The organism is Croceibacterium selenioxidans, assembly GCF_018599195.1.
Taxonomy (GTDB): Bacteria; Pseudomonadota; Alphaproteobacteria; order Sphingomonadales; family Sphingomonadaceae; genus Croceibacterium_A; species Croceibacterium_A selenioxidans.
Genome location: NZ_JAHFVK010000002.1, coordinates 1 through 57,671, shown reverse-complemented (window position 1 = coordinate 57,671; position 57,671 = coordinate 1). Strand labels below are relative to the sequence as shown.

Sequence of the window (57,671 nt, the reverse complement as noted above, 5' to 3'; positions counted from 1 at the left end):
AGGCCTGATTCCCGGTATCGTCGAGAACCGCCTTCCCACCCAGGAGGCAGTCCAACGTATCCGGGCCACTCCGGGAATGGTCCCTGTCGCCATCGACCCAGAGGGCGAGCACGGGGGTGGGGCGGTCCTATGGGCGGACATCGGGGAGCATCCGTTTCGCGAATGGCAATTCATGTACACCGTGGAGAAGCTGGCCGAGAGCGGGCAGATCGGCGAGGCCTTCTCGACGGACTTCGCGATTCTTAAGGACGATCGCATCCTCGCGGACCCGATCGAACCGGACGGGTTCCTTTTTCACATCTCGCGATGCGGATCGACGCTTACGGCAAAGGCCCTGGCGCGCTCTCCGCGCCATGTCGTGATCAACCAAGGGGGACCGCTCCAGCGGGGCTTCTGGGCCACGATCACGCGTGACTGGACGCAGCCGGCTGAAGCGAGCCCGGAAAATCTCACAGCATTTCGCAACCTGGTATTGGCGATGACCCGCCGGCGCCGGCCTGAACAGGTTCACGCCTTCGTCAAGTTCATCAGCTGGAACACGCTCTACATGGATTTTGCCATGCGGGCCTTTCCGGGGATGCCGGGCCTGTTTCTCTATCGCAACCCTGCGGAAGTGATCGCCTCCGTCCTGCGCGAGACCAGCGCGGTGCTCTGGGCGAAGGGGCGCCGGCAGGCGGGCTTCATGATGGGTGGCGATTGGCGGGTGACGCAGGACATGGGCGATGTCGAGTATCTTGCCCGTTGCTTTGCTCACTACCTAGACGTCGCAGCGCGAGATTCGGGTCGTGTTGCGCACGTCAACTACAAGGACATCAATCCCGCCAATTTCCCCGCCATCCTGGCTCGGGGTTTGAACTTTAAGCCGGATAGCGCGGAACTGGCACTGATGCTGGAGCAGTTCAGGTTTCACTCGAAGGACGACAACGATCAGCAGCTATTCGAGGTCGACAGCGCCGAAAAGCTCGCCTCCATGTCAGACGAGGACAAGCGGCTTGTGAACCGGATTTGTGGAGATCTTGTCGCCCGGTTGGACCGTTCTGCATCCAACCTGTTTGCGCCAACGGCCAAACACGCGTAGTTAAGGGTACCCCATAAGTTTGACATACATGGGGTGGCTGTCGGATCCGCGAATGCAGATTCCCGGCGGGCTAAACTGGCGCAGCGCCCAAGGAGTCCCGTTTGGACGACCTAACGAATGATGCCCTGCTCAGCGTAGTCATCCCCAACCATAACTACGGGGAGTTCATAGGTGCGGCAATCGCGTCGATCGATGCGCAGACCTATGGGCCAATTGAATTGATCGTCGTGGACGACGTGAGCACGGACGACTCCGTCAAGGTTATCGAGAAAGCGTTGGCCGCGGCCGACCAGCTTCTTTCCGCGCGGCTGATCGTTCTGGAGCAGAATGTCGGCAAGCTAGGGGCCCTCAATCGCGCCCTGGAGCATGTCACGGGCCGCTATTTCATCATTCTGGACAGCGATGACGTTCTGTTGCCCGATTATGCGGCGCGGACCATCGCAGAACTGGAGCGCGCGCGCGCGGACGATGAGACGATCGCCTTTCTGTACACCGACTGCATGCTGATCTCGCGAACCGGTGAAGAACTCGATCGCGGCAAATCCACTGGCTGGGACAAGGCGTTGCTGGAGCGATATTCGTTCGTCCCCGAACCTGCGACCTGCCTTGCCGCTCCGGTATTGGAGGCAGCGCCGTTCGACGAGGCGATCCGCAAGGGTACGAAGCACCACAAGTGGAAGAAGATCGTCGCGAATGGCTGGAACGGCCGCCATCTGGCCGAGCCGCTGTTCTGTTACCGCATGCACCAAGGCAACCTCTCGGGAATCGGAAAGCGCGTGATCGATGAAGTCGACCGCGGTGAACGCGGGGAACGCATCCTGTCCGGCTACTGGCCGCTCCAATCAACGGATCGCTGAAAGCCCATGCCCCAGCCTCTCAGCGGACAAGTCCACCAAGAGGAGTTACTGGCGGCTTTTCCGCTGAAGCTGGAAGATGCGCGCATCGGTGTAGTCGGGCTGGGGTACGTCGGCCTTCCGATCGCCGTCGCACTGGGGCAGCAGTTCCCGACTATCGGCATCGATATCAACGCGTCGCGCATCGAAAAGCTCAAGTTGGGGCACGACGCAACAAGGGAGACGAGTGCGGAAGACCTGGAGACGGCAACCCATCTGACATTCACAGCCGAGTGGGCGGAAGTCGCCGCCTGCAACATATATATCGTCACCGTTCCGACGCCGCTTGACGGTCATAACCACCCGGACCTTGGCCCGCTTGAAAGCGCTACCTGCGCTATCGGCCATGTGCTGAAGCGCGGCGACCTCGTGATTTACGAAAGCACGGTTTATCCCGGCTGCACCGAGGAGTTCTGCGTACCGATTCTGGAAGATATTGCCGGCCTCACCTGCAACCGCGATTTCTTCTGCGGCTACAGCCCCGAGCGGATCAATCCCGGGGACAAGGATCACAAGATCGGCGATATCATGAAGATCACCTCCGGCTCCACGCCCGAGGCGGCCGAATTTGTCGATCAGCTCTATCGCCGTATCATTACGGCAGGCACTCATCGGGCAAGCTCCATCCGTGTGGCCGAGGCGGCCAAAGTGATGGAAAACACCCAGCGCGATCTCAATATCGCGCTGGCAAACGAATTGGCGATGATCTGCAATGCCCTAGGTATCGACACCATCGAGGTGCTCGAAGCGGCCGGCACCAAGTGGAACTTCATGCCTGTGCGGCCGGGCCTCGTTGGGGGGCACTGCATTGGCGTCGACCCCTATTACCTGACTTACAAGGCCGAAGAGATTTCGTACCATCCCGAGGTGATCCTGGCCGGTCGCCGCATCAACGATCGCGTTGGCAAGTACATCGTAAACCAGTTCGTGCGGCTGATGGGACGCAAGGGATTGTTGGGAGGCAACCCGCGTGTCCTCGTGCTGGGCTTCGCCTTCAAGGAAAACTGCCCGGACCACCGCAACACCAAGGTTGCCAACATCGTCAGCCACCTGCGGGAATTCGACCTTGCCGTGGATGTCTACGATCCCTGGGTCGATGCCGCTCAATGCGCGGAAGAATACGGCATTCGCCCCGTGACGGTCCTCGAAACCGGCAAGTACGATGGCATCATCCTTGCGGTGGCGCATGAGGAATTCCTGGCTTTGGGAGCCAGCGGCATCCGCGCTCTCGGCAAGCCCGGGGCTGCGCTTTACGATGTGAAGTCGGTATTGCCGAAAGGTTCGAGCGATCAGCGCCTCTAGACCAGGACGGACTCCACAGCAGGTATTTGGCGGCTGGATTGCCGATACCGCTGACGACTGGCCGCAAGAGGCGCGGGAATGGGCCCATAGGGAATTCGTCGACACGATCGCGGTGATGGTGCCCGGCTCGATCGATCCCCTGGTGGACAAGCTCTTCGTCACGGTTGAGCCTTGGGGACACGGCCCTTGCACCGTTCTCGGCAAGGCGCAGAAATTGGCCGCACCCTGGGCCGCTCTGGTCAACGGCGCGATGGCTCACGTCCTGGATTTCGATGACAATTTCGATCCGCCCAAGGCACATCCCAGCGCGGTGTTGGTGCCGGCGATCATGGCAGTGGCGGAGGAGGAGGCGCTTTCCGGGCCTGCAGCGATCGATGCTTATATCGTGGGATTGCAGATCCTGGGTCGGATCGGTCAGGGGCTCAACCCCACGCATCGCAATCGCGGCTGGCATGCAACCGCCACCGTTGGCGTTATGGGTGCGACCGCCGCGTGCGCGCGGCTCCTGAAGCTTGAGGCGGAAGCCTGCGCTCGCGCACTTTCCATCGCCACCAGCATGGCCGGCGGCTTCATGTCGCAGTTCGGCACGGAGATGAAAGCGGTTCATGCCGGGCTCGCTGCGAAAGGCGGCATCATGGCCGCGAGGTTCGCGCAGGCGGGCGTCACCGCGGGGGAGGGCACGCTTGATGGCGTCACCGGCATGAACCGGCTGATGGTGGGCCCGGATTACGAGGAACTCCGCGACTCCCTCGCTCACGTCGAACATGGGCAGACCTTGCGTTTCGAGCTCGAAAACGTGGGTGAGCCTTTGCTGATCACCGAACACAAGTTCCGCGTGAAGCGTTTCCCCACATGCGGGGCGATCCACCGCGCGATGGATGGGGTTCTCGATCTCAGGGCCCGCTACGGCTTTACCGCCGCCGATGTGGTCTCGGTGGATCTCCATATGCCGCGAGTGCACTTCAACAACGTGTTCTACACGGATCCGCAGACCCCTCTTCAGGCCAAGTTTTCGGCCGAGTACGCCGTGGGCTGCGTTCTCGCACGGGGCGACTGCACGCTGGCGGACTTCTCGCCGGAAAAGGTGATGGCTGAGGACGTGCGAAAGCTGTTTCCGCTTATCCACCGGCATCCGGTCGACAAATCGGAAAGCGAATTCCCAACCGAAGTTCACGTGAGGTTGAAGGACGGGCGCGAGTTGAAGGCGGTCGTGGCCTGGCCCCGAGGAAGCAAGGCGGCTCCTTTCTCGGATGCCGATTACTGGAACAAGTTCGACAAGTGCAGCGCCGGTGTGTTGGACGCCGAGGCGCAGGCACATTTGCGTGACGCATTGGAGCGGTTGCCCCATCTCTCGCACGCAAGCGAAGTCATGCGCAGGGCTACGTTCCCGTCCCATGATGCACCCAGCCAGCAAGGACAACGAAGAGTCTATGACAACGCAGAATGACTCGTCCTCGGTCAGTACCGGTCCCAGAACTTCCGTCCTCGTGATGGCGGCCAGCCGCCGTGGCGTGGACGATCCCGTCGCCAAGCTGCAGCAAAAATCGCACAAGTGCCTGGTCGAGATTGGCGGACAGGTGATGCTGGAACGCGTGCTGGAAGCGCTGATCGACAGTCGTTGCTTCGATCGCGTTCACGTCTCGGTGGATCGCCCCGACATACTCACTGCAACCCCAAAGATGTCAGCCTGGGTGGATGAGGGTCGCGTGGTCTATGTGCAATCGCACGGCAATCTCGCGGACAGCGTCCTTAGGGCGGTGGAGACCATCGGCAACGCGCTTCCCCTGGTCATCACGACGGGAGACAACGCACTTCATACTCCCGAGATTGTCCGCGACTTCGTACGCGACTTCCATGCGAGTGAAGCCGACGCCATTGTCGGCCTCACGAGGGAAGAGGTGGTTCTTCGTGAGTATTCCAATTCGGGGCTGGCCTTCCATCGCCTCAGGGACGGCGGCTTTTCGTCCTGCAACCTCTATGGCTTGAAGACTGAGAAGGCGCTGAATTTAGCAAAGGTCTTCGAGAGTGGCGGCCAGTTTGGTAAGCGACACATCCGCATCCTGAAGGCGTTCGGCCTGTGGCCTTTCATTGTTTACAAGCTCAAGCTCGCAGACGTGTCGGGTCTGTTGAACGTGATTGGACGCAGGCTCCGCTCTGACATTGAGATTTCCTGGCTGGATTATCCCTGGGGTCCGATCGATGTGGATCACAAGCACAGTTTCGATTTGGCAGAGGCCACGCTGTTGGGCCGCGCCTTTCCCCATCAGTCCGCGGCGATGGAGCAGCATTCCTAATCAGCCTGTTCGGACGGCGGGGATCAGCCCGGGCGACTTCTAAGGACGTTCGTTCCGCAATGAATCCCACCGCTGTGTACGTGATAGTACCAGGAATCGACCCAGTGCACGGTCAGCCCGAGCGACTCTAGCACCAACTGGATGTAGAGCTCGAACACGTCGACGGTATTCTCGGGAATGGCGATCCGGGTCCAGGTCTTGCTCAGAACCTCGCCGTTTGGACCGAACGCGCCCGGATTGGCCTGGCGCACGCGATCCATCACCTTGCGGATTTCCGCCTCGTACTTGTCCTGCCTCGGGTGCGCATCAGCGGTATCGCCCTTGCAGTAGTCGACCGGCCAATTCTTGAGTTCGTCGAAGCCATCCTTGAAGTAGGTGGCGATCCAATACAGGGTCTCCGGCTCCTCGCTGGGATGATTGGCCAGCTTGTCCTTGGCGTGCACGAGATGATAGGTCGATTGCGTGTCCCAACTGGCAGTGGAGAGGGCTCCGACCAATCCGATCGACAGCCTCATCTCGTCGTATTCGGGGTCGAATTTCGATGGCCACTTGGCGAGCTGAGCGACAAACACGGCCTCGCTGGCGCGCGTCCAGTGCCAGGTGCGATCGAGCCCGCGAGCCTGGATCCAACCGATGTCCGGCAACGGAGGCAACTTGTAGCCCGCCACACTCAGGGCGCGAAGCAAGGCGATCGCATCGGCAGGGCGCATACGCGGGCCGTAGGGCCGCGGCACAAGCACATGGCGGTTCAGTGTTTGCAGGTTGACCGCGCCGGGAATCACGGCCTGGGTGCCGTCACCGACATAATCACCCATGCGATCGAACAGCACGGGCAGACTGTGCACGGGCACGCCGCGGAAGTCCTGTTGCAGTACCGTGTCCAGGCGGAACGGTAGCGCCTCGCGGCGATACTCCTCAAGATCGCCGTAGTAGTGAGACGACAGGAAGTCTTCCGGGCTTCGGAGCGTGTTCGAGAGGTACAGGGCGTCGATAGCGCGATTTGTCGTCCCGCAGGCCGTCAGGAGATCGGCGCAGGTCATGAACGCAGCATAGCGCGCGCTTACGACCGTGCGCGCGCTGGCGACGAGGAAGCGTCGGTCGTCGTAAAAGGCGGAATCGCCGTAGGGTTTCGAACGGGTCTCCGGTTCTTTCTTGCCTAGCCCCGACCGGTCGTAAGGGCTCTGTGTCCCGACGAGCATGCGATAGGCCTGCGGCGGATACTTGGGATCGGACAGGCCGCCGGCACTCTCATGGATCCATTTCTTCCCCCTGAAGAGTCGCGTTACAAGCGTTCCGGCCTTCTGCATGCGGACGGCTTGTTCGAGCACTCCCAGCGCGAGCATTGGGTCGGCACGGAGAATCGAAAAGCTCCCCCCGGCACCCGGTGCGAACGCCATGACCTCGTCGATGTGGGCGACGTGCAGCCAGCGCGTGTAAACCGCGCTGTGCGGTTGCCGCGGTCCGCGCGATTTGAGGAAACCCACGAGCGGGGGATGGTCGACGGACCCTGTCAAAATGCGCCCGTAAGCCACGTCGCCAAAAGACGGGGACACCTCGATGTTACCGCCATAGTTACCGGAGCTGTGCAGCGCTCGCAGCTTGCGCCAAAACCGTTGCAGGACTTCCTTGTTCTGGGCGTTGAACTCCAGAGTGCGGGCCTCGCTGCCGCCGCCTTCGCCCGCCTTGACCTGCACGGTCAATCGCACGGTTCGATCGGGACCGGCCGCGAAGAAGCTAGAGACCTCCGCGATGCGGCTGTTGAGCACGCGGATCGCCGTCAGAATCTCGTCGTCCGCAGAGCCATAACCCGCCAGAAGCTTGAGGTTATCGTCAATCGCCAGGCGCACACGGTAAAGATCGCTCGTGTCTCCGCCTTCGAGCCGCGGATTCGCGTCCTTCCGGGCTTTGCGCATGACCGAGAAGACATGCCCGAGCAGCAGCACCACCCGTCCGAGATGCTTGTAAAGCACGAAGGATTCAGCGACGCCCAGCGAGAAGTTCACCGTACCATCGCTCAAGCTGACCTCGTCGGCCCAGAAGTCCTTAGCCACGCCGATCGCGTCGGAAGGAAAGTGCCCGTCGGTGAAATTGCGTAAGTTGGGTGTGCCGGGCACCAGGGCTGAATCGTTGACCATGCGCGGCAGGTGCACAACGACGCGCTGGCTTTCCCCCCCTGCGACACTCCAGCCCAGCTGGAATTGATCCTGTAGCCAGCTGTCACCGCGGTTGACTGTAACGGGCACGACCGTGATCGGCACGCCCGCAAGCTTCGCCGCCTTCCCGACTTCGACGAGCGAGGGACCATTGTCATCGACGTCACATACGAACAGGCGCTCCGCGGGGGCGTCGTCGCCAAGCAGGATTACATCGGCGGTTGTCACTACGCGGCCCGCGATGCCCGCCTGTTCAGCTTTCAACTGGTCGCCGTCAACGAGCCGAAAGGTGATCTGGCGCGGCGTCGAACGGGAGGCCGCCGTAAGACCCCAGTAACTCTGGGCCTCGAGGAAGAACTGAATCTCGTGCTTGGTATTCCTCGCCCGGGCTTGCTTGAGGTTGATGCGCACCGGGCTCTTCAACCAGCCCGCGACGGGGACTCCGCTCTGGTCCAGCACACCGAACAGGCCGTCGGTGAAATGGATGTCGAGCATCGGAGCGGTGGTCGTCGTCCATTCGCTTTCGGTCAGCATCACCTCGAACGAATAGATTTCGCGATCCTTGAGCTTGCGGCTGGGGCGCTCGCGGTCGGTCTGCAAGTTGCGGGCTATGTCGTCGGCAGAGACCTCGGGCGGCAGCGGTCGGCCGCTCGCATTGATGTTGGGTAACAGCCGCCACGCGCCGGTCCGCGCCAGCGTCGTCGTCGGTCTGAAGCGGACCTCCATGCGCGCGGTCGCCCGGTCAGCCGATCAGGGAAATGTCGGGAGTTCCGGTCCCGCTTGCAAATGCACCAGCGTCGTCGGCAGGACGACTTCCCATGGGTCGCCTTCCGGCTTGGCGTTGGCGAGGTCATCGGTCTGATTGCGAAGTTCATCGGCGAGCGAGATGAACAGCGGGTCGTCGAGCTTGGGAGCATCTCCGCCGCCCCAGATCGCGCCATTCTCCAGATAATACATGACCGCGTCATTGTAGGCCGTATGCACCGGCACCAGCACGCGCGCCGAGCCCGCCTGAAGAAATCTGGTGAACAGCGGATCCACGTCGAAGGTGGTGACCTTTTCCACCCAAGTGGACTCGCGGCCCCAGAAATACGGGTAGAACAGGTAGGTGAGGTTTTCCCATTCGAACGCCTGCTCGAAGAACTGGACCTGCTTGCCCTCCTTTAGCGCGTCGAAGATGTCCATCGAGGGGACGTCTTCGGAGCCGGATTGCTTCATGGCGTCGAACGAGCCGAACGTCCATGTGTCCATCAGCATCTGCACGCACTGCTTCTTGAGTTCGGTCTCTTCGATCTCGCGGTTGATGCGCGGGTTCTGCCCCTGGATCACGACGCCCGCCTGGACTTCGCGAGCCGCGAGTTTTTCCTCATACTCGGCCTGCAGCGCCTTATGCGCCGTGCGGATCTTCTCGTAAGTCTGGATCTGCCAGGCCTCGTAAGTCTCCCAGCGTCGCACGCATGTCGCCATGACCTGGAGGAAGTATGAGTGGACGTCGTAGACGTTGATCGAAAACGGCACGATGCCTTCGTGGATGCCGACACTGCCCGCCACACCGTCGCGACGGGGGTTGAAGCCCGAGTTGTCGAGCACCCACCAGATATCGTCGCGGCCGATCGACACCTTTACGCTTGGATGGGTCGTGTGGATGACCGACACGCTGATCGCGAAATCCTGCACGATGTAGCCCGCAGGAATCACCAGGTCCTTAGAAGTCTTCGCGACGGCGATACCCGCCTCGATCTTTCCTTCGGAGGCCATGCTCGCCGACATCAGCTTGAATTCCGGCGGGGGTGGGACGCAGCCCTCGACGCCATAGTCACGGATGAAGTCGTGGTAATTCCAGTCGTCGAGGTCGTAGGGGCGGAAGTTCTTCGGCAGCGGCTTGGGCGGCGAGACGTCCTTCACCGGTTTGTGTGTCTGTGCGTAGGCCAAAAACGCCGCCGGCTCGGGTACGATGAACTCGAGCATCATGCGTTTGCCGTAGTTGTAGATCTGGGCCTGGTAGTACTTGTCGACCCACCGATAGACGCCGGTGACGTGGTCGGGCTTGTCCTTGTTGTCGATCCCGTGGGTGTTGAGTTCCTCGACTTCGTGCAGCGTCTTGCGGATCCGTTCCTCGCGCGTCTTCTTCTGAATTCTCGATACCGAACGGTCGACGACCTCGCGTGCGTAGTTGCTCGCGTTCTTGGTCGCCTCGGTCGTTGACGTGGAATAGGCGAAGTCTCCGTGCGCGCCGAACGTGACCGGTCCGTAGGACGCCGTCACCGTGACGCCGGCCTGCACGCTCATCTGCTCCTGGATCGTCTTCTCGCTTTCCCTCTTGAGCTCGAAACGGTCGGTCGTTTGTGTGTCGCGCAGCGTCTCCTCTTCGGTCTCGACCTCGGTGGTGATTGTTTCCTCGACGCGATCGAGAACGCGGTGCTTTCGCTCCTTGTACTCGCCGCGCAAAACGTTCTCGATGTGCGCAACCTCGCCTGCCGCGTACTTCTTGAGCGTCTGCTTGACGACCTTGAGATCGCCGATCCCGAGCGGCTTTATTGATCCACGAATATTCGGGAACAGCGTCGGGATGGGAAAGATAACCATCGTGTCCTTGACCGAGTTCGCGAGGTAATTGAGCTCGCGCACCTGCATCGCACCTGGCGGCATCTGCTCCAGAAACTTCACCGGGTCGGCAGCCCGCACCTGGTAGTTGAGCTGGTCGAGCCGCCCGCTCAGCGCGTCGAGCGTCGTCGGCAATCGGAAGTTATCTTGCGTTACGCGTAAGGCCGACAAGGCATCCTGTGTCTCCTCCGACATCGCCCTGAAGGCCTCCGGATCCACCTCCTGCCGTAGTTCCACACGCGTCACCTGAGTCTTTGTTTCACGCCCGCTACAGGTATCGGGAACGGCAATCTCGTCGGTGTCCTGTTCCGTTCGCGTAATCGTCGGCAGAGAACGCACTTCGCGCAGCGCCGCATGCGTGTTCACCAAGTCGGTCCACAGCTGCCGGTGCGTGAGGTCGCCCGGCGCTTCTTCGCGTTCCTCGCCGCGCGCTGGCGCCGGCGGTGCAGGTTGGGGGAGGGTGGTCATGAACTTGTCGACCACGGGCTGCGCGGACAGGATCCGGGCGAGCCCGGCGGCGCCGTCGATCGGCATCCCGGCGGCAATCGACTGCAGCAAATGGAAAATCCGCAGGTTGCGCGTCAGGTGTTCGAGGTTTTGCGGCGTGCTGAGACCGAGCAGGACAAAGGCGTAGTATCGGTCCCAGAGTTCGTCCAGCTGCCGCTGGGTATCCGGGGCGCCGAGGAAGTCCTCGAGGGGGAGGCCAAGGGCGCTCTCTATTTTCTCCCGCAGATTCTGTGTCGTGATCTTTGTCGCGGGCAGGGACAGTGCGGCAGCCTCGACGGCGTCCAGCTTGGTGTCGCCCGCACTTTGCGGGAACTCCAGGTCGTAGTTGTGGCGTTCGATGAAAGCTCTCACCAATTCGGGGATGCGGGCGGCATCCGCTGGTCGGAAGCCTGCGACGAGGCGCCCTACGGGCGTCTCGCGGGGATCACGCCGATCCCGGATGAATCCGCCTTCGCGATCCCGTGGTGGCGTCGGCGGACGAAGAGCGACAAACTTGAAGACGTTGGTCGGAGGGATCGCGTCGGCCATGTTCACTCCTTCTCCAGACTGGGATTTTCAGTCCAACCGGCTCAGGCAATGCGGTTGTAGCGATAGGTAAGTTCGTACCGGCTCTCCTCCTCGTCCGAGACGTATTCGCGAGTCTCGCGGTACTGGAAGGGAATCTTTTCCGGGGGGATGGTCTTGTTGACGTTGACCTTGATCCCGGCGTTGCTGGTGAACGTCGCGGCGGGCGGGATCGGGGCGGCGGCGCTGGTCAACCGGTCAAGGTCGATGATCGAGAGCGCGATATTGTCCTCGATGATGAGGTCGGCAGGCGCCCACAGCGAGTAGATGAAGTCGATCGCAATGACGACCACCGCGACAATCGCTGCCGCGATCACGCCCTTCCAGCCGACTGCCTTGATCGCCACGCCAAGGCCACCTCCGGCTGAGATGAGGCTGAGCAGGAACTCCCACTGTTCCTTGACCAGATCGACAAAGACATCGCTCCATTCGTTGATCTGGGCGTTGTAGGCGCTCTCGCTGTCGATCTCGTGTCCGAGCACCCCCAAAACCAGGGCGAGGATCGGCTGGTCGCTGGCAAAGACGATGCGCTCGACATTGCGAGACGTACCGCTGTCGAATTCGACGCCGTCGAGCACGTCCTTGAAGGGTGTCTTGGTCATTGCCAGCGGCTCGTCGGAGAGGTTCATGGCGCATGCGATGGTGCGCAGCCCGACTTCGTCCGAGCCCCAGGACGCCGGCGCCGTCTCCTTGCGGGCGATGATCCGCTCCACGACGATTTGGTAACGCGCCGTCGGCGGGGGCAGCACGTTTATGTATTCGACGTTGGACGCGATCTCCGCTCCGAAGCCCGGCTTGTTGACGCTGTTCGGCACGACAACTTGGACCTGGTAGATGCCCGGTGGAAGGTCGTTCGGCACCGTGAAGGTCGCCTTGTCGTGCACCCGGCAGTCGTTGATGAGCACGGTTTCGCCATTCACGATCTCATCGCGTGGCGTATCGGCGTCCCCGAAGATGAATGCCTCGACATCGCGGCTGATCGTATTGGTGTCCTTGTCGATGAGGCGCACCTTGGCATTGACGTCGAAATAGTTGACGCCCTCGAGCTCCAGCGATTCCCCCTGCGAAATGTCCAGCACCCGGCCACACACGCCCGCGACGGGATTGCCGGGGCAGTTGCCGGTCTGCACTTCGCAGACCACCTGCGGCTCGCCGTTGACGATAATCGGCTGGCAACTCTGCTGCACTTCGTCGGGCGTATATTCCTGCGGCTGCAGCGAAGGGATATAGTTGGCGGTGCGAAGCTGGTTGATGCGGCAGATGCGCACTTGCGTGAAAAAGTCCTCGCCGACAGGGACATAGAGCCGATCTTTGCCAGGCCGTTCGACCGCCGCGGGATCGCCGAACAAGGTTAGGGCGGCGCGCTGCTTGATCTCCTCGATCAAACCAATGACAAGTTGCCCCGGGTCGAGCGGCTGTGCTGGATCGGCAAAGGCCTGATCGGTCACAAGCGTGCCGCGTTGCCCGGGCGGTATCTGGTCGAGCCCGTCCACCATGCAGCGCAGTAACGCAGGTGGCAGAGCGTCCAGCTTGCCGAAAAGCCGCTGCTCAAGCGGGTTGGCCGGCGAGTAGCCGGCGCCATAGCGACGGATGGCGTGCATTGTGCTCGCGGCGAGCAAGCTCGGCACCTTGCTGCGCGCGGCACGGATCGTCAGCTTCTGCGCCCGGCTAAGCTTATGCTTGGCACCGGCGACCGGCGGTAGGCATGTCCCTTGCGGAGCGCAGGCGAGGCAGTCCTCACCGTCGCCAGGCCCGTTGGGAGTCGGCGCCCGATCCGGAGGAGCACAATAATTGTGGATGTGAATGTCGCCAGCGGTGCGAATATCGAATGTGAAGGTGCAGCCGTCGCAATGGTCCTTGGCGCTACCCTCTCGCGGCATTCCGTTCGCGTCGGTTTCGCTGGAATAGCCGGGCTTGCCCGGAACCGTCCGTCCGTCCCGCTTGCGCGCCTCAACTAGCGTTTCGGCGGGCTTAGCGGCGCTTTGTTCGGGGGCCCTCGAATAGCCTTTTGCGCCTTGGGACGAACCCCTGCCCGACGCAGAGCCGGCTGATGATTGCGCATTCTTGCTTCTTGGAATCCGACTGGATTGCATGACGAGTCCCTCCGACGCCTGTGGCGGAACGGCGGAGCATTTCGCACTCGCCTACGACCCGTATGCAGAAACCGTATAGCATGGACGGCCTGCATTGGACTGCCAGTAGACTGATTTCCGACGCATTCTCGGCACCAGTCAGCCCGAATTGGAAACGAATTGCGGGCCTTTGGCAGCAGCGGCAGCTTGTGTTGAGATTCTCCCAATTGGAGGTTGGCTTCGGCCAGATCTGCCTCTGAATCTGAGTAAAGCGCACCAAAACAATGGAGTCATCCTGGCATCTATAGATTTTCGTACTTAATAGATCGACAGAATGTGATAAACTAAGTGTCTATTATAAGATGTTCTAAAGTCCTTAATGATCGGCAACATAAGATATGCCAATTCATAACTTTGTGCGGTTTCCTTTCTGTCCAATACTAGGGGTCTGTGAGGGTTTCACCCGATTTTCCTGAGCGCCGTCGCAAATTAAAATGGCTGCCATCACGAGCAAAAGGTGAGCGATGCGCGTGACATCCAACCCCAGGCGCCGCGTGTGGATTGTGGCGCCGCCTGTCGAGCCGACATTGGTGCCGTGCGATCTTACTTCCACGTGCGGAGCCTTTTTCGCGATCTCAAATCAACAATTACCAGTCGTTCGAAGGCGGGAGATCCTGTGGGCCAAAGCAGGTCCGGGCCCGGTCGCCGTCGGTTTTGAGCGACGGCGTCGTATACCAAATCTCATTAATGCGAATAGAAGCGATAACTATATGGCGAGGGATGTAATATTTGAATGATCCTCAGGTTCTGGTTTCTTTATGGTTTAACTTAATGCTGTTTATGCGAAATTCGTGAGCGAGAAATATGAATAATACTGATCGGTATTTTTCAGGCGTGCGTCAGCCGGCTGCAGGTGTTGGTGTTGGTGTTTTAGATAGATGCGTGATGCCCAGCTCGGGCAACCCCAAACGCCTGATCCGATCAAGCTTGAAGGTTGAAGTTTCGACTGCCGCAATGCTGGCCGCGCTGGCCTTCACGGCAGTCCCGAACCAGTCTTCGGCATCCTCTTGCGGAGATGGCGCACCGGTAGCCGATGGCGGCGCTTGCGATTTGTCGGCAAATGGGTTCGATCCGCGCAACAACGACAACCAAGTTGGCGCTGCTGTGGTTGATGGGGGAGATACGATTACCCTGACGGGCTCCGGGCAGATGATCGAGTTAGGTGTTGGCGGGGCGACCAGTAAGCTTCTTGGCGAATTGAACGCGACTGCCAATGGGAAGGAAAACCTGTTCCTTGGCAGACAGACGCAGGGAGTCAGCACACCCGATCCGATCACCGGCGCAAATGTCGTAGTCGCAACGTACAATTCGGCAGTCTTTAGTTCGTCTGACTGGGGCCAGTACCGTTCTGGGGCGACGGAATTCTATCAGAACGTCGGAGACGACCAATACGTGGACGTCCGTCTGGGCACGGCCGCGGGGGGGACGCTGGTCGTGGATATTGGTGTTTCTGGTCAGTCACCGGGCACGCTCGGTAATTTTGTCGTTCTGGCGGCGAAGCAAGCCTCCCTCGTTTCGGCGGTCGGCGCCGGAAGCGTGGTCGAATGGACATCGCGCAACCAGCTCGATCTGGGGAATTCCGCATCCGCACCCGCAGGCGTCACCACGCGGACTGTGCAGATCGCGATCCCGAACTACGCCGGGACATTCGTAGGGTTCGACGGGCAGAGTCACACTGTTAACAACAAGGCCGAACTACAAGCCTATAACAACGTCCTGATCGCGGCGCTGCAAAGCGGGAGCCTGTCATCGCAGGCGGCCTACGATGCGGCTTTCAATCAAGCTGTCTCCTTCACGAACGAAGACGTGACGTTCAGCTTTACGATCGATCCCGGCGACGAAGTGACCGTGCCGAGGGACCCTACCTATTCGGTGTCGGCTAACGGCCTTGGCGCGAGCGTGATCATCAAATCGGGCGCCCAGATTGATCAGCACCGGGGTCCTGTGCTCGCCACTAACGGCGGGCATGTTGAAATCGAGAACGGAGGCCAACTCTCGGGCCATGCCCAAAGCCTGAGCGTCACTGCCGGCGGCACCGCGGTCAACAACGGCGTAATCTCCGGCGGATACTATACTGGAAATGGCCACGACACGACTGGCCCTGGGACGAACCTAGGCAGATACATCTTCGCGCAGACGGTCACCGCGACTGGCGCCGGGTCGACCTTCGACAATAACGGCATCATCAATGTGGCGGGTTGGACCGGCAGCACTACCGACGCGATCGCTCAGCACGGAATCGCCCTGGCCAACGGCGCTACCGCGACCAACGGTGGGATCATCAACGTCGGCGTGAATAACAACTCGCTGAACGGCACGATCGATGGGGTGATCGTAAACAGCGGGGGTAGCTTCACCAACCTGGCTGCAGGCGAAATATATCTCGGCCGCGCCGCCCAGTACGACGTCAACGCTCCCGAAGCGGTCGCGGATACCTCCAACCTCGTCCCGCAAAGGGGGATTTTGGTGAATTCTGGCACCGCTTCCAACGAGGGAAGCATTGTGGTGGGGACGGGTATTCAGAACGCCACGGCAATGCTGATGGCGTCAACCGACCCTGCTGCGAGCCTGGTTAACAACGGTACGATCGTGATCAACGGTGCCGCTGGAGGATCGCCCTTGCTTAACGTCGGCATGGGCGCAAACGAAACCGCCGGGACCGTATCCAACAATGGCACGATCACGTTGAACGGCGTCAACGGAATCGCATTGCGTGCGATCGGAAACAGCACGGCAACCCGCATTACCAACACCGGCGTGATCAATGTTGCCGGGAATGCCGACCCGGCCTCGGGGCTCCGCAACTATGGCGTGTGGGCCGAAGGCACGAATGCCACCGTCGATCTGGCAGCGGGCTCGGACAATTTGAGCGGCAATGGCGCGATCGGTGTTCATGCGCGGGGTGGCGCCACGGTGAACATCAGTGACGGCGCGAGCGTCAATTTTCTCTCGGGCACCGACCAGATCGGTTACTTCATCCACGGGACAGGATCGTCGATCACCAACCTGGGTACCGGCATCCAAACCGTCAACACAACCAACTCGACCCTCTTCCGGATCGAAGATGGTGCGGCGTTGAGCACGGACTCAAACCTGGCGGCTTCAGGGCAGGGCTCGATAGCGATCGTCTCGACCGGCCCTGGTGCTGACGCGGTCCTTAACGGTGGCGCGCTGGGCGTAACCGGTAACGGTGCGAGAGGTGTTCTGGTGGAGGGTGGTGCGACCGGCACCCTTGGTGCTGGCACAGTAGTTACGTTGACGGGAACGGACGCGACTGTGGGGATTGCGGATGGGCAAAAGCATGATCTGGCCGGCGCTCCGGTCGGGGCGCCGGACCCTTCGACCAGTCTGATCAACCAAGCGGCAATGACGCTCTCGGGCGCAGGCACAGACGCCTTCATCGCCCGAAACCGAGGCACGTTCGTCAATCAGGGCACCATCGACATGACCGGCGGCGGTGCAACGGCTGTCCATGTCTTGTCAGGTGGCGTGCTGGACAATCAGGCCGATATCACTGTGGCGAACGGCACAGGGGTCGACCTGGAAGGTGCAGGGTCCACCTTGCGCAACCAGGCGGTCGTCACTGTCCAGGACGGTGTGGCGGCCCTCCATGTGCATGATGGAGGCGGCGGCAGTGTCGATGGCACTTTCGTGGCCGATGGGACCGCGCACGTCGTTCTCATCGGTAGCGGCACCACAGAGCTTGAGCTGACGGGCGCCACCCTGACGAACCAAGGCGCTGGAAACGGAATTGAGAATGCCGCGGAAATCGGCGCCATCGTTCTGGCCGATACCGTGATCGATGTCGTCAGCGGTGCTGGGATTCGAACGGCAACCTCGCTCGATCCGACGTCAACCGTCGCGATAAAGGTGGCGGGCGCCGGAACCGGCCTGGCCTTCCAAACTGCATCAGGAAATGCCACTACCGAGACTCTCGTGCTCGGGCCCGGCTATGATATTGTTGGGGAAGCTTCCGGCGCTATCGGGATACTCGCCAACACTACCGGCGCCGTCGACAACGCAGCGACGGTATCGATGAACGATGCGGGCGCGGGGGCCGCGCTGATCGCCGGCACAGCGAGTTCCACGAACAATAGCGGATCGTTGCTCTCGCTCAGCACAGTAAGCCCGGTTGTCGACCTGTCGAATGGCACGGGGTCTACCTTTGCCAACTCAGGAACCATCGGTGCGGTTGACGCAACCGGCCAAGCTATTCTCGGCAGTGCCGGTGCGGATGCGATCACTCTTTCGGATGGCGCAGTCCGGGGCGTTATCGCCACCGGCAGTGGAACTGACGAGGTAACCTGGGAGGGAGGGACGCTGAATGGCAGCATAGACATGGGCGCGGGCGACAACGATCGTCTCGCCATCGCCAACGTGAATTTGTCTGGAACCTTCCATGCCGATGGCGGGACCGGCGCGGGCGACGTGCTGAGCTTCGTTGGGACGCAGCACCGAGGTGGCTCCTTCAGTGCCGACGATCTGACCAAGGGATTGAATGTCGGCCAGGACTGGGAGACCCTTAATTTCCTCAGCGGAACAACCTTCACCTTGACCGCCAACGTGTTGCTCGGCGGATCAACCATTAATGTTGACGCCACCAGCACGCTGTATGCCGGCAATGGGGTGCTCCCCGTCATCCGATCGGTGCCCGGCGATCCCGCCACCGTGAACAATGCGGGGACCATCGACCTGACCAACGGCGCCTCGGGCACCAGCGATCGGCTGACCATCGAGGGAAACTATGTCGGCCAGAACGGCCGAGTGGCCTTACAGACCCTTCTCGGCGCAGACGGCTCCCCTTCCGACTTGCTCGTGATCGACGGTGGCACAGCGTCGGGAGCTTCGTTGCTGCAGATTAGCAACTTGGGTGGGGGTGGGGCGCTCACTCCTGGCAACGGCATTCTCGTTGTCGACGCGGTCAACGGCACCACTACTGGCCCTGGAGCGTTCGCGCTCGCGGGCTTCGCCATTGCGGGTCCGTATGAGTATACGCTCCATCGCGGAAGCCGAGATGCCAGCGCGCCAGAAAGCTGGTTCTTGCGCGACACGTTGGACGCACCGACCCCGACGCCTACCCCAACGCCAACGCCAACGCCAACGCCAACGCCGACCCCGACCCCGACACCGACCCCCACCCCCACGCCCACGCCCACGCCAACACCAACACCAACACCAACACCAACACCAACACCAACACCAACGCCCACGCCGACCCCGACGCCTACGCCTACGCCTACGCCTACGCCAACGCCGACTCCAACCCCAACACCGACGCCGCACTATCGTGAGGAGGTTTCACTTGAGACAGCGATCCCCGCGGCAGCGCTGGTCTATAGCCGCGGCACTCTCGATACTCTTCACGAACGAGTCGGCGACGAGGAACAACTCCGCGGCGACGCGGAACTGCGCGACGAGCAGAAACCGAACGGAATGTGGGGCCGGCTCATTGCCAAAAACGTCAGGCATCACACCGAACAAGGCATCTACGGCGACGGCCCGAGCTACAAGCTGGATAGCTGGGCGCTACAGGGTGGTATTGACGTCTACCGCGAGGAAAATGAGGACGGCAGTCGCAATCACGCCGGCATTTACGGGGTTTACGGTGAAGCCGACACCCGGGTGAGCCACCAATTACCGAACGCGGAATTCGCGGGCGGCGAGATCGAGATGAAAAATGCCTCGCTGGGGGCTTACTGGACGCACTTCCTGGAACAGGGTGCCTACCTCGACGCCGTAGCTCAGGTCACCTGGTTGAACATAACCGCCAAACCCCGGCGCCTCCGCGCGGTCAGAACCGACGCAACCAGTGTCGCTGCCTCGCTGGAAGGAGGGTACCCGATCGAGATCAGTGATACATGGCGCCTCGAACCCCAGGCCCAGCTAATCTATCAGACACTGTCGATCGACGAGACCCAGGATATCGCGGCCGATATTCGCTTCCGCAATCTCGATTCCCTAGCCGGACGCCTCGGCGCACGCCTCAACAACATTGGCGGGGAGTTGGGGTGGATCCGCGTCAATCTTTGGCATGAGTTCATGGGGAGGCCGACGACTGAGTTCTCCTCGGCTTCGGGCTTCATCCCGTTCGATGCGGAACTTCCACAAACGTGGTGGGAAGTCGACGCCGGTGTCAGTTGGCGCATGGACCACAACACGACATTGTTCGGAGGGGGAAGTTACAACAGCACCTTCAACGGCGATAGCAAGGCCTACGATGCTAAGGTCGGCCTCCGTCTGAATTGGTAGCAGAAGCCCCCAAAAAGGTTCGCGATGCGAGGGGATGTCCGCGTTAACGCGACCCATCTCCCCATTCAATACACCCCTCCGAGAAAGACGTCGAACCGGCCAAAGAACCCATGAGGTCTGAAGAATTGGCATTAAAAGCAGCTATTTAGGGTATCCCCCTAGAGACTCCTTGGCCAGCTGCTGCAATGGTGAATCACCAAAGGTTTTTCCGGCCTCCGGAGCTCAATGCCGAGAGATCTTTGGACCGTCCCGGCCCCCTACCAGGCGGGACGCAATCGGTTGGGCGCGCGGACGTCTTCCTCTCTTGGCGTCCGTGTGCCCAGCTTACCCACCCGCCATTTCGGCCGAACGCGAAGTGGAACGCTCATACGGGCTGTTACGTAGAGCAGGCCGAGGCGTTTCAAGGCTTTTCAATGAAGCGAAGAGTCGCGTGTTTCCCTGGTTTCGCCATTAGATGCATTGGGTCTGAAGCATCTATTTGCCCGCTTGTTTCACTCGCATACCGTCAGCAGCTAAAATGCGGTGGTGACGCGGCCGCACATGCTCCTGAGCCGAAGCAAGGTCAGGTCAGACCTCCCCATCTTCGTTCCTGAACTGCGGTCGACTTCCTGAAATTCGCCCCTCTCCCGGGCTTGCTCGCCTCGCTGTGACGCCAAGGCGGTGGTCAAGATCCTGACAAGAGAGACGGTAATGCGTTGATTTATAGCATAAATCGCAACGGCAGGCGCGAACCGGTTGACAATCATAACGACCGTTATTGTAAGTAGGGGCAATTATATCAGTCGTTAAAATCAGGGAGAGATTGGATGTTGAAGCGGGCAACCCGCGATGGTTTTCGTGCGGGCGTGGCAAGCATAGCGCTGGCCGGAGCATTTACTGGCAACGCAGCAATGGCTCAGGATTCCGGGGAATCCGGCGATCAAGGCATTAGTGAAATCGTCGTCACGGCGCAGTTTCGCGATCAGAACCTTCAGGACACCCCCCTAGCTATCACCGCGGTCGACGCCGCGCTTATGGAAGCGCGAAGCCAGACTAACGTGGAGCAGGTCGCACAGCGCGCGCCGAGCGTGCAGTTCACGGCCGGCGGCCAAGGTGGCGGCGCACAGACCGCCGCGGTGAACATTCGCGGCATCGGCGCGACCGATTTCCAGTTTCCCAACGAACCGGGCGTCGGTGTCTATATCGATGATGTCTACTATGGCATTTCCTTCGGTACCGCGTTCGAACTCGTCGACCTCGACCGGGTTGAAATCCTGCGCGGCCCCCAAGGCACCCTGTCGGGCAAGAACTCGATCGGGGGCTCGATCAAGCTATTCAGCGAACGTCCGACCGACGACCCCAATGGATACGTCGAATTGGCTGCCGGCTCTTACGACCGGCTCGGTTTGCGAGCTGCGACCAACGTTACGCTGGTACCTGACAGGCTTTATCTGCGCGTCACAGGGGTCGGCAAGCAGGTCGACGGCTACCTCACCCGGCTTGACTATCAATGTGTAACCGGTCGCGATGCCCCGGGCGGAAGCTTTGCCACGAAGTCGGAAGATTGCGTAATCGGCACCGAGGGCGGTCAGAAGGTCCTTGCCGGACGTGCCGCGTTGCGCTGGCTCGTCAACGACCGCATCGAAAATAACCTGATCGTCGACGCCACCCGCGACCGGTCCGAGGCCTCGCCGGCGAAGGCGATCTACCTTCCTCCGATCAATGGCAACGACTACCTTACCGGGCCGGAGGACTACACAAACTACTCGACCTACACCGGCTATCCGGGCGAACCGGAGCAGTACACCAACCCTGCAATCAGCTATTTCGATTCATGGGGCGTGTCGAACAACCTTGAGATCGACCTCAACGACTCCCTTGCGCTGACATCGATTACTGCCTTCCGTCACGCTGATGGTCAAAGCGCTTGGGATGGCGACAATTCGCCCGAGAACATCTCCAACAACTTCAGCACTTTCAGGCACGATCAGTTCACCCAGGAACTGCGTCTGTCGGCCACTGTCGGCGAGACCGCCGACATCACCCTGGGCGGTTATTACTACAAAGGAGACAGCGAACTCGGGGGCCGCGTGCACGTCGGGATCGCGGGGCTGGATTTCGTGCCCAACGATCCATTCGACCAGACAAGCGTCTCAGCTTTTGCCCATGGCGTCCTGCACATCACCGACGCGCTGAATCTCACGGCCGGCTTGCGCTATACCGATGAGAAGAAGACCTACACCTTCAGCCGCACCAGCCCGCTCCCCGGCGTGCCGACCGATCCTCGTGTGGCTTCGCTCGACGGATTGAGCCGCACATTCAAGGGCGACAACATCGACTGGCGCGTGGCGCTCGATTACGAAGTCGCTCCCGATATCCGGCTCTACGGTCAGGTCGCGACCGGGTTAAAGGGGGGCGGGATCAATCCGCGTCCCTACCTTGAGATGCAGGCCGTTCCCTACGACCAGGAGACAGCCACGTCGTACGAAGCGGGGCTCAAGTCGATGCTGTTCGATCGCCGCCTGCGCCTCAACTTGGCGTACTATCACACCGACTACCGGAACTATCAGGGGCAGGTCAGTGCATGCCCGGATATTAGCCCGCCGGGCTTCCCCTTCTGCTCGGCCACCCGCAACGTCGGTGATGCCAAGATCGACGGGTTCGAAGTGGAATTCGACGCTCGGCCAGTTGAGGGACTCTCGATCGACGGCTCGGTCAGTTACACCGACTTCCGCTTCACCGATGCCATCGAGGGTAGCGGCATTGTTCCCGGCGTGACCGAAGCCCCCTTTGTGCCCGCTTGGAAATACGCCATCGGCGCGCAATACGAGATCGGACTGAACGGCTCCGGTACGATCGTGCCGCGTCTGGACTGGACCTGGCAGTCGCACATGGAGAGCAACATCCCCAACAACGTGCCGGGTTTCGAACTGGGCGAGGTTGAGGCGCGGGGCTTGCTCAACGCGCGTATCGCCTACCGCAGCGAGGATGAAGATTGGGAGTTCGCGCTGGCGGTGACCAACGTGACCGATAAATTCTATTTCAACAACAAGTACGACCGCATCAGCCAGTCGGGCAACGCCTACGGCATGCCGGGCCGCCCCCGTGAATTCGCGGTCAGCGTGAAGAGGAAATTCTAACCGGATCCTGCCGCTCTATCGGTTGCGATCCCGTAGAGCAGACACCTTTCGGGCCGGGGACAGTCGTCCTCGGCCCTCCTTTTTTATCGGCAAGGAACGCTCGAACGAGGGCGCGAGCGCAGTCTACGCGTTCGGGCGAAACGGCTCTCACAAACTTAGTCTGGGCCGATTGCCTAGCCAGTCGGACATTGCTTGATTACTCAACGAAATTGGGCGACAGCTGCCTCACTTGCAGCTGGCGGAATGATCTCCCATGCCCCGTTTCGATATCGAAGGCTTCGTCGACCGTCAGCGCATCGGACGGACCCAGATTGCAGTGTTGTTGGTTTGCGGCCTGGTCTGCTTTATCGATGGGTTCGACATATTCATGGTCGGCAAGATCGCGCCGGCGATTGCCGCCGATTTCGGGCAACCACCGGAAGCTATGGCGATGCTTTTCGTGGCCCAGCAGATCGGGCTTGCTGCTGGTGCTTTTATTGTTTCTCCGCTGGCCGACCGATTTGGAAGGCGGCGAATGCTGATCTGGGCCTGCGCCCTGTTTGGGCTGATCACCCTGGGCAGCATTCACTCTCAGACGCTGACTCAATTGGCGATCCTGCGTGGCATCGCCGGTCTGTTCATGGCAGCCGGCCTGCCCATGGCGCTGGCGCTGATCTCCGAAATGACGCCACGGCATCGGCGTTCGATCTTCATCGCAATTGCGCTGGCGGGGTATTCAAGCGGAAACGCCGCCAGCGGCGCGGTGGCCGCATGGTTGCTGGATGCGTATGGCTGGGAAAGCGGGTTCGTAATCGGCGGAGTCGTCCCGCTTCTCTGCATTCCACTACTTCTGCTGCTGGTTCCGGAATCCCTGAAGTTCCAGGCCGAACGTGACGCGCGCGATCCGGCCATCTCGGCAACGATACGTCGCATGGACCCGACTGTCCGACTGTCTGGCGATGAGGAGTTTGTCCTCGGTACCAATGCGGCCACGCCGCAGAAGGCCAGACTGTTCGACATCTTCCTCGAAGGCCGGGCATGGATGACCGCCTTGATCTGGGCCGCGTGCATCTTGTCGATGACCAATATCGCCCTCCTCGCCTCGTGGCTGCCGACCTTCTTTCAGGAGATGAAGGACATCCCGATCCAGCGCTTCGCCATTTCAGCGATGATTTCCTATCTGGGCGGGATCGCGGGAATGCTCTCGATCGGTTGGCTCATGGATCGCTTCGACCCCTCGCGGTTGATTTCGCTGTATTACGTGGCGCTGGCGGCTTCGCTCGTAGCGATGGCGTGGGTACCGTTCGAGGCCACGCTGTTCATCGCGGTGCTGATCTTCTGGAATTTTGTCCAGACCGGGGGCCAGGGCGGCCTCAACACGCTGGTGACGCAGGTCTATCCGCCACGCATGCGTAGTACCGCGCTAGGCTGGGCCGGTGGGGCGGGGCGCGTCGGCGGGGTACTGGCACCGCTCTACGGAGCCTTCGCCATCGAACAGGATTTTTCGCTGGAGACGACGCTCGGAATTGCCGCAATCGGCCCACTTGTCGTGGCGGTGCTCGTCTTGTTGCTTCGTCATACAGGAATGTCGCGCAACCTTGATGCGTCCGGCGTTCCAGCACGGGCATGAGCGCAGAGCCTGGATCGCCCAGTTGGTTCGCAGCGTATCTCGCGGCGTTCAATTCCGCTGACTTCGACGGTTTTGGTGCGTTTTACGATGATCGCGTTGAGTTCCTCGGACGGGCATTTCAAGCTGTCGGTAAGGACGCAGTCTTGGAGTTCTACCGCAAGGTGCGCGCGCGACTTGATGAGCGGGTGGAGCTTCTTTCCTTTGTCGGCTCACCCACGATCTGCGCAGCGGAAATCTCAACAACGCTTCGGGCGCATGAAGACTGGCCGGACTTTCCAACCGGTCCCCTTTTGGCAGGCGTGGTCCGCCACAGCACAGCCTTCGTGTTTTACGACATTGCCGGTGGGCGCTTTACCCGCATTCGCTCTTGCCGGGTTCAATAGGCCGAATCCCACCAGATGTCGTTGATTAATCAACGTGTTTTCCTAGCGTCAGCTAGTTGTTTTATAAGGTATGAATATGGAAACGGCTATTTTCCAGGAAACCGCCCACCCATTTGCGCCGCGGTTCGAATTTGCTTTCACAGTCAGCATCGAGCTTACGAAACCCGTATGGGTTGAGCCGAGCAGCATGGGTGTGACGCGCGCCGGGATATGGGCTGCGTCCGGCACCTTCGAAGGGCCCCGAATTCGCGGCCGAGTTATTCCGATGAGTGGGGGCGATTACCCTCTGGTACGCCCGAACGGCGTGATCGATTTCGACGCACGTTATTTCCTTGAGGCCGATGACGGCACAACGATCTACTTGCAAAGCCGCGGTTATCGCTGGGCGGACGGCGACGCGATGGAACGCATGGCGCGCAACGAGCCGGTCGGCCATGACGAATACTACATGCGGGTTTCGCCGAAGTTCGACGTGCCTGCGGGTCCGCACGAATGGCTAGGTAAGCACATCTTCGTCGGTGTGGCCGAGAAGGTGCCCAGTGCTAACCGCATTCACTATTTCATGTTGCTTTAGGGGTGGCCGCCTACGCCGGGGGAACGACCGGCACGAGCAAATGGCTGTCGTAGGATCCGCCCGCATGGATCAGGTGCCGGCCCTTGTTGCGCAAGTCCTCGTGCCTCGCATACGGCAGGTTGGGCAACGCATCGCGGTAGATATCCATGCCCTTGACCACGACGCGAAGGCTCTCACCGGCCCGGAACAGCGTGGATGAGGGCCAGATTTCGATTTCCACGGGAACGATTTCGCCAGGACGGAGCCGTTGCTCGCGCAGATGGCTGTGTACTGGCTGCCAGGGCGTCGAACGCTCCTCGTCCAGTTCGCGATGGCTGGCACGTAGCCAGCCAAGCGCTACGGGTCCGTTGTCGTAGAAGGCGTAGAAATGAAATCCGACTGGTCTGCCAGCAACGTCGAGCTTTTGCAGGGCCACGAACGAGTCGAGGTCATCGGCCCCGCTTGTCTCTACCCATAGCTTGAGCTTGCTGTAGCCGGTTAGCTCGGTGTCTTGATCAAACCGGAAATCGAACAAAGCTTCTCCAGCAGTGTCGCAAGGATCGTACGCGATCGACGCCGCCTCGGGCACCGGCTGCTCGCGCAGAGAATTCTGAGTAACATCGAGGTAGAGCGGGCGGTACTCTGTGCGCGCCAGCGGCCACTCGCGCTCTGACCTCATCGACCGCTGATGCGCGCTCTCGCGGACCTCGATCGACACGCGCGGCCAGCTTTGCACCCCGCGATCCTTCCCCTTGAGGAACTGATCGAAGAAGTCTGCCAGTCGCAGGCGGCTTTCCGGCCGATAGTAATTGGCCCACTTCTTGTCACCGTGGATGGTGAGCCACTTATCCGGCGACGCCATCTGCCGCCACGCCTCGATCGTGCCGCGCGTATGCAGGCCCTGGTCGGACCAACTGGCGACGACATAGGCGGGGATATCGATCGCGCAGAGGTCGATTTCCTTGCTTTGCCAATATTCGTCATACAGTGGGTGAGCCCGGACATTGGCGGCCGTATCTTCGGTCCTACCCAGTGAAAAACGCAGGTTGTCCGAGCCGCGGGGCACGAAGCCGGTTTCGCGGATGCCTCCATGATAGGCGAACTCGCGATACCAGTCGGAGAACCCTTCCCAGGGATTGAGCGCGGCAAGATGCGGCGGCTTGAGGGAGGCGACGAGATATTGGATTGCGGCAAGGTAGGAAACGCCGGTCATCCCGACTTTTCCGTTGCTCCAGGGCAGGGCCGCGAGGAACTCGATACAATCGTAGCAATCTTTGCCTTCGCCGATCCCATTGTGGCGCAAATCACCTTCGGACAGCCATGCCCCACGCGGATCGGCAAAGACTACCGCGTAGCCACGGGGGCACCAGAACAGGGGATCGGGCGCCTCGAATGCCGTGAAGCGGGACATCCAGCCGTCCTGCACACCCGAAGGGGGCCAGAGCGATCCTGAAAGACCGTGCTTGCCGTAGGGGCTCCAGCCCAGGATGACGGGCAGATCGGCATCGGGAGCCGATGCAGGCCGGTAAATGTCGACCAAAATCCTGACGCCGTCGCGCATCGGCACTTCGACGTTGCGCTCGATCAGCAAGCCTTCTTCCTCCCACGACACGTAGTCGCGAGGAGGAAGCGGCGGCTTGTTGGGGGCGGTCGAAGGATCGACCCCTTGGCGCATGATCAGCTCGAACCTGCCGGCAGGCTGGCTTGCGCCTTGTGGTTTCCGCCTGTCCATGGGACGGCTCAATAGGCTACCCTCACACCAATCTTGTAGCTGCGCCCGACGACATCGTAGAGCACGTTGTTGGTCGGTCCGAAGCTCGAGGGCAGGTTGTTGGGCGGATCCTTGTCGAACAGGTTGTTGACTACCCCAAACAGCTCCACGTGGCGGTCACCGCTTTCCCACAGCCGGTACTGGGCATTGAGGTTCACGTAAGTGACGCTCTCGACCAGGTTATCGTTGATGCTGTTGGGCAGAAGCGGGCTGTAGCCTTCCTGGTGCGGACCGATATTTGTGACCTGGAACAATCCGCTGGAGATATGGCGAAGCTGCAGCTGGGTCGAAAAGCGATCGCTGGAATAGCCCGCAAAGGCGTTGATGGAATAATCGGGAACGCCGGACGGCTGCGAAACACCCGAACCGTTCTGACCCGCACGGTCGGTGGATACGCCGGCGGTATCGATGGTGATCAGATCCTTCACGTAAGTGACCAGCACCCTGACATTGAAATCTGCCCGCGATGACAGAGGCACGCTGTAATCTGCCTCAAAATCCCATCCTCTTGTGATGAGAGTGTTGAGGTTGAGGTTCGGATTGATGATCTGGGTGATCACGCCCGACCCGTCACGGATGACGAAGTCGCACAGTGCGGCATTACCTTCCTGGCAGCGCGATACGATCGTTTGCGCGCCCAGAGTGCTGATCGCCCCATCCAACGCGATGTCGAACCAATCGGCAGAGAAGCGCAATTTCCCGGCCGAACCGAGGCCGGCCGTGACGACCGCTCCCGCGGTCCAGGTGTTGGCGATCTCGGGCATGAGCGCGGCATTGCCGCTGAGCAGCGTTGGATAGAGCCCGCGTGCCCCCCCGTTTGCCGGGTCGTCGACCGTCTGGAAGGAGCTTTGCGGTGCGCCATAGAGCTCGAACAGGTTTGGCGCGCGGATGTCCCGGGAGCGGGTTCCGCGGAAGCGAAGGAACTCAAACGGCTGCCAATTTGCGCCGATCTTCCAAGTCTCGACTTGCCCGCTGGTGCTATAATCAGTCACGCGCAGGGCGCCATTGAGTTCGGCACTGTAGGCAAACGGCAGATCGCGCGCCAACGGCAGCGCCATCTCGACGAACCCTTCCTTCACCTCAAGATGTTGTGAACCCCCGACGATGCCTCCACCCGGACTGGTGAAGAAGTCGTTCGCCGCGGATATCGGGTCGGTGGAGGACGAAACCCCGTCGCGCCGATATTCCACGCCTCCTGCCACGGCGAGAGGGCCCGCCCACAGATCAACCACATCACCCCGCAAGGTGAGCGCTGCGACATGTTGTGTCAGCGTCGTGTCCTGCATCGCCGTGCCGGTTACGTAGTTCCGTGCAGCTGCGCTGGGGGAGCCGTTTCCGAAGGGGTTGAGCGGCTCGCAGGCCGGATCGTCATTCGCCGGGTTGGCGTCGGCATTGACGCGGCAAACGATGCCTCCCGCGCCATCGTCGACAGCGTCGATCGCCTTGCGAACCCGCGAGTTGATCGTCGTGTTATAGCCGCGCTGCGAGTAGTCCGTCTGTCCGTACTGATAGTACCCGTCGAGGGTCCAGTTGCTGCCGATGTCCCAATCGAACCCGGTGACGAGGCGGTAAGTCTCGCGACTGACATCACCCAACTGTGGACCGATGTCGTTCCAAATGCGGCCGAACGGCACGCAATTGCGAGTGTCGGTGGCGCTTTGCAGGGATGGCGCGCAGCGCGCGTTGGCGGCAGCCATCTGGGCGACGAATGCATCGGAAAGGAACGCGTTGTCACTGAAGATCCCAAATGATCCAGCGGGCGAAATATCGCGACGGGCAGAACCCAGGATCTGCCCCTCCACGTGTCCGAACGAACCCTCGGCGAACAGCTTCACCTTGTCCGAGAGATCATAATCCAGGCTGGCGAAACTATTGACGCGCCGGCTTGCCGAAGAGAGTGGGAAAAATTCATAGAAAGCTAGCTTCGGATCACCACCGCCGCTTTGGAACAGGCCTGCCCCGCCGTAGACGCCGTAGTCATGCGCGAACGTCGTTCCATCGGGATTGAATTCGGTGCCGCGCAACGGCCCACCGATGATCAGGCCGTTCAGCGAGGCCGTTGCCGTCCGCGCGTTCGGCATAATGATCGTGGCAGGCTGGCCTGCGATCACTCGTTCCGTGGTGCTCCCGGCCTTGAACGGATTGCTGATCGTGTTGTAGCTTTCCGCGCACCAGGCGCGGCTATAACAGTCTCCAGTTCCCTCGTTGTTTACAATTTCAACGCCGGCGACGAACCGTCCGCGGCCATCCGCAAACCCAGTGCCATAAGCACCGCTTATCAGGTACTCATCGTTGTCTGCGGAATTTGAAGTACCAAACTGGACAGTCGCGCGCAGCCCTTTGAGATCGCGGTTGATAATGAGGTTGGTGACGCCTGCCACGGCGTCAGAGCCATAGGCGGCAGAGGCCCCACCGGTTACCACTTCAACGCGTTCGATCAGGGAAGAGGGCACGAGGTTGAGATCGACGGTATTGGCAGGGGTGAACGAGCCCCCCGCAACGGTCGAGGCCACTACTCGGCGACCGTCGATCAGTACCAGAGTACGATTACCGCCCAATCCGCGAAGATCGGCGGTCGACGCGCCAAGATTGCTGACGAAGATCGCCGTGGTCGAGGGCGTGCTTTGGGGGCGAAACGCGGGAATTTCATTCAAGACCTGCGCGATGTTGGACGCGCCCTGGCGCGCGATCTGCTCTTCACCCAAGATCGTCACGGGGGTCGGCGCCGTAAACCCGGACCGCGCAATCCGCGAGCCGGTTACAACGATGGGGTCGCCCTCTACGGCGGCGTCCGGCGCTGCTTGCGTTGCGGAAGGTTCATTCTGGGCCGACGCGGGCGCTGACAGGCTTAACATCGCGGCAACGGCCACCAAACTCGTCGCTTGCAAGGGCGAAGTTAGCCGAACGCGCCTGTAGCTCAAATTGCTCATAATCTCTCCCTGCAGCGCCGCCGTTCCGTGGCGACTTTGGCGGAGTTTTCTCCACCGCAAAGCAAAGCTTCCCGCGTTATTGTTGATCTGTCAAGAAAATGAACCTTGCAGCGCTTTGGGGCATCGATATATCGATGCCAAGATTTCGCCGGGAGGACCAAGCTGACCCGCTCTGCTTCAAAAACGTCACGCTCTCGCGAGGCGAAACAGGATGCGGCGAGCCTTCCCAAGATCTGGCATCTCTTTAGCGACGACGGGTTACCCCAAAGACTGCTGCTGCTGGCGAAGATGATTGAGCGCCAGACGGCTCGCCAACTTCAGGCCGACTTCGATCTTTCCCTGGCACAATGGCGGGTGTTGGCCTTCGTCTGCATCGCGGGGCCGTCAACAGCGAGTTTCATGGGCGAAGCAGCGGAAGTGGACCAGGCCGAGATTAGTCGGGCCGTCAGAGCGCTGCTGGATAAGAAGCTGATCGTTCGCGAGTTTCAGCCTGGAAACCGAAAAACGATGGTCATCGCGCCGACCGAGCAAGGCCTGGCGCAGTTCAAACTCATCCGCGAACTGCGCCAGCGATATTTTGCTTTGATCACCAGCAAGCTATCTTCTGAGCAGAGAGCCACTGTAAACGTCGCACTTAGCTCGATGGCCGAAGACGTTGTTGTCGAACGAACAACGGCTCGCTGAACATCCGACTCTGAAAGATGCGCCGCGCGATCGTGAAACTTCACCGGTGGGTCGGCATAATCCTGCTGATCTATGTGGCGCTGATCAGCCTCACCGGAAGCGTGCTCGTCTACAGGCCGGAACTCTACCGGTTATTCGAGCCCCAACCCCTGGTAGTCAGCCCCGGCCCGCGGCTCCTTTCCGATGAGGAGATTCTGCAAAGCGCCGGGCGCGCATTCCCGGCGGAAACGGCAATCAAGGTCTGGCGCGGCCGACAGCCGAACCATGCCGTCGAGGTTGATCTGGAGAGCGAGGGACAGATCAGAAACTACCTGTTCGATCCCTATTCCGGCCATCCGCTCGGCCCCACGCTTCCGCTCGGATTCCGGGTGACCAGCGCCTTGCTCAAGTTTCATACCGAGCTGGTCGGCGGGGAAACCGGGCGGCTGGCCAACGGGGCGCTGGCGCTGTCATTTGTGTTCCTTGCGCTTTCCGGCGCGCTGGTCTGGCGGCCCCGGAGAGGTCGAGATGCGGTCAGGACGCCGGTCCTGCGGCGGCCTGGCGGTCTGCGCTACCTGCATATGACCGCCGGTATCTGGGCCGCCGCGCTCGTGTTCACGTGGGGGCTCACCGGACTCCACCTGGTGTTTCCCGGCGTCATGGAGAGCCTCGTCGACTTTTTCGAACCATTCGACGAGGCGAACCCGGTTGAAAGAACCGGCGACAAGGTCGCGTACTGGTTGGCCTATCTGCACTTCGGACGGTTCGGTGGCCGGATACCGGGTTGCGGCCCGGGCCCGTGCGGCGAAAGCCTCAAGGTTTTCTGGTCCTTCGCCGCGCTCGTTCCGGTGTTCCTGGCCGGATCGGGCCTGCTCCTGTGGTGGCGCGGCCGCCGGGCCAGACTGCGGGTCAAGTCGGGAGCCCGGCAAGCCGCTGACCGGCGGGAGGGTCTGCCCCTGGCGGGCGGCGGACCGCGAGGATGAATGCCCCGAGCGCTCTCTCACCGGACCCGCAAAGGACGCAGCCCGGCGGTTCATGAGGGGAGTCACCGGCGCGTTTGCGAGTTGTTGCCGAGCGTCAGATAGGCGGCCACGCCTGCAAGTGTGGCAAGGATCGCCGCAATAACCGCTGCGATCTGAAACGCGTCAATGAGGTCCAGTCCCGTTTCGGCGATGACTGCGCCGGAGAGCGCGGTTGCAATCAGGCCGCCGGTGCGCGCGGTAGCGCTGTTGAAGCCCGACGCCGTGCCAGTATGGTGCTCGTCGACCGAGGACAGGACGGCGGTAGTCAGCGGCGCAACGGCGCCCGACATTCCCAAAGCGATCACCACCATTCCAGGGAGGATGCTTGTCCAGTAGCTTGCATGAGGATCCGCGCGCATCAGCAGCGCAAAGCCAAGGCCCGTGACGATCGGCCCAAGTGTCAGGGGCCAGCGTGGCCCAATCCGCCCAGTCAGCCGGCCTGCAAGCGGCGAGGCTGCTCCGACCACGATCGAAAAAGGTAACAACGCCAGCCCGGCCTTCGTCGGGCTATAGTCGCCGCCAACGATCAACACATAGGGCAGCAACATGAGCAAGCCGCCGAGCGCCCCATAGAGCAGGAATGTGAGCAAGGAGAGGCCAACGAACGGCCGGGATGAAAACAGGGAAAGCGGCATCATCGCCCGATCACCCCGATGTCGCTCAGTCACAACGAACAACACGGAGAAAACAACGCCGGTGGCAAGGCCCAGCCAGGTTTGGATGCTCACCAAATGTTGGCTCGACCACCGGGTGAGCGTCCAGGTCAATGCGCCAAGCGCGGCAGTCGCAAGAATTGCACCCTGCCAATCCAGTGGGTCTTTGCTCCCTGCACTCTCGTCGACGTAACGCCAGGTAATGAGGATCGATGCCCCGGCGAGTGGAAGGTTGAGATAGAAAATGGCTCGCCAGCCGACCGTGTCGACCAGCCAGCCGCCGAGCGGCGGACCAATCGCGCTCGCGATTGCACCCGCCGCGGCCCAAATGCCCACCGCGCGGCCGCGCTCTTCACCTTCGAAGGAACTGCCGAGGATTCCCAGGCTGTTTGGCAACAACAACGCTGCGCCGATGCCCTGTACCGCGCGCAGCGCGAACAGCATCGTGAGATCGGCTGCGAGCGCGCAGCCCACCGACCCCGCCGCAAAAATGAGCACACCGATTATCAGCATGCGGCGCCGTCCATAATGGTCACCCATTGCGCCCCCGAGCAGCAACAGAGCGGATAGCGGCAAGAGATAGGCGTTGATGGTCCACGGAAGATCTGTGGCGCCGGCTTTCAGTTCCTTGCCAATGGCAGGCAGCGCGAGGTTCGTCACCGATCCGTCGATGAAGGCGAGGCTCGATGCCAGCATGGTTGCCGCGATGGTCCAGCGTGGGTGTTGGGCGAGCCCCGCGCCAGATGCGGCCTCGAAAGCCTGGGCCTGTCCCTTGTCACAGGCGACGTGAAGCGCGGTGGTCAACTCTAGCCTCCTTAAGTGACGAGATCGCCGTAGTTGGACGCCTGTCAGGTCCTCTCCGTGCGTTGCTATCGCACCGTTGAGCTCTGTTCGACCCACTGCACTGACTGGCAACGTGACGTCGTTGAGCTAATCGACGCTTCAAACGTTGACGCAGCAAATCCCTAGCTTGGCGAAGCGATAATGAGGAGTTCGGCATGAAACTCACTGGCAACACGATGCTCGTAACTGGAGGCGGCTCCGGCATTGGTCAGGCTCTGGCATGGCGGTTTCACGATCTCGGCAACACGGTTATCGTCGCAGGACGCGGCGTCGCGCGCCTTGGCGAGACAATCAAGGGCCGCGCAAATATGCACGCGCTCGCGCTTGATGTCGGTGACAATGGTTCGGTCGCCGCGGCGATGGACCTGCTGAAGCTCGATTTTCCTGCTCTCAACACGGCGATTCTCTCGGCAGGGATCATGACTTGGCAAGAGCTGGGCCGAGGTGGCGATATCGGGACGGCCGAGGAGGTGGTGAATATCAACTTGCTCGGGACGATGCGGACGGCCGAAGCGCTAATTCCGCTGATCGCAGGCAAACCCAATGCGGCCATCTGTACTGTGTCCTCGGGTCTCGGCTTCGTGCCGCTTCCTGCCGCTCCGGCGTATAGTGCGAGTAAGGCGGGGGTGCACTCTTACAGTCTGTCGCTGCGTCAGCGGCTGAAGGGACAGGTAGAAGTGATCGAGATACCGCCACCCGCCGTTCGGACCGGTCTCACGCCGGGGCAGGAAACACGCGAGGGCTACATGCCGCTCGATGCCTATATCGACGAAACGATGGCCAATTTCGAGCGCGAGCCCGGGGCGCAGGAGAACCTTGTCGCCAATGTTCTTCCCTTACGCTTTGCCGAGAAGAACGGAACGGTGGCCGAAATGCTCGACCATTTGGGCAGCTTCTGAACGGCGCGGCACTGTCAGACTAGGTGACCCTGTCCAGGACAACGTCATCACCATCTCAGCCAGGGAGTCTATTGGAAACAGGCCCACTCATCGCCATCGAGTTTCAGGCCTAAGCAGAAGCCATTACGACTTCTTCCGCCTTTTGCGGTTCCACCGCTTGGCAGAAGGATTCATTCATTTCATAGTCCTTCGCAAACAAAGCACAAGCGGGACTCGTGTGCCCGGAGAGGGGAAATTTGGTCATGCGCAAGCAGTCTAGGCTGTTCATTTACACTCGCCTCGTTGTAGCCTTCTTGCTGCTCGCAATGGGTGGGGGCGTCGCCGCGCAGGATCACGAGGATCACGCCAACATGGCGATGGACGGGGCCGCCCCGAGCGTGATCGTGCGGACCGTGAAGTGGTCGGACGCCGCGTCATGGCCGTCGGGCAAAGTGCCTGCGGCGGGCGAGGATGTCATCATTCCGCGCGGTACCGAAGTGATGCTCGACGTCAGCCCGCCCGAACTGCGCAGCCTCACTGTGCAGGGTAAGCTGACCTTTGCCGACGAGCGCGACCTGTTGCTTACCACCGAGTGGATCTACGTTCCCGGCGGCGAAGTGCAGATCGGTACTGAGGCCGATCCTTTCACCCACAGGGCCACCATCACGCTGACCGATAAGGTTAAGGGCGAGAACATCAACACCATGGGCGATCGCGGCATCATGCTGATGCGCGGCACGCTCAACATTCACGGCAACCGCACGCATACGTGGAGCAAGCTCGCCGCGACCGCTCCGAAGGGCGCGCGCCAGATCGAGGTGCTCGATGCTAGGGAATGGAAAGTGGGCGACGAGATCGTGCTCGCCTCGACCGACTTCAAACCGCGCCAGGCCGAGCGCCGCACCATCACAAGCGTGAACGGCAACACGATCAGCTTCGCCGAACCGCTGCAGTACATGCACTTTGGCGAGATCACCTTCGGCGTGGACGAGCGCGGCGAAGTCGCCATGCTGACCCGCAATATCAAGGTGCAGGCGTCGGAAGACGCGGCGACCAGCTATTTCGGCGGCCACATCATGGCGATGGGGGGATCGAAAGCGTTCGTCGACGGGGTGGAACTCAACCGCATGGGCCAGCACCTGACGCTGGCGCGCTATCCGATGCACTTCCACATAATCGGCGACGCGCCTGGCCAGTACATCAAGAACGCGTCGATCCACGACACCTACAACCGCTGCGTGACGGTACACGGCACGAATGACCTGCGCATCGAGAACAACGTGACCTTCAACACCGTGGGTCACTGCTTTTTCCTGGAAGACGGCATCGAGCACGGTAACGAGTTCGTCAGGAACTTGGCGATCCAGACAAAGTGTCATCCGACACTGGACTGCGTACCCACCAATCTCGCCGCCAACGGTGAGAAAGTCACCCAATACGAGAATCCTGCGGCCGCCAGGCAAGCCAGCTTCCACAGCGGGAACACCCTGCTGCCTTCGGATAACACGGTCGCGTCCTTCTGGATCACCAACCCGGACAACAGCTTCATCGACAATGTCGCGGCCGGTTCCGATCAAGTCGGCTTCTGGCTGTCGATCCCGGAACACCCCAACGGCGCTTTCCTGGGTACGGAAGTCAGCCTCAACACCTGGCCGCGCCGCACGCCGCTGCGCGCATTCAGGGGCAACACTGCCCATTCCAACTTCGACGGGTTCCTGATCGACCGGCACATCGACCAAGACAATACGTTTGGGCTGGCCTCCATCCCGTTGCTGCCTTTGACAGATCCCACCGATCTGGAAAGCGGAGTGATCGAGACGCACTTCGAGAATCTGACCGCCTACAAGAACCGCAATGGGGGTCTCTGGGGCCGGGGGGATCTTTACGTGTACAGCAACATGAAACTGGCTGACAATGCCATTGGCATGACGCAGGCCGCCGGCGATATCGGCAGCCTGCCTTTCAGTTCACGTCTGGTGGACGCGCTGGTCGTGGGCGAAACCGACAACATCGGCAATCCAACAACGCCCGACGAAGTGGCCTACGGACGCAGCCTGCCCAAGCCGTCCATCCCGGACTTCCCCATCCGCGGCTACGAATACTACGATTACCGCGATGATGTGGTGAACACGACATTCGTGAATTTCCAGGACAACGATCGGAGAAAGACAGGCGCGCTGTCGTTCCTGCTGTTCACGAGCGCGGGGCTCAGTACCGGAAGCACCATCAGCGGTGCTGAGTTCGTCAACGCCAAGCCGGTCTATTTTCCGAAATTCGATTCCCGGTTCGATAACGACAACCGCGGCGGCAATGCCTATCGGACCCTGTCCTTCCGCGACCTGGACGGATCGGTGACCGGCATCCCCAATTCCCAGGTTCTGCTGCACGACGGCGAAAATGACAGCGTCGCCACCGACGACAGCTGCGAGATCCGCCCCAGCTGGAATGCTTCCGTGTGCACGGGCGATATCGGACGCCTGAATCTCTCGGACAGCAGGGGCGAACTTCCACGCGCAGTCGATTTGGAATCCCGCACCGCCCGGTTCGCATTGCTCGCCTCGCTCGGTCCTAATGCGCCGAACACGCCCCTCGTCCAGGCCCAGCGTGCAGCGCTGTTCTCCCGCCGTGCTCCGCAGCCGCCCATCGCGCTTGTTCGCAATGGCAAGGAATTCAAGATCTCCGGAGATCAGAGCACCGTGCGGGCCGGCACTGAAATCCAGGTGAAAACCGAAAGGCCGGAAGTCACTCTCAGTCTGGCCGAAATGGACCAGGGCTCATGGGTCATTTTCGAACTGCCGGGTTTCACCCATGCGACCTCCGGAACGGAACAGGGCAGCATGGACGCCTTGCGCCAGGCGAACGAGACATCCTATTTCAGGGACAGGGACGCCCTCTGGGTCAAACTCGTTGCCGCGGCTCCGGTCATGGCGGTCATTCGTCCAACGGATCTGCAAGCCAGTATAGCGGTCAGCAGGGAAGATCGCGGCGGCTGACGCCACACAAGCAATGGAGCCGGTGCTGCGCTGGTGCGAGACGTTCTCTTCTCCACCGGCGCAGCGGACGGAACATTCATACTTCGCTGTAAAAGCCGGACGGACCCGGCGGCTCCCGGTAGGGCTCTATCGGGTCCTGTCAGTCTAACGCGAACCGTCTCCTTTTTGCGCACGATGGTCTTTGAAGAGCAGAACCTAGCTCGCCAGCATCTGCCACTCGGCCAGGGCCGCCGAGTGGCGTTCCTTGTAGGTACCATAAAACTCACGACATGAAGCAGCCCTTCATTATCTGGGCTTTGAAGACGGACCCCGCGTATTCTCTCCAAGCGCTTCCGTCAGAATGCCGATCAGGTGATCTGCCGTAATCCGAACCCGCTGGGAACGACGTATATCGGCATGCATGACCAGGAATGCCGGTCGCGTCGGAGCTGGTCTGTCGAGTGGAATCGGTAGGAGATTTGGATAGGACGTAGCCAGAAAGTCCGGAAGGAGCGCAATGCCGAGGCCCGCGAGCGCCGCGTTCAGCAAAGTTCCCATATCGTTGGATCGCAAAGCGAAATGCGCCTCGCGCCCATACTCATCGAACCACTGTTTTTGTGGCAGATCGGGAATGCTGTCGTCGAAGCCCAGATACAGTCGATCCCTCCGAGAGGGCGCAGTCCAATGTTCCAAACCATAAAGTCCATAGGAAACTTCCCCGACAGAGCGCGCCACAAGATCCGGCTCACTAGGGCGTCCGAGGCGAATGGCGATATCGGCTTCGGCGCGCATCAGGTCTGCCGCCCACCGCTCTCCGATTAGTTCCAGCGTGATTACCGGATGACTGGCGATGAAGCCGGCAAGTCCGGGAAGAATCAAATTAGAAAGCAATAAGGGCGGCGCCGATACACGAACCGTTCCCGCTAGAGGGTCGACACCGGAGGCAGATCTTTGAAACCCCAACACGCTTTCCTCAATCGCTTCCGCTCGCGATTGGAGATCGTTGCCTTCGTCCGTCAGTTGCCACCCGCGTGGCAGCCGGTCAAACAGGCGCAGCCTGATCTCCGTTTCCAACTGATCAACGCGACGCGAAACAGTGGAATGCTCCACATTCAGTGAGCGTGCAGCAGCTGACAGACTTCCGTTGCGCGCGACGGCCAGAAAATAACGAATGTCATCCCACTGCAGCATGCCATTATCCGATTATAAATGCACAGACCCTGGCGAAACATACCACATTCCGGTTGTCAGAGATCCTTGCAAAGATGCTCTCAGCACAGGAGCATTCATGCGAGCCATCGGTCTCTTCAAACCACTGCCTGCCGACAATCCAATGTCCTTAGTCGAACTTGACATTCCTGATCCCAAACCGGGTCCCAATGATCTGCTTGTTCGTATCGAGGCGATTTCGGTCAATCCGGCAGACTACAGGATGCGAAATCGCAAAGCCGACGACGGGACGTTTACTGTTCTTGGCTGGGATGCCACCGGAGAAGTCGTCGGCATGGGAGCTGACGTCCCAGGCTTTGCACTGGGTGATGCCGTCTACTATGCGGGGGATCTGTCTCGGCCGGGTGCCAACAGCGAATTGCACTTGGTCGACTCCGCCATCGTTGCGCGTCGCCCGGTCTCGCTCAGCGCCTCTGATGCGGTCAGCCTTCCCCTGACAGCATTGACGGCATGGGAGATCCTTTTTGAACGTTTCGGCCTTTGTCCCGGTCTCTCATCCGGTCCGTTGACGATTCTCATTGTCGGTGGGGCTGGCGGTGTTGGCTCTATCGCCATCCAACTCGCACGGATGGTTCCGGATCTGACGGTCATAGCAACCGCCTCGCGTCCCGCCTCCCGCGCATGGTGTGAACGCCTCGGCGCTCATGCCGTCATCGACCATTTTGCGGATATGGGTGCTCAACTCGCCGGCCAGGGCCTGCCTCGACCCAATCTTGTGCTCCTTCTGAATAATCCCGACCGGCATTACCCGGCCATGGCTAACCTTCTTGAGGCCCAAGGGCGAATTTGCTCCGTCGTGCCATTCGACACCGCACCAGATCTCAACCTTCTCATGCGCAAGAGCGCGAGCTTCCTCTGGGAGTTCATGTTCACGCGACCAATGTTCTCCACGCCGGACAAAGCACGGCAAGGCGAAATCCTGAAAAAAGTCGCGACCTTCGTTGATGAAGGCAAGCTTGCGCCGACAGCGAGCGCCAATCTGGGCCCCATCACAGCCGAAAACCTTCGCACTGCCCATGCCCGTCTGGAAAGCGGGCGAACGCTTGGCAAACTTGTCTTGTCAGGCTTCCCATCCCCGACCCGAAAGGAAAACTACCCATGACAGCCGCTGCACTCGTTCAGGCCTTCCTCGGCAATATCTTTGCCGGCAAAATGGATGAGGCGCTCTCGATGGTTGATCCGCAGGCCGTTTTCGTATCGGGAAACCCGCGTCCAAACCCCTCCAACCCGCTGCATGGGACCTTCGTGGGGCAGGACGGCGCCAGGGATTTCTTTGGCGGCTTCGGTTCTCTTTTGGAGCCGGGCGATTTCAATGTGACGGCCGCATTCGGTGACGACCATCACGCGGCACTTTACGGCACGCTTCGTCACAAAAGCCGCGAGACCGGCAGGGAGTTTGCCAGCGACTGGGCGTTGATTTGCCAAGTCCGGGACGAACGACTGGTCCTCTACCATTTCTATGAAGACACCGAAGCTCTTAGGGCAGCGATCGCCTGACCAAAGGAAGAGCGCCCTGACATCTGGACTAAAGCCGATTCAGGCGTGAACATCGGCCTGCCACCGAGGCGACGTGAACGCGCTTCCACGTCGCCTCGGATCGAGGTGCCCGACGCGGAGCCCGGTGCAATAAAGTAGCTCAAGGGCCCCAGAGTTGCGGGCGTTGGCGCCCTAAAGATCGCGGCGCTTGCCGATCGCCGCCTGGCGTGGAGTGACATTCGCGCCAAGTCGGGTTTCTTGGGACGCGGCATTGCGCTGTCGTACTTCAAGTCTGTCCTGCTGCCATCAGATACATTTGATCTGACAGCGCCTCAGCCGCGATGCGATCGACCAGACTCAGCAAGGCGTGGCGGAACGCGGCGCCAAGAACTACCCGGTCCAGCCCGGTCTACGCTGGGCGCATTCGCCTCAACTAGTGCACCGTCGGCAACGGCACGCAGCCGATTGGTCCGAGCTTCGCCGTCCAGGCCGAAATCAAAACCGGCGAACGGCGGATCGTCCCGTATTTGCTCTCGCCCATCGCGTAGAACCTGGATGACGCCGGGCGCGAACGCTGAGTCGCAAGTTGGGTAAACTGCGTAAAGCGCCGCAATCCCCGCTCCGATAGCCTTCCATAGGGAGGACCTTATGAACTGCTATGAATTACACGATTTTTACCAGCGCCGCGCCGATTCTATTTTCGTCCGCTACAAAACCGCAATCACAATCCTCTTGGGGTTCTTCTTTGGTGGCTGGACTTTGGCTCAGCTAATCGGACCGCCTGCCAACCAGACACTAGATGCTGCCACTTTCGTACTTGCGATAATGATCCTCTTTGGCGTCCATGAGAGGCTCAGGGTGGACAAAATGCTTCGGCTGAACGCCAAAGACTATGCGCGGGACCATCAGGCACTGTTCCCGGATCGGCCCCGCATTCCCTTCTTGGGTGTCGATGCAGGCTCGTTTGTCGATGTGACACCGGAAGTGGTGCCGGAGACGCCTACGCCGCAGGGGTTTGCAGCCCGGGAAGACCCTGGCTTCACCGCATTCTGGATATGCATCGGCTATGTGATTGGAATGTGGTTTCTAATGGCCATGCCAGCATGGGGCTTGTTGTCCGTTTGGAAATCGATTGCCGTCGAGAGTCAGGGCGTTGTTTCCCTCTCGCCTATCGGTCACGCGGCACTTCTTGCCATCGGGTTGGCGACGTTCTTCTTTTCGCTTGGAATAGGTGGCTTTGCGCGGGCCTTCATCCGGCCTGAAATGGTGGGCCCTTGGTGGCTCCTTGGTGTCGGATGCATCCTCTTTCTAGGACTGCCCTTCCTATTTGACTCAATTCGAAACATCGCGACTACCTTGGGGGCTTGGGATCAGGGCGACAACGCGACGATCGTGGCTTTTCTTACCTTTTGGATTTTGATGATCGGCTATGCCGCGAAAGTTCTATGGGATGAGTTGCGTGACAGGGTTGCTGCTAAATTTCCTGGCTTTGGGACAAGCTCCACACCGGCATTCGATGGTGCGTTGGAACGGCCCCGCGAATAAACGTCTCAGGTTGGGGCAGGTGCATCTGGTCCAAATGCCCGCGCTTCGACGGAAGTCGAGCATCCGGTTTACCTGTCTCTATTTTACTTCTGCCGCAAAGTTGGAACCAAATCCGTTCCACCAGAAACGCACCGTTTCGTGGCAGAGGTCGATCCCGCCCTCAAACAGCAGATCCTCAAGGTTGCGAAGCGACAGTGGGGAGCGGGCGTACACCATCACAACAAGTCGGATAATCGCCGGCGACGAGTTGACGCGTCGAAACGGACTTGACGGTAACGCTGCGGATTTGCGGCCCATTTTCCGCCCTAGCGGCTTCGCATCCTGACAGCCACGTCGGTCTGACAGCCCCCAATCTGTCTTTCAGAATGATTTGCGCGGCCCGTCGTCTTTTGAGCTATCATTCGACTCGCAGAGATGCTCCCGCATAAGGGTCGTAATTGGCTGGCGGCAAAGGAGGTGGCTGAGGTGTCGGCTCGGCCCGAGGTTCCTCGACCACGCCGACCCGTGACGCCGTCTCCGTGAGCCCGTGCAGGCCCGCAGCTATGACGGGCGCGCCCAGGAGGACAAAACACCCGATGGTTATGCGCAGCGCATCGCGGACGGCCAAACGGCCGGACATGAGCAGCAGCCCGACCCACGCCACGGCGATTACGCAAAGACCGATCGCCAGGCTCCCGAGTAGCGTGCTCGATAGCCACTTCGAGGCCGACGTGAGTGCCGAGCCTGAGGGGGCATCGAACAGCGAGGGCGCAACCGTCATGGTCTATCAGCCCTTCACCAGCACTTGGGCGACCTTGCGCAACCCGGCACGCCGTTCGAGTTGAACGAAGACGTCGATGCTTTCGCGAACATAGTGGCGCACGTCCTCGCGGCTAAGGCGCGAGCCGGCTTGGAGAACCAAGAGTGCGAGTTGTTCGACCGATCGCGAAGGGCTGTCGGCGTGGATCGTGGTCATCGACCCGGGATGGCCGGTGTTGACCGCGCGAAGGAAGGTGAAGGCTTCAGAACCGCGCAACTCGCCGAGGATAATGCGATCGGGGCGCATGCGCAGCGAAGCGATCAGCAGGTCCTCAGTGCTGACTTCGGCTTCGCCGAGCGCGCTGCGAGCGGCGAGCAAACCGACCGAGTTCAGATGGGTCATTTCAAGCTCAGCCGTGTCCTCGATCAGGATGAGCCGCTCTTCGCTCGGAATTTCCCGCAACAGCGCACCAAGGAACGTGGTCTTGCCGGTCGAGGTCCCGCCCGAGACGAGGATGTTGCGGCGATCACGCACCGCTCTTCGCAGCGTCTCGCGAACTGCGGTCGCGGCGACGGGCACAAGCGCTGCCTCGCGCTCGAGCGAGACCGTTTCGCTCCGCACGTCCTCAAAGGCGCCGGCGTCAGCATATTCATCGAGCGACGGGCTCACCGCGATATGTCGGCGGATAGCCATGACATGACCCCCGCGCGTCGCGGGTGGAGCGGCAATCTGTACGCGCGACCCATCGGGAAGGCTGGCGGCGAGCAGCGGATGCTCGCGGTTGATGCCTTGTGCGCTGGCCGCCGCGATCTGCCGCGCCAGACGCGCGAGCACCGCCTCGGTCAACGCCGGACAGGCGTGGCGCTCGATCGAGCCGCCAAGCGCCTCGACCCAGACCTCCTGCTCACGGTTAACGTAGATGTCGGTCACGTCCGCCCGTTCAAGCCAGGCCGAGAGCGGCGCGAGCAGGCTGTCGAGATAGTACCCGGCGGCCGGAGCAAGTGTATCAGCGGTCAACGGTCGAGAAATCCAGATCGCGGGCGACGAAGACCGACACGCTTGTACCCTGCTCGACCTTGAGGGTGCGCTGCACATCGCCTTGTGCCTGTTGCGCAGTGACCTGTTGGGTGCTGCCGGGCAAGGCCACGATCACCGCCTGGTCGTCCGTCACCGCCCGGGTGGCAACGCCGACCCCGATATCGAGCACCGATTGCAGAATGGCCCCGCCGTAGCGCGCGAGGAAGTTGCTGTTGACCTTGCCATGCACGCCGGTTCGACCGAGCGGGTCTGCAGCGGGACTGTCGAGGTCGATCACCACCGCGTCGGGCCGGGTGAGCCGATGCCACTGGACGAGCGCGCGGCGCTGGCCGGCGGCAAGATCGGACGTGTATTCGCCGTAGATCCGGCTGCCGCGCGGGATCAGGATCCGGCTGCCGTCGAAGCTCTTCACGTCGCGCGAGACGATCGCGCGTACGCCGCCCGCGCGGGTGGAATCGAGCGCCGTTTCCAGAACCGCGGCGATGACCGTTCCCTGGGGTACGGTGAGCGAGGGATTGAGCAGGTGCCCGGCTGTCACTCGATCCTTCCCGTCCCGTTCCGATGTGGCCGCCGTTTCGGGCTGGGCGGGGCGTTCGATGATCGCCGGCACTGGAGGGCGCTGGACAAACTGGGGGGCCGGTTCCGGGATAAACGGAGCGGCGGGCGCGGGCCGCTCGACGAACCTGGTGACGACCTGCGGCGCTGGCGAAAAGGTCGGATCAGAGGGGAGACGGCCACGAAGCACGGGGCTATAACCCTGCTCGACCGGCGGTTCGAGCCAGGTTTGGGGTACAGCGAGCGGGGGCGGGGCGCCGATCATGCCACCGGTCTGGCTGGCGGGCAGCGCCGTCGCGGCGACCATGTCCTGCCGGCGGTTGTTGAGCGCGTTGAACAGCAACGCGCCGCCGACAAGCAAGCCCGCGCCGAACAGCCACAGGCCGAGATTGCCGGGATTGGCCGTGCGGACCACGGGACGGATATCGGCTGAGGATTGAGGCGGGTCGATGGCGGCCTCACTCATCGCTCGCTCCTCTCGCGGCGGGCCCGCACGCGCAGCTTGTCGATGCGGAACACGAGCTCGCTATAGACCCGATCTATGGTGAAGAGATCGCCGCGCATATAGCCGTCGACGACCTCTTCCTGACCCGAGGCACCGATGCCGAATACGGCGGGAAGCGACTGGTTGGCCGCCCACTCGATATAGGTGCGCTCCCCGTCGTCACCCATGCGGACGGGGCGCAGGGTTCTCTCGCCCGACAAGCGATAGGTACCTGTCCAGAGGGCTGGGTCGGAAGCAGTTGAAGGGCCCATCGTTCCAGCAAACGCGGGGTACTCCGGCGAACCGACAAACCGCACGACATAGGCGGCAGCTAGGCCTTCGCCGGTGTCGAGATCGAACTCGTAGCGCCGTTGCGCGCCCTCGACGAGCAGCGTGGCGCTCGCGTCGGGCCGAAGCGGCAGGATGTTGAGGCTGTCACCGCCGGCGGTGACCCGAACATCGAACGCGCCCCGGTCCGACAGCACGACACGGCTGATGCGATCACCGGGCAGGAGCATCAGGGTCAAGTTCGCCCCGGGAAAGGCCACGAGGCGTACCGGTCGGGACGGATCGTAGGCGACGGTCTGCAAGCGCGGATCATCGCTCCCCGGAATGGGGGCAATTTGGGCCATGGCTCCCGCACTCCCGGCGGAGGCCAAAACCAGAGCAGCAAGGACCTTCAGGCCTCCCTTCATGGCGTGGGCGCTTCGCCGGGGCGCTGCGGCAACGCCGGGCGGTGCTGCGGCGCGGGCGTAAGGTCCTGCGCGGCTTCCTCAGGCAGCGTTTCGGCATCGCGGCGATAGCGGGTGACCTGGAAGCCCAGCGGATTGGTCAGTCGGTCCTCGGCGCTCATGGCGGCGTCGGCATATTGATAGGTGAGGATCGCCTGCCAGGTCTGCGCGACCTGCGGACGGCCGCCCGGATCGGAGCGAATGGTCGAGAAACGCACCATCGCGGTGTTGGCCGAGAGCGAGGACACGCTGCGGATCTGCACGTCGACCGTGGCGCGGCGGGGCAGGCTGGCAAGCAGGCTTGCCGGGTTGCCGGCGTTCATTTGCGCCAGGTAGCGATCGCGGGCTTCACCGGTCGACCACAGGCCCACGCGGCGATAGCTCTCCTGCAGGCTGTCGACGTCGAAGCTCTCACGGGCGATAACATATTGTACGAGGAACGAGCGGGTCAGCGCGGCGTCGGCGGTGAGGCCGTCGTTCTCGAGCGACTTCAAGGGTTCGACATAGCCGGTCTGCCGATCGACGAGCAGGGTGTAGGGGACGTCGCGCTTCAGCGGGACGAGCGCCACGAGCGCGAACGCTTCGACAAGCGCGATCGTGCCGGCGAGCCCTGCCGCGATCCAGGCGAGGCGGAGCGAGCGGTTCGCCGCACGCTGGCGATCGTGCGACCAGCTTTCGGCTTCCTGGAAATACGCCTCGAGGCGTTCGTTGCTCATGTCGTTCATGGGTGATTGTCCCGTCGGCGCTGGGCCGATGTATCGCGGCGCAGGGTCCAGCGGTGGCTGCTGCCGAGCGGCTCAGTCAGCGAGCCCGTGGAATACCCGGTCGGTGCCGGCAATAGACCGGGGCCTGAAGCCATACCGATCTGCCTGATCCGGTCGCCGCTGGCCGCAGAGGCTTTTTCGCGCCGCACCTGCAGCGCGACGGCTTCGCTCACCGCCAGCGCCCGGGAATGAGCCGCGATCTCGCTGTGCCCCGCAGGCATGAGCGTAGACGATCCGGCCAGCGGCAGAGGCCTGTCGGCCCTGAACGCTGGCAAACGTATCGACCAGCTGTTCTGGAAGGCGACCTTGCCGAGCAGGTACAGCAGACCGTTGGTCGCAATAGTAAAGGCTACTACAAGCGCAAGCAGCTCGGTTGGAGCGGTGGGGGTCGCATAGCCCAGGTTGCGGCGATTGAGCGCGTCGGCGAGCCAGGGTTCCATGATCGCGATCTCGACCGACAACAGTACCGTCAGGCCAAGCGAGCCCAGCGCGACGAGGACCAGGCCGCGAACCCATCCCGCAAACAGCCCGCGCGAAAAGTCGAACAGCAGCAAGCCCGCGACGAGCGGCATCAGGGCGAGCAGCAGCCCGGCCGCGATGCGTAGCAGCGCGAGCGGGCCAATCGTCGCGGCAAGGAACAGCGGACGCGACCAGCCCAGGCCCGTCTCGTCGGTCAGCGCAATCGAGCGGAAGCCGCTAGTGACCTGGCTATCGACTAGCTGTCCGGTCTGTCGACCGGTACCGGTGAAGGTCAGCGCGGCAATACCACTGTCGATTGCCTGCAGCCGCTCGGTGAAGCCGGCGCGCGGATCGGGAAGCGTCGAGGGCATCATCGTGGACGCCACCTCGGCCGGACCATAGAGCACGGTATCGTAGGCGAGGGTGCGCCAGGCAGGCCAGCTCGCCGCGAGGGTGAGCACGATCCCGATCTTGAGGACGGCGTTGACCAGATCCCGCGGCCCGTCGCCCGCTCCGAACAGCAGGCGGATGCCGTAGAGAGCGATGAACAGCGTCAGCAGCGCGCTCAGCAGGACCGCCGCGGGCGAGCCCGCCTGCGCCAGCGACTGGAACCCGAAGCTGCCCAGCGTCTGCGCCTGGCAGTCGAGGTGGCTCAGCGTGTCGACCAGAAAGCGGTTGCCGGTGGTGACGGTCGGGCAGGCCATGCTCAGGCAGCCTGCTGCAGCAACAGCTTGAGCCAGTTGTCCGGCGGCGTGCCGTCCTTGCGCACGAGGCTGTCGAACAGGCGCACGGTGCTCTCGCGGCCCGAGAGCACGGTCAGCAGCTCCTGCTCGCCGGTAAGGTTGAGCCGGGCGACAACGCTCTCCTTGCCGTGCTTGACGAGGAAGCAGTGCGAATTGTCGGGCAGCGTGCGGATCAGCTCGTACTCGTGCGGCGTCAGCCCAAAGCCGTTGATGTAGTCCTCGGCCCGGGCCTTGGGATTGATCATGAAGATCTGCGTCGCCGCCTGCTCGATGATCGCGCTCGATATCCGGCTTTCGAGCGCATCCTGCGCGCTTTGCGTCGCAAAACCGACCACGCCGTTGCGCTTGCGGATGGTCTTCTCCCAATCCTTGATCCGGCGCACGAACACCTCGTCGTCGAGCGCCTTCCAGCCCTCGTCGACGACGATGATCGCCGGGCGGCCGTCGAGCCGCTCCTCGACGCGGTGGAAGAAGTAGAGCAGCGCTGGTGTCCGCGTCCGCGGATCGTCGAGGATCGCGGTCATGTCGAAACCGACGGTGTCGGCAGCAAGGTCGGTCAGGTCGCGTTCGTTGTCGAACAGCCAGGCGCGGTCGCCTGTACCCCACCAGGGCTTAAGGCGCGAGTAGAGGTCTGCCGAATGCGGCCGGCCATAGCCGCGGAACAGTTCGACGAGATGCCGTAGCCGGCGGCGCTCCGCCGGTTGAGCGTAGTTGGCCTCAATCGCGTCCTGGACCGGCTGGAGTTCGCCGCTCTCAAGCCCGCCGGCGAGCAGTTCGAGCCATTCGAGAAGGAACTGCCGGTTGGTGGGCGTATCGGGCAATTGCAGCGGATTGAGGCCCGAGGCTTCGCCCGGGCGAAGCCGGTCATACTGGCCGCCGATCGCGCGGATGAACAGTTCGGCACCGCGATCCTTGTCGAAGAAGATTATCCTGGGATCAAACTTGCGCGCCTGGGCGAGTAGAAAGTTCATCACCACGGTCTTGCCCGAACCCGAGGGCCCGATGACCGTGAAGTTGCCGAGGTCGTGGTGGTGGAAGTTGAAGAAGTAAGGTCCCGCCGCCGTCGTCTCGAACAGGGTGACCGCCTGGCCCCAGTGATTGCCGCGGGCCTTGCCGACGGGGAAATTGTGCAGGCTCGCCAGCCCGGCAAAGTTGCGGGTCGAGACGAGGCCCTGACGGGCATTGTACTTGAAGTTCCCCGGGAATTGGGCCCAGAACGCGGGTTCGAGCGCGATGTCCTCGCGCACGGCGTTGATCCCGAGATCGCCGAGCAGCGCGATCACCTCGGCGACGTTGGCATTCAGTTGTTCGGGATCATCCGAATGCACCGCTATCGTCGTGTGGTGTTCGCCAAAGGCCGCGCGGCCGGCGGCGACGTCGTCCTTCGCCTGGACGAGTTCGTTCCTCAGGCTCAGCGCATCGTCCTCGGCCGAACGCATGCGCCTTAGCGCCAGGTTCATCTTGCCGAGTGCCTGACTGCGTTCGACGAAGGCAAAGCTCTGGCTGACATGCATCTCGCAGGGCAGGCGATAGAGCTCGTCGAACATCCCCGGCATGGTCTGCCCGGGGTAATCCTTGACCGAGACGATCCCGACAAACTTGCGCGGCAAAGCGCCCGCAGTGCCCAGTTCCACGGTGTCCTGCCCGAAGCTGATCCTCCGCCAGGGCAGGTGCATGCCGAAATCACCATGTGGCAGGCCTACGGGGCGCATCTCGCCGTTGAACAGACACGAGAGGAACTCGAGGGGTTCGGAGCGGAAACCCTCGGGGGTCTCATAGATGCCGAGCGTGCGCGGCGAATAAGGGCTGAGAGCGGCGATCAGCGCTTCGCGTGCGGCGTCGAGCGAGCGCTTCTCGGCTGCGAGCGACGCATTGTCTCGGCCGCCCGCCTTGGCAAACAGACCCTGCAGCCGATCAGCCCACCCCAGGCGCCCCCGGAGCGGGCGCCGCAGGATCGTCAGGAACAGCTCGTTGACGTACATCTGCTTGCCCGCGAGGCGCTCGCGCCAGCGGGCATCGAGCTTGCGCGAAAACTCGTCCGGGTATTGGCTCTCGAGCGCCGCCTCGGCGCGCCGGCGGATGACATGGTGATGGACCGCAAAACGCGAGGAACCGATCGTCCGCAGCATCGCGTCGCGCAACTCGGCTCGGTAGTTGAGCTCATCGCTATCGGCGGTCTCGAACAGCAGGCCGCCCAGATGGATCGTCTGCATCAGCAGACCATCGCGCAGCTCAATTGTCTGCCCGTCGACATGCCGGGCATAGGGCAGGTGCGATCCGGCTGCCTTCTCGCGCCGGGCGAGGTCGCGGTTGCCGCTTAGGGACGGTAGGAATTGCATCGCCAGAACGCGTAATTTTTGACCCTCGGACAATGCCGCACGCGAGAAAGCCAGAGATCGACGATGCGCGGCTCGCGCAAGCTCGCGATCATGCCAACCAGATGGATGAGAAGGGCCGCAAGCAGCACCCACAGGCTCTTGAAGATGAGAAACAGCTCGACCGCCAGCACGGCGTTGATCACGAAGAAGCTGTAGGTGACGCCGGCGAACATCTGCGGACGGGTGAGGGCTACGAACAGCGTATCACGGCGAAGTTCGCCAGCCATCGTGCCTCTCCGACTGATTAGCCGCCAATGGCGGTGGCGCGAATTCCGGCAACGATGCTGGCGGCGCCGAACAGCACAAAGCACCCGACAATGACTACTGCGCCGTGCCGCCAGTTGATGCGGCCGGTCAGCATCAAGAAGCCCACAGCCGCCACCGCAATGACGGCGACGGTCGTGGCGACGGTACCGAGAAGCGTTCCCTGAAGCCAATTGACGGCATTGACGAGGACGCCGGAGCCAGCAGGATCAGTCATCACCAATCTTGCGCGTCACGCGCCAGTCGTGGCGACGTTAGTGCGGTTGCCGTCCTTGTCGAGCTTGTAGACGGTCTGTTCGTTATTGTTGACCGAGCCGGTCCGCACAACCTTCACCAGTCGTCCGCGCGCGTCATAGGTGTAGGTCACGGTTTCGTACGCCGAGGGGTTGGGCGAAGCCAACGGGGCCGCGGATCCCATTGCAATTGCCGCAGCTAATATCTTGAGCATGAAGCCTCCGATCAGTTCTCGAAGAGCACTAACCCACCAGCACGCCAGTCACGATAGGTAGTGCTACTTATCGACGACCCCATGCCCACTCTGGAAATGGTCCCAATCGTTTGCGGCAGTTTCCAAAATAAGGGGCAATAGTGGACTTTTCTAACAACAAAGGCCTGGCGTTGAGCAACGGCGCGCGACTTTCGCGCACGCGTTCTTCCGCGAGATTGGCTCGGGAGGTGAGCCTCTTGGCCTTGTGCGCCTCATCGGTGTGCGTGCCGGGCGCGGCATTCGGTCAGGCGTTACCCACCGAAACTGCCCCCCTCGAAACGGCCCCCCAACGCGACGAGAACGGGGTCGACATTACGAGTCAACGGTTCGGAATGACCGATCCGGCGACGTCGATATCGAGTGGACCGCTATTGCGATACGAATACGTAATCAGTGAAGACGTTTCAGATGCGCGCCCGGAAATTGCTCGCCTAGTTCTTCATAACTGGCAGGGAGGTACGTCGGGTTCATGGGTTACCGTATCGTACGAGTCAGGTGGACCATATGTCTTTGGATCAAAGGCTCATAAGACGTTTGATCAAGTTTCGACCAGTCCACGGAAATGGCAATCGCGCAATGGCGATCATTCCTACATCGTCGAGCAAGGCGTAGACGAGTTTCTCTATCACACTGCTGAAGGTAGCAAGATTACCTTCAAACAGTACAGGTCGGCTCGCGGTTGGGGCGGCGCATGGCACGTCAGCAAGGTGCAATATCCAATCGGCGAAATCGTAACAATTTCGAACAGACTGGTGGATATCGATCCGGGCAAGGCGGTCCTATACAATTATGTTGGACCGCAAACAATAAGTGACAACTATGGGAACATGCTTCAATTCGAATATAAGAATGTCACGATTGGATCCTCAAGTCCTTTAAAAATAGTGGCGGTCAACGCCATAAACATGGCGGTAAATAGCTGCGCAATCGGGTCGAATGCCTGCACGCCAACGTCTGGCGCGCCGCGTCTGACTTTCGCTTACAACGTGGACAAGATTTCCGTCACGAACGCGGCCGGGCAAACCACCACGGTTTCGAAGACGGCCTCAACTAATCCCGTAGCCGAAGGGGGAAGTCGGGCCATCAGCATCAGGCGGCCGAGCGGTACCGCTGGTGGGTTCGACAACATTCGGGTTGAAGCACAGAAGTCGGTTTCCGGGCCAGTCAAATCTGTCACCCGGAACGGCCAGACCTGGACATACAATTGGGCTCTTGCGTCATTGCCTGCAACATCGAGTGGAACGGTTACGGATCCTGCCGGCGCCAAGACCACTTATACATTTCGGTATGATCCCAGCGAGAACCAGAACTCCAGACTATTGTCCGTCAAAGATGCTCTGAACAACGCTACGAGCTACTCCTACGATGCGAAGTTCCGCCTGAGCCGCATCACTTACCCGGAGGGCAACTATCTCCAGCTGACACGCGACAGCCTGGCCAACATCACCGAGCGCCGTTCGGTTGCCAAGACGCCGGGGACGCCGGCGGACATTGTCGAGAAGGCAACTTTCCCGACTTCATGTGCCAACCTTGTGACCTGCCGCAAACCTACGAGTACGACCGACGCTAGAGGACAGGTGACCAACTACGCGTACGACCAGACGCACGGCGGCGTGACCTCTATCAAGTTGCCCGCGGATGCGAACGGCGTGCGGCCTGAGACTCGCGTCACCTACTCGCCGCGACAGGCCTATTATCGGAACAGCTCGGGATCGATCGTCGCGTCGGGCTCGAACATCACTTTACCCACTCAGGTCTCGGCTTGCCGCACGACTGCGAGCTGTGCTGGCGGCACTGATGAACGGAAGGTCGTCATCAACTACGGCCCACAAGCAGCGGGGACTGCGAACAATCTTCTGCCGGTCAGCGAGACCATATCGCGGGGCGACGGTGCCCTCGCCGCGACCACCACGCGGTCTTACGACAGCGCCGGCCGCGTGGTCGCTGTCGACGGACCACTTCCGGGCGCGGGCGATACGACGCGCGTGCGCTACAATGCCGCGGGTCAAGTCGTGGGCGAAATAAGGCCCGATCCTGATGACGCCGGAACGGCGAAGTTTCAGGCGACACGCTATAGCTACAACGCGAATGGTCAGCTTTATATGGCCGAGAAAGGTACGGTAAACAGCCAGTCGGACGCCGATTGGGCGGCATTCAGCCCGCTAAGCAATACACTCGTCGAGTTCGACACTTACGGACGACCTGTGCGGCAGAAATTGAGGCACAACACAACTGACCATCAGGTGATCGACACCCGCTATGACAGTCTTGGGCGAGTGCAATGCACGATCCTGCGGATGGATACGGCGAGTTGGGGCACCCTACCGTCGAGTTGCAGCCCTACTCAAACCAACGGGGCGCATGGCCCTGACCGCGTGACTTACAACACTTACGATGCACTTGGCCGGGTGAAGATGGTCACGAGCGGTTATGGCACGAGTGCCGCAGCAAATGATCGGAGCCTTACTTTTACGCCCAATGGCAACGTAGCGACGGTCAAGGACGCCGAGAACAACCTAACGACCTACGAATACGATGGACATAGCCGCCTTGTGAGGACGCTGTTCCCGTCAACGACCAAGGGTGCCGATAAGAGCTCGGCCACCGATTACGAACAACTCGGTTACGACGCAGTTGGCAACGTCACGAGTTTTCGAACCCGACGCGGAGAGACGCTGACATATGGCTACGACAATCTCGGACGGCTCACGTCCAAGATCGTGCCCGAGAGGTCCGGTCTCGCCACTGCGCACTCGCGTGATACCTATTTCGGCTACGATCTGTTCGGAAACCTGACCTACGCCCGGTTCGACAACGCGTCGGGGCCGGGTGTCACGAACACCTACAACGCGCTCAGCCAACTTACATTTGCGACAACTAACGTTGACGGGACCGCGCGAACTCTCGCGTACCAATACGACGTTGCGGGCAATCGGACGGAATTGACTCATCCGGATGGCAAATATCTCACATATAACCGAAATTCTTCCGGGGCGCTAAGCACACTAAATCAGAACGGGGCGTCTCTCTTTTATCTGGCGCGCACTCCAGCAGGACAATTGTCGTATCTGTATCGCCTGAACACGGTTGAAGGTGCCTGGGGGCATAAGACCCATTTTGAATGGAACGCGCTTGGACGCTTCACGATGGTCGGGCACGAGATGACTGGGTCCTACGGTACGAGAAGCGATGTAACGTACAACCCCGCCGGCCAGATCGCCACTCGCTCCAGGAGCAATGACCATTATATCTGGAAAGATGGGGTCGATGTCACCCGTAGCTACACCGGCAACGGGCTCAATCAGTACACTGTAGTTGCGGGAAAGACCTTCGCATACGATGGCAACGGCAACCTGACCTCGGACGGTACAAATAGCTACACCTACGATGTGGAGAGTCGCCTGGTCGCTCGCTCAGGTGGCGGGACAAGCGCTAACATGGCCTACGATCCGCTAGGTCGTCTTTACGAGGTTACCGGCAGCACGACCGGGACCACGCGGTTCCTCTACGATGGCGGTGACATGGTGATCGAATACAGCACCGGCGGCACGGTACTGCGGCGCTATGTCCACGGAGCTAGCGCGGGCGACGATCCGATGGCGTGGTTTGAAGGCGGCGGCGTGAGCCATGCGGAACGCCGCTATCTTCATACCGACGAGCGCGGCTCGATCATTGCGGTGACCGACGGCGGCGGGAAGGTGGTCAATGTCAACAGCTACGACGAGTACGGCATCCCCGGCTCCAAGAACGTCGGCCGGTTCCAATACACCGGCCAGGCATGGCTGCCGGAACTGGGCATGTATTACTACAAAGCCCGGATGTACTCGCCCACGCTCGGCCGGTTCATGCAGGCCGACCCCATCGGATACGGCGACGGGATGAACCTGTACGCCTATGTCGGGAATGATCCGGTGAATTATCTTGATGGAACCGGCCTGGCCAAGGACTGTCCTCCAGGAACGCCTATGGGGACGCTCTGTGCCGATGTCGGCATGCCGGGGTCAGGAGGTCCGTCGGACCGGGTTGTTCGGGACATCGAGCGTTTCTACACAAACGGCGGATCACGTGCGCCGAGCCTGCTTACGATGATTCCGAGATATCCCGCCTTCTTTCCGACGACATTGGTTCATGCTTCGCCGCTACGGATGAAGAAGAGCGCCAGTTGCGAGATCCTCGATAGGCTACCGGGGACAAACATTTTTGCAAGCTCTGCGGGGATGGCGGGTTTGGGCCTTGTAGCAGGCGGTAGTGAAACCCTGACAATCGAAGACAACGGGCGAGTAAGCCTCACTAGCTCCATGCGTTTGGGCGCAGGAATCGCAGGGATAGCAAGTCCCATCTCAGGCGGAATGAATGGACAGGTGTCGTCAGATGGAAGATCATCTCTCGGTGAATATGGCGAAGTTGACGTCAAGATAGGCGTCTCCGCCAAAGACTTGTTGACTGGAGGAATAGGCGGAATCCTTAGTAAGGGCGGGGCTGGTTTTAATTACGGGGGAATTGTAGCATATATTCTTGGAGGTGAACAAGCAACGAGGACTATTTATGACTTCGGATGCTAGAGGGGTAGGCCCGGTATCTGCGGGCAAAATTATGCGGTCAATTGTTTATGGAACTCTTATTGCATTATGTTTAGATGTAATGCTATTTAATATTATACCGGAATTAGGGCTTATACTCGCCGTATTGATAGTTATTTCTTCTATATTTGGGCCTGTAACTGGATTATTTTTTTTGATTTCCGTGAAATGCCCGTGTTGTAGGGGGAGGTTCTTTTCAATAACATTTCCAGTTTGGCCATTTGAGAAGAACTGTAATAGTTGCGGCTGCTCTTGCGATATGTAAATGACGGCACGGGTGGGTGTTGATATGGTCTAGGTAAAGAAAAGGTCCCTACAAACGTCCAAAGGATTAAAAATATTTGCCTGCGTTTCGACCGCGATACCATTCATATTTCTTATTCTTGAATTTTTCACAATAACAAATGAAATGGAGAGGGGTATCGCAGGCATGGCTGGCCGAGGCGGCGTTGTAGCGGGCGGATCCGTTGGGGTGGAAGCGGGCTTGATATTCTCTAACGCGCAACAACCAAGCGATCTTGTAGGTAACGACACTGCTGTCAGCCTTAACGTTGGGCCAGTAGCTGTAAGCGGATCATTTGGTGAGAATGGCATATTCACATTGAGTGGGGGACCTTCGGCCGGCCTCTCGTTCGACGCCAGCATTTACGACATCCAAACAACGATCTTGCGGGAAGACGATTACTAAGCATGACTAAAGATAAGAAGTGGTTTACAAAAGTAGGTTCAGCGTATGTGCCAAATAATTTTGAGGGGTGCTTATTCATTTTATTAATAGTTGTACTATATTTTATATTCTTCGGCATAACAATTGCTATTTCTAAATTTATAGATGAGGATGTTGTATTACTTTTAAGGGTATTCATATTCGTGGTATTGCTTTTGACAGCTCTTGCGGTTGGAAACCGCCGGAGCTGAGATCGCATAGCGTTGTGACGGCAATGCACTCCAGCCCAACAGCTACGACGAGTACGGCATCCCCGGCTCCAAGAACGTCGGCCGGTTCCAATACACCGGCCAGGCATGGCTGCCGGAACTGGGCATGTATTATTACGAAGCCCGGATGTACTCGCCCACGCTCGGCCGGTTCATGCAGGCCGACCCCATCGGCTACGGCGATGGGATGAACCTTTACTCCTATGTCGGGAATGATCCGGTGAACCGGTTCGATCCGAGCGGGTTGCGAAAGTGTTCCGCCTCCGAGCTTACGACGATGAACCTGGGCCCGGGAGATATCGGGGTTTGCGCGGACAGGCCTCATCCCAACATTCCCAACCTGGGCGGCGAGGTCGGCCATTTCTACACACCGGGCGGGTCACGTCCGCCGAGCCTCCTCGCAATGATCCCGCGGTATCCGGGGTTCTTTCCGACCACGTTGGCGCATGCGTATAACGCGCCACAACATGACGATCGGTGTAGTGGGGGTAGAGCTTCGTTCGGTCTCGGTGCCGGGACAACGTTCTTCTTGGCTGATCGAGGTATTAGCTTCAATTTGGAAATTGGAGTTGCGCATGGAGCGCCAGTGACGAAAGCCACGCATTCGGCTCACGCGCCGACGCCGGACCTCTGCTGCGAACATCGGCCCGAACCGGTTCCACCAGAAACGTAACGTTTCGTGGCAGACGTCGATTCCGCGTTCGAACAGCAGATCCTCCACGTTGCGCAAGCTCAGTGGGAACCTGACGTCATCATCACCCCAAGACGGATGACCTCAGGCGACGAGTTGAAGCGGCGAAACGGGCGTGCTGGTAAGGCTCTGGATTTGCGTGTCATTTTCCGCCGCTAGCAGCTTCACGCACCGACTGCGACGTTCGTCTGACAAGACCCCACGTTGCTCTGAGAAAGCCATATCAATCAATAACCACTCAGGAAAGCCTTTACGCGGTCAAAGGCCACGTTGTTGTTGCTGCCGTCGACCCTATCTGCCCAGACATAGAGAAGCATGGATCGAGCGAGAGGCGGAATTCGGCCCGAAACGTTTAGAATGCGCCACTTGCCAGCCCCGATAGAGCGAGTAGCCATGGGGCTTACAACCATCCCGAGGCTAGTGTTGGATGCATCCCGGAAGTCGATAAAGACAACGGGATTTTCGCCCGCCGAGTAGGTGTCCGCAGCTGCGGCCTCCAGCATGGCGGAGACGGATCCGTTATCGATCTCCTTGGCGAAAGTGGACAGATCGACGACTTGGTACATTTTGGGAGCCGCGTTCGCCGTGGCGGTGAACGCATAAGTTCCGTCGATTGGCGTCATCGTGTGGCCGGAGGGATTGGCTGTTGTAGGGGTGAACCCACCCCCTTCCTGCGTCCATCCCGCCGTAGTTCCTGTTTCAGCACCAGGGTTCACGAGTGTCAACTCGGTCCATTCGGCACTCCCACTTCCAACCCCGGGCGCCGAACCGTTGGACGCTGCAGTTATTCTTCCCTTTGCGTCAACTGTCAGGGTCGGGTTGAGGTACGTGCCGGGCGTAACCCCGGTCGTCGACAACGTAGTGGCTACGCTTCCAGAGGTGGTCACATCGCCCAGAAGATCACCTCCCCTGACAACTTTGTCGCTGCTAAAAACGGCGATCTCGCCTGGCCTAGGGGCGCCCGACGTCGTGACCACCGCTTCGTTCGTGCTATCGGTGCAGCGTGCGAGGGCGTTGAAATTTTCCATGATCTCAGTGGCATCAGCCACTTCACCATTAGTCAGCACGTTGGGAACAGAGCACTCTGCGGAGGCAGGGGTTGCGCATACGGTGAACCCTAGGGCGGTGATAGCAAGAAACGATCTGGATCGGCTAAACAAGTTCATCTCCTATAATTGCGAACGCAGGAGTTTAAGAACTTCATCGGTCCCGGTCGTTACGTAATCACCGAGCACGCGGCCGTCGGCGTCGTAGATGAAGCGCCGGGTGGCGGTCGGGCTTAGCATCGCCACCCGGTCGTCGAGGCCGTTGTAGACATAGCTCTGCGCCCCGGCGTTCGAGCGGTTGTATTCGATCAGTCGACCGTAGCCGTCATAGGCCGTGGTCACACTCACTCCCC

38 protein-coding genes and 2 pseudogenes (1 of these 40 running past the window's edge) are annotated in these 57,671 nt (G+C 60.7%); 20 read left to right on the top strand and 20 right to left on the bottom strand.

Annotation, left to right across the window (positions count from 1 at the left end):
• The 5 genes from KK137_RS09230 to KK137_RS09210 form a co-directional block, all read left to right on the top strand.
• Positions 1 to 1,078, top strand: the 3' portion of a protein-coding gene (locus tag KK137_RS09230; protein ID WP_214536156.1) for a hypothetical protein. It extends 119 nt beyond the left edge of the window; 1,078 of the gene's 1,197 nt are visible here — the last part of the coding sequence; its start codon lies off the left edge, out of view; the stop codon is at positions 1,076 to 1,078.
• A gap of 101 nt (positions 1,079 to 1,179) precedes the next feature.
• Complete coding sequence (locus KK137_RS09225; RefSeq protein ID WP_214536155.1) at positions 1,180 to 1,935, top strand: glycosyltransferase family 2 protein; 756 nt, start codon at positions 1,180 to 1,182, stop codon at positions 1,933 to 1,935.
• Positions 1,936 to 1,941: 6 nt separating this feature from the next.
• A complete protein-coding gene (locus KK137_RS09220) occupies positions 1,942 to 3,273 on the top strand; it encodes a nucleotide sugar dehydrogenase (protein WP_214536154.1) in 1,332 nt (443 codons plus the stop codon).
• A complete protein-coding gene (locus KK137_RS16825; protein ID WP_214537451.1) occupies positions 3,260 to 4,720 on the top strand; it encodes an MmgE/PrpD family protein in 1,461 nt (486 codons plus the stop codon). The genes KK137_RS09220 and KK137_RS16825 overlap by 14 nt, the downstream gene beginning before the upstream one ends.
• A 64-nt stretch (positions 4,721 to 4,784) precedes the next feature.
• Positions 4,785 to 5,567: an NTP transferase domain-containing protein gene (locus KK137_RS09210; RefSeq protein ID WP_214536153.1), complete on the top strand. Its 783-nt coding sequence runs from the start codon at positions 4,785 to 4,787 to the stop codon at positions 5,565 to 5,567.
• Between the two features lie 23 nt (positions 5,568 to 5,590).
• Here the strand turns inward: KK137_RS09210 and KK137_RS09205 are convergent, their stop codons facing one another.
• Genes KK137_RS09205 through KK137_RS09195 form a run of 3 tightly spaced genes read right to left on the bottom strand, consistent with a single transcriptional unit; the run spans position 5,591 to position 13,275 of the window.
• Positions 5,591 to 8,446: a protein-arginine deiminase domain-containing protein gene (locus KK137_RS09205; RefSeq protein WP_214536152.1), complete on the bottom strand. Its 2,856-nt coding sequence runs from the start codon at positions 8,444 to 8,446 to the stop codon at positions 5,591 to 5,593.
• Between the two features lie 24 nt (positions 8,447 to 8,470).
• Positions 8,471 to 11,359, bottom strand: a complete 2,889-nt coding sequence (locus KK137_RS09200; RefSeq protein WP_214536151.1) for a hypothetical protein — start codon at positions 11,357 to 11,359, stop codon at positions 8,471 to 8,473.
• Positions 11,360 to 11,400: 41 nt separating this feature from the next.
• Positions 11,401 to 13,275, bottom strand: coding sequence for a hypothetical protein (locus KK137_RS09195; RefSeq protein ID WP_214536150.1), 1,875 nt, complete (start codon positions 13,273 to 13,275; stop codon positions 11,401 to 11,403).
• A gap of 1,206 nt (positions 13,276 to 14,481) precedes the next feature.
• On the opposite strand from KK137_RS09195, the gene KK137_RS09190 reads away from it, so the two are divergent.
• From KK137_RS09190 to KK137_RS09170, 5 genes are all read left to right on the top strand, one after another.
• Positions 14,482 to 19,776: an autotransporter outer membrane beta-barrel domain-containing protein gene (locus tag KK137_RS09190; RefSeq protein WP_214536149.1), complete on the top strand. Its 5,295-nt coding sequence runs from the start codon at positions 14,482 to 14,484 to the stop codon at positions 19,774 to 19,776.
• Positions 19,777 to 20,582: 806 nt separating this feature from the next.
• A complete protein-coding gene (locus KK137_RS09185) occupies positions 20,583 to 22,895 on the top strand; it encodes a TonB-dependent receptor (RefSeq protein WP_214536148.1) in 2,313 nt (770 codons plus the stop codon).
• Between the two features lie 253 nt (positions 22,896 to 23,148).
• Entirely contained in the window at positions 23,149 to 24,504 is a 1,356-nt protein-coding gene (locus KK137_RS09180) for an MFS transporter (RefSeq protein ID WP_214536147.1), read from the top strand.
• Positions 24,501 to 24,887 (top strand): nuclear transport factor 2 family protein, encoded by a 387-nt coding sequence (locus KK137_RS09175; RefSeq protein WP_214536146.1) that lies wholly within the window; start codon positions 24,501 to 24,503, stop codon positions 24,885 to 24,887. Before KK137_RS09180 ends, KK137_RS09175 begins: the two co-directional genes overlap by 4 nt.
• Before the next feature lie 70 nt (positions 24,888 to 24,957).
• Entirely contained in the window at positions 24,958 to 25,461 is a 504-nt protein-coding gene (locus KK137_RS09170) for a DUF3237 family protein (protein WP_338028031.1), read from the top strand.
• 10 nt (positions 25,462 to 25,471) lie between these two features.
• Here KK137_RS09170 and KK137_RS09165 read toward each other — a convergent pair whose 3' ends face one another.
• Both KK137_RS09165 and KK137_RS09160 read right to left on the bottom strand, forming a co-directional pair.
• Complete coding sequence (locus tag KK137_RS09165) at positions 25,472 to 27,172, bottom strand: CocE/NonD family hydrolase (protein WP_214536144.1); 1,701 nt, start codon at positions 27,170 to 27,172, stop codon at positions 25,472 to 25,474.
• Positions 27,173 to 27,180: 8 nt separating this feature from the next.
• Entirely contained in the window at positions 27,181 to 29,925 is a 2,745-nt protein-coding gene (locus tag KK137_RS09160) for a TonB-dependent receptor domain-containing protein (protein ID WP_214536143.1), read from the bottom strand.
• A 321-nt stretch (positions 29,926 to 30,246) separates the two neighbouring features.
• On the opposite strand from KK137_RS09160, the gene KK137_RS09155 reads away from it, so the two are divergent.
• The gene (locus KK137_RS09155) at positions 30,247 to 30,825 is read left to right on the top strand and encodes a MarR family winged helix-turn-helix transcriptional regulator (protein ID WP_214536142.1); all 579 of its coding nucleotides are present in this window, start codon (positions 30,247 to 30,249) and stop codon (positions 30,823 to 30,825) included.
• A gap of 17 nt (positions 30,826 to 30,842) precedes the next feature.
• Positions 30,843 to 31,787 carry a PepSY-associated TM helix domain-containing protein gene (locus KK137_RS09150; RefSeq protein WP_214536141.1) on the top strand — a complete coding sequence of 315 codons (945 nt, stop codon included), beginning with the start codon at positions 30,843 to 30,845 and terminating at the stop codon, positions 31,785 to 31,787.
• A gap of 62 nt (positions 31,788 to 31,849) precedes the next feature.
• On the opposite strand, the gene KK137_RS09145 is transcribed toward KK137_RS09150, so the two are convergent.
• Entirely contained in the window at positions 31,850 to 33,175 is a 1,326-nt protein-coding gene (locus KK137_RS09145; RefSeq protein ID WP_214536140.1) for an MFS transporter, read from the bottom strand.
• 302 nt (positions 33,176 to 33,477) lie between these two features.
• On the opposite strand from KK137_RS09145, the gene KK137_RS09140 reads away from it, so the two are divergent.
• Entirely contained in the window at positions 33,478 to 34,221 is a 744-nt protein-coding gene (locus KK137_RS09140) for an SDR family oxidoreductase (RefSeq protein WP_214536139.1), read from the top strand.
• Positions 34,222 to 34,652: 431 nt separating this feature from the next.
• Positions 34,653 to 37,193, top strand: coding sequence for a G8 domain-containing protein (locus KK137_RS09135; RefSeq protein WP_338028108.1), 2,541 nt, complete (start codon positions 34,653 to 34,655; stop codon positions 37,191 to 37,193).
• Positions 37,194 to 37,478: 285 nt separating this feature from the next.
• Here KK137_RS09135 and KK137_RS09130 read toward each other — a convergent pair whose 3' ends face one another.
• Complete coding sequence (locus KK137_RS09130) at positions 37,479 to 38,363, bottom strand: LysR family transcriptional regulator (RefSeq protein WP_214536137.1); 885 nt, start codon at positions 38,361 to 38,363, stop codon at positions 37,479 to 37,481.
• A gap of 97 nt (positions 38,364 to 38,460) precedes the next feature.
• On the opposite strand from KK137_RS09130, the gene KK137_RS09125 reads away from it, so the two are divergent.
• The 3 genes from KK137_RS09125 to KK137_RS09115 all read left to right on the top strand — a co-directional run bounded on the left by KK137_RS09125 (position 38,461) and on the right by KK137_RS09115 (position 41,423).
• Positions 38,461 to 39,504 carry a zinc-binding alcohol dehydrogenase family protein gene (locus tag KK137_RS09125; RefSeq protein WP_214536136.1) on the top strand — a complete coding sequence of 348 codons (1,044 nt, stop codon included), beginning with the start codon at positions 38,461 to 38,463 and terminating at the stop codon, positions 39,502 to 39,504.
• Positions 39,501 to 39,899, top strand: coding sequence for a nuclear transport factor 2 family protein (locus KK137_RS09120; protein ID WP_214536135.1), 399 nt, complete (start codon positions 39,501 to 39,503; stop codon positions 39,897 to 39,899). The genes KK137_RS09125 and KK137_RS09120 overlap by 4 nt, the downstream gene beginning before the upstream one ends.
• A gap of 627 nt (positions 39,900 to 40,526) precedes the next feature.
• Positions 40,527 to 41,423, top strand: coding sequence for a hypothetical protein (locus KK137_RS09115; RefSeq protein WP_214536134.1), 897 nt, complete (start codon positions 40,527 to 40,529; stop codon positions 41,421 to 41,423).
• A 397-nt stretch (positions 41,424 to 41,820) separates the two neighbouring features.
• Here the strand turns inward: KK137_RS09115 and KK137_RS09110 are convergent, their stop codons facing one another.
• From KK137_RS09110 to KK137_RS09065, 10 genes are read right to left on the bottom strand one after another with little or no spacing between them, the layout of a single operon-like run.
• The gene (locus KK137_RS09110; protein ID WP_214536133.1) at positions 41,821 to 42,183 is read right to left on the bottom strand and encodes a TrbC/VirB2 family protein; all 363 of its coding nucleotides are present in this window, start codon (positions 42,181 to 42,183) and stop codon (positions 41,821 to 41,823) included.
• A gap of 6 nt (positions 42,184 to 42,189) precedes the next feature.
• Positions 42,190 to 43,179 (bottom strand): P-type DNA transfer ATPase VirB11, encoded by a 990-nt coding sequence (virB11, locus tag KK137_RS09105; protein ID WP_250893806.1) that lies wholly within the window; start codon positions 43,177 to 43,179, stop codon positions 42,190 to 42,192.
• Complete coding sequence (locus KK137_RS09100) at positions 43,169 to 44,221, bottom strand: TrbI/VirB10 family protein (RefSeq protein WP_214536131.1); 1,053 nt, start codon at positions 44,219 to 44,221, stop codon at positions 43,169 to 43,171. Before KK137_RS09100 ends, virB11 begins: the two co-directional genes overlap by 11 nt.
• Positions 44,218 to 44,871, bottom strand: a complete 654-nt coding sequence (locus KK137_RS09095) for a TrbG/VirB9 family P-type conjugative transfer protein (RefSeq protein ID WP_214536130.1) — start codon at positions 44,869 to 44,871, stop codon at positions 44,218 to 44,220. The genes KK137_RS09100 and KK137_RS09095 overlap by 4 nt, the downstream gene beginning before the upstream one ends.
• 59 nt (positions 44,872 to 44,930) lie before the next feature.
• Positions 44,931 to 45,695 carry a VirB8 family type IV secretion system protein gene (locus KK137_RS09090; RefSeq protein WP_214536129.1) on the bottom strand — a complete coding sequence of 255 codons (765 nt, stop codon included), beginning with the start codon at positions 45,693 to 45,695 and terminating at the stop codon, positions 44,931 to 44,933.
• On the bottom strand, positions 45,692 to 46,897 hold the full coding sequence (locus KK137_RS09085; protein WP_214536128.1) for a TrbL/VirB6 family protein: 1,206 nt from the start codon (positions 46,895 to 46,897) through the stop codon (positions 45,692 to 45,694). Before KK137_RS09085 ends, KK137_RS09090 begins: the two co-directional genes overlap by 4 nt.
• A 2-nt stretch (positions 46,898 to 46,899) precedes the next feature.
• Positions 46,900 to 49,275, bottom strand: a complete 2,376-nt coding sequence (locus tag KK137_RS09080) for a VirB4 family type IV secretion/conjugal transfer ATPase (RefSeq protein ID WP_214536127.1) — start codon at positions 49,273 to 49,275, stop codon at positions 46,900 to 46,902.
• Positions 49,254 to 49,541 (bottom strand): VirB3 family type IV secretion system protein, encoded by a 288-nt coding sequence (locus tag KK137_RS09075; RefSeq protein WP_214536126.1) that lies wholly within the window; start codon positions 49,539 to 49,541, stop codon positions 49,254 to 49,256. The genes KK137_RS09080 and KK137_RS09075 overlap by 22 nt, the downstream gene beginning before the upstream one ends.
• 17 nt (positions 49,542 to 49,558) lie before the next feature.
• Positions 49,559 to 49,795: a TrbC/VirB2 family protein gene (locus tag KK137_RS09070; protein WP_214536125.1), complete on the bottom strand. Its 237-nt coding sequence runs from the start codon at positions 49,793 to 49,795 to the stop codon at positions 49,559 to 49,561.
• Positions 49,796 to 49,810: 15 nt separating this feature from the next.
• Positions 49,811 to 49,996, bottom strand: coding sequence for a hypothetical protein (locus tag KK137_RS09065; protein ID WP_214536124.1), 186 nt, complete (start codon positions 49,994 to 49,996; stop codon positions 49,811 to 49,813).
• Positions 49,997 to 50,166: 170 nt separating this feature from the next.
• Between KK137_RS09065 and KK137_RS16740 the strand changes: the two genes are divergently transcribed.
• The 3 genes and pseudogenes from KK137_RS16740 to KK137_RS16885 all read left to right on the top strand — a co-directional run.
• Complete coding sequence (locus KK137_RS16740) at positions 50,167 to 54,627, top strand: RHS repeat domain-containing protein (RefSeq protein ID WP_214536123.1); 4,461 nt, start codon at positions 50,167 to 50,169, stop codon at positions 54,625 to 54,627.
• A 708-nt stretch (positions 54,628 to 55,335) separates the two neighbouring features.
• Positions 55,336 to 55,563, top strand: coding sequence for a hypothetical protein (locus KK137_RS09055; RefSeq protein ID WP_214536122.1), 228 nt, complete (start codon positions 55,336 to 55,338; stop codon positions 55,561 to 55,563).
• Between the two features lie 55 nt (positions 55,564 to 55,618).
• Positions 55,619 to 56,254 (top strand): annotated as a pseudogene (locus tag KK137_RS16885) (RHS repeat-associated core domain-containing protein); the annotation flags it as partial.
• On the opposite strand, the pseudogene KK137_RS16880 reads toward KK137_RS16885, so the two are convergent.
• The 3 genes and pseudogenes from KK137_RS16880 to KK137_RS09040 all read right to left on the bottom strand — a co-directional run.
• Positions 56,162 to 56,418, bottom strand: a pseudogene (locus tag KK137_RS16880) (hypothetical protein); the annotation flags it as partial. The pseudogenes KK137_RS16885 and KK137_RS16880 sit on opposite strands and share 93 nt — an antisense overlap.
• Before the next feature lie 81 nt (positions 56,419 to 56,499).
• On the bottom strand, positions 56,500 to 57,438 hold the full coding sequence (locus KK137_RS09045; RefSeq protein ID WP_214536121.1) for a hypothetical protein: 939 nt from the start codon (positions 57,436 to 57,438) through the stop codon (positions 56,500 to 56,502).
• Positions 57,439 to 57,441: 3 nt separating this feature from the next.
• Positions 57,442 to 57,671 (bottom strand): hypothetical protein (locus KK137_RS09040; RefSeq protein WP_214536120.1); only part of this gene is annotated, 230 nt, incomplete at its 5' end.

Excerpts from the sequence above, each read along its gene's own strand:
- KK137_RS09220 (WP_214536154.1), top strand. The coding sequence starts at position 1,942 with ATGCCCCAGCCTCTCAGCGGACAAGTCCACCAAGAGGAGTTACTGGCG.
- KK137_RS09205 (WP_214536152.1), bottom strand. The coding sequence starts at position 8,446 with ATGGAGGTCCGCTTCAGACCGACGACGACGCTGGCGCGGACCGGCGCG.
- KK137_RS09200 (WP_214536151.1), bottom strand. The coding sequence starts at position 11,359 with ATGGCCGACGCGATCCCTCCGACCAACGTCTTCAAGTTTGTCGCTCTT.
- KK137_RS09195 (WP_214536150.1), bottom strand. The coding sequence starts at position 13,275 with ATGCCGCGAGAGGGTAGCGCCAAGGACCATTGCGACGGCTGCACCTTC.
- KK137_RS09190 (WP_214536149.1), top strand. The coding sequence starts at position 14,482 with ATGCTGGCCGCGCTGGCCTTCACGGCAGTCCCGAACCAGTCTTCGGCA.
- KK137_RS09185 (WP_214536148.1), top strand. The coding sequence starts at position 20,583 with ATGTTGAAGCGGGCAACCCGCGATGGTTTTCGTGCGGGCGTGGCAAGC.
- KK137_RS09180 (WP_214536147.1), top strand. The coding sequence starts at position 23,149 with ATGCCCCGTTTCGATATCGAAGGCTTCGTCGACCGTCAGCGCATCGGA.
- KK137_RS09175 (WP_214536146.1), top strand. The coding sequence starts at position 24,501 with ATGAGCGCAGAGCCTGGATCGCCCAGTTGGTTCGCAGCGTATCTCGCG.
- KK137_RS09170 (WP_338028031.1), top strand. The coding sequence starts at position 24,958 with ATGAATATGGAAACGGCTATTTTCCAGGAAACCGCCCACCCATTTGCG.
- KK137_RS09165 (WP_214536144.1), bottom strand. The coding sequence starts at position 27,172 with ATGGACAGGCGGAAACCACAAGGCGCAAGCCAGCCTGCCGGCAGGTTC.
- KK137_RS09150 (WP_214536141.1), top strand. The coding sequence starts at position 30,843 with ATGCGCCGCGCGATCGTGAAACTTCACCGGTGGGTCGGCATAATCCTG.
- KK137_RS09145 (WP_214536140.1), bottom strand. The coding sequence starts at position 33,175 with ATGCTGGCATCGAGCCTCGCCTTCATCGACGGATCGGTGACGAACCTC.
- KK137_RS09140 (WP_214536139.1), top strand. The coding sequence starts at position 33,478 with ATGAAACTCACTGGCAACACGATGCTCGTAACTGGAGGCGGCTCCGGC.
- KK137_RS09130 (WP_214536137.1), bottom strand. The coding sequence starts at position 38,363 with ATGCTGCAGTGGGATGACATTCGTTATTTTCTGGCCGTCGCGCGCAAC.
- KK137_RS09125 (WP_214536136.1), top strand. The coding sequence starts at position 38,461 with ATGCGAGCCATCGGTCTCTTCAAACCACTGCCTGCCGACAATCCAATG.
- KK137_RS09120 (WP_214536135.1), top strand. The coding sequence starts at position 39,501 with ATGACAGCCGCTGCACTCGTTCAGGCCTTCCTCGGCAATATCTTTGCC.
- KK137_RS09115 (WP_214536134.1), top strand. The coding sequence starts at position 40,527 with ATGAACTGCTATGAATTACACGATTTTTACCAGCGCCGCGCCGATTCT.
- KK137_RS09110 (WP_214536133.1), bottom strand. The coding sequence starts at position 42,183 with ATGACGGTTGCGCCCTCGCTGTTCGATGCCCCCTCAGGCTCGGCACTC.
- KK137_RS09100 (WP_214536131.1), bottom strand. The coding sequence starts at position 44,221 with ATGAGTGAGGCCGCCATCGACCCGCCTCAATCCTCAGCCGATATCCGT.
- KK137_RS09095 (WP_214536130.1), bottom strand. The coding sequence starts at position 44,871 with ATGGCCCAAATTGCCCCCATTCCGGGGAGCGATGATCCGCGCTTGCAG.
- KK137_RS09090 (WP_214536129.1), bottom strand. The coding sequence starts at position 45,695 with ATGAACGACATGAGCAACGAACGCCTCGAGGCGTATTTCCAGGAAGCC.
- KK137_RS09085 (WP_214536128.1), bottom strand. The coding sequence starts at position 46,897 with ATGGCCTGCCCGACCGTCACCACCGGCAACCGCTTTCTGGTCGACACG.
- KK137_RS09080 (WP_214536127.1), bottom strand. The coding sequence starts at position 49,275 with ATGCAATTCCTACCGTCCCTAAGCGGCAACCGCGACCTCGCCCGGCGC.
- KK137_RS09075 (WP_214536126.1), bottom strand. The coding sequence starts at position 49,541 with ATGGCTGGCGAACTTCGCCGTGATACGCTGTTCGTAGCCCTCACCCGT.
- KK137_RS09070 (WP_214536125.1), bottom strand. The coding sequence starts at position 49,795 with ATGACTGATCCTGCTGGCTCCGGCGTCCTCGTCAATGCCGTCAATTGG.
- KK137_RS09065 (WP_214536124.1), bottom strand. The coding sequence starts at position 49,996 with ATGGGATCCGCGGCCCCGTTGGCTTCGCCCAACCCCTCGGCGTACGAA.
- KK137_RS09055 (WP_214536122.1), top strand. The coding sequence starts at position 55,336 with ATGACTAAAGATAAGAAGTGGTTTACAAAAGTAGGTTCAGCGTATGTG.
- KK137_RS09045 (WP_214536121.1), bottom strand. The coding sequence starts at position 57,438 with ATGAACTTGTTTAGCCGATCCAGATCGTTTCTTGCTATCACCGCCCTA.